The sequence below is a fragment of the Caballeronia sp. LZ008 genome, assembly GCF_031451435.1.
Classification (GTDB): Bacteria; Pseudomonadota; Gammaproteobacteria; order Burkholderiales; family Burkholderiaceae; genus Caballeronia; species Caballeronia zhejiangensis.
The window spans coordinates 1-57,671 of record NZ_JARUXK010000006.1 but is presented as its reverse complement, the minus strand read 5'-3'; the positions used below and the strand labels follow the sequence as shown (position 1 = coordinate 57,671).

Below are 57,671 nucleotides of genomic sequence, written 5' to 3'. Positions count from 1 at the left end.
GACCTGGCTGCGTTCGACGCCATGTTTCCCGGCGATCTGGGCAACGCACTCGAGCGCCGCGAAGTCGCCGGGACGGTGATAGTGCTTAACAGTGTAGTCATCGGACTCATGCCGGGCGGTGCTATTAGACTCATCACGCCGATCGGCGGAAAGGAAACCGCGTGCAAGCGGACTGAAAGGCACGAGCGCGATACCGTACTCGATACAGAACGGGATCAGTTCTCGTTCGGCCTCCCGGTGGCAGACGTTGTATTCGCACTGCATTGAAGCGAAAGAAGCGCGTCCCAACTGGCGTGCCAGGTTCACGCACTGCACGAAGGCCCACGCAGGCATCGTCGTCGCACCGACGTAGCGGACCTTGCCGCTCTTCACGAGATCATCGAAGGCAACTACCAACTCCTCCAAGTCCGTATCCGGATGCCAGATGTGCGTCTGAAGCAGATCGATGTAATCGGTCTTCAGTCGCTTCAAGGATGCATCGACTGCGGCCAGCACATGCTTGCGCGAATAGCCACGGGCATTTGGATGTTTGCCCATTGGATTGCCAAGTTTCGTGGCGAGCACAATCTCGTCTCGCGAGGCGTAGTCCCATAGGGCGTCGCCAAGTAATGCCTCGCTCGCGCCGCTCGAGTAGAAGTCGCACGTATCGATGAAATTGATGCCCGCCTCGACTGCAGCCCGGAGGATCGGCCGCGCTGCGTCTTCCTCCAACACCCATCTGCGCCATGTGGAACTGCCCATGCCCATTGCGCCCAATCCGATGCGCGAAATTCGAAGGCTTGAGCGGCCGAGTCTGAGGTACTCCATTAGTCCACCTCCTGTTCCATTCGATCTGAAACCAAGTCTAGTCGAAATGATTTTTGTCAGCTAGTATCTCGTATACCAACAGATAACCAAGGGTGGCGCAAGTGGAAAAATTTCATGCGAGAGACGGCCTGTCGCTGAGCTACACGGTGCGAGGACGCGGTCCGTTCATCACGCTTGTTCACGGCATCGGTGCGGACCATGCCAGCTGGGACGCTATCGCTCGCCAGCTCGAGGCACACTTCACGGTGGTTCGCGCGGATCTGCGCGGACATGGGGAATCGGGCCGGATGGAGCGTTGCTCGCTCGACGATTTCGTGACCGATCTTGACGCCCTGCTCAATGTCGTCGGCGCGGACAAAACTCACCTGGTCGGCTTTTCTCTGGGTGGTCTGATTGCGCAAAAGTATGCGGTTGAAAACTCGTCGCGCCTCGACCGGCTGGTGCTGATAAGCTCGGTCGCCGAGCGGACCGACGATGAGCGGGCTCGCGTGCTAAAACGCGCCGACCAGATCGACCGAGAGGGAATCGCGGCGGTCGTCTCGGCTGCGGAAGACCGCTGGTTCACGCCTGCGTTCAAAGAGGCCAATCCGCAACGCGTTGCGGAGCGCCTGGACCAACTGGTAAAAAACGACCATAGATCTTACGCGGCAGCGTACCGTGTTTTCGCCGAAGCTGATCGCGGAATAGAGTTTGAAAAAATCAACGTGCCGACGCTCGTCATGACCGGCGAAAACGATCCCGGATCGTCGCCACGGATGTCACGTCTCTTACATGAGAAAATTGCCGGATCGCAGCTTCGCATCCTGCCGGAGTTGCGGCACAGCGTGCTGCTCGAAGCCCCAGATTTGATTGCAGGGCTGCTGCTCGAATTTCTTCAGCCGAATTAAAACCCAGCAAGGGCCGCGAGTTGCGGCCCACACATAGACACAAGGTGTAACGATGACAGAAGACGCAACGGTCGCCCAGGAACTCGGCTTGAACGTCGCAAAGAATGACACGATCCGCATGAAAACGCTGACCGTGTTGCGGGAGGCCATCATTGCGGGCAGACTGGCGCCGGGTCAGAAACTGATCGAGCGAGAGTTGTGCGAACAGACCGGTGTGAGCCGAAGCAGTATTCGTGAGGCATTGCGCAACCTCGAATCGGAGCGGCTTGTCGAAAGCCTCGATACGAAAGGCGTGGTCGTGGCGACGCTCACGCCCGAAATCGCTGCCGAGATTTATGAGGTGCGGGCCGCGCTCGACTCCGAAGCCGCGTTACATTTCGCAGAACGTGCAACGAGCGACGATCTTGCCGAGCTCGAAAAGACCTTCATGAGCCTAAAAAAGACGCCTGTAGAGAACGACGAAGCGTTCCTGGCGGAATCGAACCGCTTCTACGCGATCATCTACAAAGGCGCACGCAACGAGACGGCCGAATACGTCATGCAACTGCTTGGCGCTCGCATCAGTCTTCTTCGGGCAACGACTACACGTCGGGCCCCGGTAGACCGACGCCATCGCACGGTCGAACTGATGGGCAAAATCTTTACGGCGCTGAAGAAGCGCGATGGTCAGGCCGCCGCGCTGGCGGTGCGGGCACTCATCGAGAGATCGGCGCAGTCCGCCACCGCGTTGCTGAAAGAGGCGCAAGGGGCTCGCTAACCGCAGTGCAGCCTTCGGCGACGGCAGACCGTCCGCACGAAGGGCCGAGATAGACAAGCGACGGGACAGAAACGAACAAATGCGTATCTGTCCCTTTTTTACGTCACTGCGCCGCATTCTCGCGCTCAATTTCCTTCATATCCTGGTGGCGATCACCAATGCGTGCGTGCGGTCGTCCGCCAGTCGATGCGCCAAGCACCACTACGATTTCGTCTGGATTCGGTGCATCCGGAATCGCGAACTCGAGCGTGATGAAATGTGAACGCGCAGCTCCATCATGAATGTGCTTGATAGGAATCTGCAACGACGTGTTCAGCCCGCCGCGCTTGTTGGTGAACGACAGAAAGCTCTCAGCCTCGACAGCATGGCGATAGTGATTGCCGAAGCGCAAATTGTGAATTACCGCGGACGCGTGCTCCACCTCACCGGCGCTACCCACAACCGCAGATTTTCCGTACGCTTCTACAGCCTGCTTACCACCGATTTCGTCGAGCATACGCCCGACCATTGTCTCGCCAAGAATACTGCAACCATCACGTTGTTCCGGCGACAGGTCCTCGATGAAACCTCGACCGAACCATGGGTTGCGGATTACCGCAGCGACGCCGACCACCGTTACAGGCGTCGGGAGCGCCTTGGCGCCTTCAATCAGAGTGGTTTCCTTGTAGACCACGATTTTGCGAATCGAAAACGGCATTGTCATTCCTCGGAAGGAGAAGTGGGTTGGGAAGCGGCGGTGAGTTCGGCGAGCACCTTACGCGTCACGCGAAAACAGTCCACGCCAACAGGAATTCCGCAATACACCGCGATTTGAATAAGCGCTGCGCGCAGTTCGTCGTTGCTAATACCATTCTTGATTGCGCCACGCACATGCAGCTCGAATTCATGCATCTTGCCGAGCGCGGCGATCATGCCGAGGTTCAACAGACTGCGTTCCCGTGCCGCAAGCGTTGAATCGCCCCAGCAGGCTCCCCAGCAATACTCTGTAACAAGTTCTTGGAACGGTCGGTTGAACTCGTCAGCATCTTTGAGCGACCGATCGACATATGCATCACCAAGTACATCGCGGCGACGGCGCTCGCCCACCTCGAAGCGTTGTATATCCATTGTTCTCTCCGGCTACTTGCTTGCGGTTATCGAGGGCTCACGCGGTTGGAGCCGGCATTTGGAAGCCCGCTTGCATCCGCGAGCGCTCCGACGAGGGCGCCCACGTACGCGTTTCGAGCTCGTACAGGAACCGGAGGTCTTCCGCCAGGACGTCGACCCCATGCGAATAAGCGTGTTGTAGAGCCCGGCTTACGTGCTTACAGGTGACCCCGGTCCGGCGCGACGCTCGAATGGGGAATTCGTCTATCGGCACAAACGGAAACGCGAACAATTCGACTATGTGCGCATCTGGACAAGCGCGATCGTAGTTATCGTCTAACTCGAGGGAACAAGTTTTCGTAACAAACTGCGGGCCAGCGATCTCGTGTATTGAGTTCAGCAATACATCTACCGATGGGCCTGCGAGGCTGCCCTCGATCGAAATAACCTCTCCGTCACGCGTTGCCGCGTAGAACTGCCAGGTAGGATCAAGTCTGCCGCAAATGACCAGAAGGCCAACTCCCCGTTTCGCTGCGACCGTCGCAGTGCCACGGAGTCCGATGGTGTCCGCCAGATGCTGTACCGTCAGCCGTACTGGGCCGCCTTCTCGTTTCGCAAGTCCCGTGATTAGGTCGATCGCGCGCGGGCCGACGTCCAACAGCGAGCGCCCCGATGCGTCGACTACGCCCCTCCCCTCGCCCCTCACGAGAAAGCGTGGCTGCTCTCCCCGGAACGCCGCGAGCAAGCTCGCTTCATTGCGGCGCAGCGCCGACAACGTCTGCCCGTCGAGCGCCTCTGAGTATGCAAGCACACGCGCCATTGCCTCGACCGCTCCGACGGGGCAACCCAGCGCGCGCAAGCTCCACCACGCGACGCGAACTATCTCCGACATTGCGGTCGAAATGGTCGTCTGCTGGCTCATGAAAGTGTCTCCGTCTGAATCGCGGGTTCAATGGGGTATCGCCAGTCGCGGTTAGTCCCTGCAGCGATTTCGGCCGGAAGCGGCATGCCTTGAAAGAACACCCCGCGCACATAGCGGATCGACAGCGGCGTCGAGCACTCAATGCCGAGCGATGCAAGGAAAAAGCGGATCAATTGCGCTGGAATGAAATCCCGGTGGATGAGATTGTCCCTAATCTCGGCGTACGGCAAGCCATCAAGATATTGAACACGGGAGACAGCCATCTCCAAATCCGGGTTCGCGAACATCAGCTCGCCGACAAGCGTGTCATCGTCGTAGCTCATGGCAACACAGGCAAGACGCTGGATTAAGCCAATATGATCAACGAAGGATTCGAACTCTTCATGCGGATCAAGGATGCGTTCACCGCGACGTTGCTCACCGTTATCCGTAGAGTGGTACCAAAAGTGCTGACGGGTCTTTGACAGCAGCATGTCGTAGCGAAGCGCCCACGCGTAATTCTTGCGTAGCAGGCGCTGCAACTCGGCGACAGTCATCTCGGGAACGACATCGCGCTCACGTGCCGCACCAATCGGCAGGTAATCAGCGAAGCGGTCCGCCACGTCCGGATAGAGATCGATAAGTGCGGAATTTAAGTACTCTTGGGTTTCCGCGTCAAACGATGATGCCGCGCGCGAAAGGTCATCCCACAACGAAAATCCGCGAGTTTCGAGCCAACCGAGGATCGTGCGCAGGTTCGCTGCGATGACGCGGTTCGGCACTACGTAGTCCTCGGACTGAGTGCGAACGGTGTCGCAGTATGCGGCAAGGCGGGAGAGCAGATCGCGCAGACGGAGGGTGCTGCTGCCATCGGTGTGCATCGATTTCGCGTAAGCAAGCGCGGCTTCACGCACAACAAGCCACGTCGACACCCAATGCGGCCAGCGCTGCAAGGCAACACACATGCCCTGTCCGGAGGAGTTGCCGACCGCGAGGTAGCGAGCGATGTCGTCGGAAAGCTGCGCTGCGTTAGGATTGTGCGCGCGTGCGATCGCATTTACGAGATCGATGGACACCTGGCGCACCATGTACAACCCGAAGAGGTCCGCGAAGAACGGATGACACAAGGGATGCCCTGCGGGAATCCCAAGGTACGACACCGAACCGTTGCGGCCGCTGGCTTGGAAGCCGCCATTTCGAAGCAGGTAAGCCGAGGCGCTCCCAATTAGTCCGGCCTCAGGTTGATGGCCTTGCGCAAGCGCTTCGACAACGTGGTCAAAGATGCGCGCGCTGCGATTAGCCGGTGTCCACCCCAGCACCATCGCATCGGTCCGCATCGCTTCCACATTCTTCAAATCGAAGGTCGCGAATTCTTTCTCGATACGCGCAGCGTCCGGCTTGCCTAGGAACAGCGCGCCGAACATGTCGCGGTTCGCACCGTCCGAACGGCGCCCCACCTTCTCCTTACCGTCCCACTCATATGCCCGCGCAATGTAGGTGAATTCAACGTCCCGTGCGCGAATACGGTACACCAGGCGGCCCTGCCCGCTTGTGTCGGCCTCACAAGACTCGAGCACGATTTGCCAACGTTCATCGATCATGCGGCGCGCCAGCGCGTACGCGAAGCTGACTCGCGACGCTTTCATAGCACCCATAGATGGGCCGTTCATTATCGATTGCGCAGGCCGCATAAAGCTCGCGATTCTCTCTGGCGCTTCGACGCCGGAAACTTCGATTGCGACTTCCCTAAGGAAAGGTGGCAGTTCCAATGGCATGACCATACCTTCTCGTTGCTCGACCGTAATTGTTGTCGGTTAGTATACCAACAGATAGTCCGATGTTGAAGCCAAATTTCCCGACAAACGGAAAATGGATCTGATGGGTGGACGGGCACGTCGTGGCGGGATCGATATGCGCCCCCGCAAAGGGGCGCCTTATCACCCTCAGAGGCGTTGCTTGGACTTAGAACCGGTGTCGGATTCCGCCAACGGCGACCACCTGCCGATTCGTGGAAGACTGAGTGGCAAAGGCAATCTGCGCCACAGCAGGCGCACCCGTCGAATCATGTCCAGACGCTTGCTGATAGATTCCCACCAGATAAAAGTCGGTCCGCTTCGAAACGTTGTAGTCGAAGCCCAAGTTGACTTGGTGATACCGCGCGCCTGATAAACCTCGGAGGCTTCCAGCGGCTGTGTACGCATACGAAATGCCAACTTGCAGCGCGGGGGTAAGCAAGTACCTTCCGTTTGCTTCGACAACATTGAATACCTCAGTGCCGCGAAGAGCGTTTGAGGCGCCGGCCACTGCAGTGCTCCCTAGGTCGTCGAAAGAGGTGTGGCTGTACACGACACCGATGGAGCCGTCGCCCAACTTGTATGTCGCTCCAACTGCTGCGACGTCCTGTGAACCTGCTGTCGAAAGCCCCGAAATTACCGGACCCGACATGTTCGAGCCTGTGGCACTGTCATTCGCTTTGTTTCCCCACAATGAGAAGTTTGGATTGTTGACCTTCGTGTATTCCGCAGCGATCGAGAACGGCCCCATGTTGTAGCCGGCTGCCACCGAGTAGATCTGATTGCGGGAGAAATCGCCTGCGACACCGCCGAATGAATAGGTACCACCAAACGAGAAGCCGCCGAAGTTCGCCGATTTGTACTTGACCGAGTTGTTCACGCGATAGGTGCCATCCAGGTTGTCGAGATCGGCCGGGTGGGCCCCAAACCCGGCACCGCCCAGCGCCCACTGCCCTGCCGCCGTCATGCTACCGACATAGTCGTAACCAGTTGGATAGTGACGTCCAAGCGTTACGGTCCCCCAGTTGGGTGCTGAGAGACCGACGAAGGCTTGACGACCAAAGATGTCGCCGTTCTGCCCCAGCGCGCCTGTCGACGCATTAAACCCGCCCTCAATCGTGAAGATAGCGGCCACCCCACTTCCGAGGTCTTCCGCCCCGCGCAGGCCCCATCGGCTGCCGGACATACTGCCGCTGACAAGTGCATATTGCTGACCGGTTCGGGCGTTATTGTTAAACAACAGCCCCTCATCGACGATGCCGTACAGCGTTACACTGCTCTGCGCCACCGCGACACCCGAAGTTCCCGCTACCAATAGGACTGACAAAGCAATTTTTTTCATCTTCTCCTCACCAGTTAGGAAGAGCCTCGGACCGTTGATGTAGTCACGGCCTTTGGCACATTGTTAGTACAACTACTTGGCTCGCAGGCGCGCCGACGCCTCCCCGCAGCGGAGGACCTCATAAGGGATATGTGCACGCCGGAGGACGGAATGCGCACCGGCTTACAACACCGGGTTTCCGCCTCTTGCTATTACAGCAACGGCAGCTTATGTCGTGCGCCGTTGCACAACCAGGAGATCAGTACATCAGCCCTGCGACTTCCACATGTTACGGAAGCGCGGAATTTCATCAGGGAGCCAAACGTGGTTATGGACGTTATTACGCATCGCGGCATATTCGATGGAGAAAAACAGAGGCACGTATGGCAGGTCGCGAGTGACGATCGTTTCAATCTGTCCATAAAGCTTTTTTCGCTGCGCCGTGTCAGATGTGTTTCTCGCTTGGTCCAACAGATTGTCGACCTCAGGATTGCGATACTTGGTTGTATTCTGCGCACCCGTGCTGCCAAACAGAAGAGGTAAAAGCCCATCCGGATCCGGGCGCTGTGCCCACCGAATAGGGCTGAAGTTGATGAGACCTTGGGACAGCCGCGGATACCAATCGCTTTGTGCAATTGGATCAAGCCGCACTGCAATTCCCACCGCCTTCAACTGTTCCTGCACCAGTTGGTTGATCTGCTGCATCAACATAATCTGTGGTGTCGAAAGGGTAACCGACAGATTACTGACGCCTGCTTGGGCAAGCAGGGCTTTGGCTTTGGCCGGATCAAATGGGTAGGACTTTACGGAGGGGTCGTACCACCATGCACCCGGGGGAGCGATCGAGTCGGAAATCGGGACCTTCCCGCTCATCAGAATATCGACCATACGCTTGCGGTCGACTGCATGCGCCACCGCCTGACGAACTAGGGGGTTGTTGAATGGCGGACGGTCGATTTGCCACTGCAATGCGTACCATCGGCTCGCGGGGCCAGGATCGAGGACAATGCCCGGCTGCTTCTCAATCGGCCGAATGTCGATCGGCGACAGCGCGGAGATGTAGTCGACCTCGCCGGTGCGCAACCGTTGCATGGCGACGATAGGGTTCGAGGTGTCGCTGAACACCACCCGATCGAGATAAGGCTTGCCCGCCTCCCAATACTGCGGGTTTTTATCGACTGTCAGCGAATTTCCGGGTATCCACTCTTTGAAGATAAACGGACCGGTTCCGACTGGATGGGTCGCGAAGTCCTTGCCGAACTTCTTTACCGCCGTCGGCGACGCAATGAAACCCTCCCGCTGGGCAAGCATGCCGAGCAGCGCTGGACTTGGCGACTTTAGCTGAAGCGTGACCGTTTGCGGATCATTGACCTGGACATTATCTAGGATCAGCGCCAGCTGAGGGCGCAAAGGCGACCCGATCGCCGGGTCCAGCCGCTGGTCCAGGTTGAATTTGACTGCTGCCGCATCAAACGGTGTGCCGTCGTGGAAAGTTACGCCCTTTCTCAGATGCAACACGATCCGTTTGCCGTTCTCCAGCACATCCCACCGTTCAGCCAATTCTGGACCGATGGAAGCATCCGCATTAATCGATGTTAGCGTGTTGTAAATGAGATAGAGCGGCTGACGCTCAGAAAAGTTGACCGAGAAGGTCGGATCGAGCGTCTTCGTGTCCGATGTAAATGCGACGCGCAGAGTCCCGCCGCTCATGGGCTTGGTCGTCGTGTCGACAGCAGCATGCCCTGTTTGGCCAAACCAAAAACCGGCGGTGGCAGCACCCGTGGCTGCCAGAAAGGAACGACGGCGCATCTCGACAAGCTCCTGAAGGTGAATGGCTATCTGATTGCATGTAGAATGATCGTATTCTGTCTGACAAGCAAGCGGAAAAAAATAAGTGGTTGTCCTTGGTTCGCTGATGTCGAGACCGCGCCCGACGGGAGTTATGGGGTATGTGCGGTCCTAGCCGCACCAAGGAGCATGGCAAAACGAAACGAAAGGAAATTTTGCGGCTTGCAGGACCGATTGCGATGCTGCCTGCCCTAGGGGATCGGGACTTCCTTCAGCAAGACGGCTACGTCCGGCCGCGAGACTGCTCGATGTGCAGCCGCCTTGCGATCCCGCGCCGGAGCGGCGCGATGTCATCCGCCGAGGAAGGGTGATACGGGCGGAGTTATTTCTGAGTCGTGCTCCGAGCCGCAGCTTCTCGCGTCGCGATTCGGTTATTCCAAGACGCGCTGTGCCTTCCGGCCCCGTGCGGCTGCAGCACGCACAGGTCCGGGTAGAAACGCCCTATGGGCTTCGTCGATTTAGACGCCCGCGTCATCGCACTCGTACTGCAGCCCGGCCAGCAACGCGCTCCTGCCGCATCCAGCACGCACTCCGCCACCTCGCCATACCGGTTCGCGCGAGCATTTGCGCGTCCACGTTGCAAATGAAGACGGGATCCTACACGTTCACGAGTGCGGTACCGACCTCGTCCAGCGCGTCCTTGCCGCACGCCTTCAAATCGCGTGAAGTGCTGCTATAAGCAGCCTTCTCATGAAACGCCGGACCGCAGCGATAGTCGGCTCCGGCCGCAATGAAAGCGGGCGCGACCTTAAAACCGACTCTCGCGGTCAGAAGATCGTAGCGGCCCATCGCGACGCAGCTGACGGAATCGGCTAGACGAAAAGAAGCCTTGGTATAGAACTGAGATGCTCGTCGGTACTCTTCTTAGCGCCCTTGTTTCGCGCTGAAAGGCATACCCAGGAGCGGCGTGACGGTCTGGAGCCTCCGCAGGCAAGCAGCGCACTCAGGCCCGAGTGAGCATCACCCTTAAAGGATTCTACGCCCGGCGTCGAGAGCTGAAGGTTCCCGTCTATACGACCGGATTCTCGAGCATGCCGATCTCGTCAATCGACACGCTTACGTGATCGCCCGGGTTCAGATATTTCGGCGGAGTGAAACCGAGCCCTACTCCGGCTGGCGTGCCCGTTGCGATGACATCGCCCGGGACAAAAGAAATTGAGCGGCCGATTGTTCTCACTAGCGCTGGGATATCGAAGATCAGCGCAGAAAGACTAGCTTTTTGACGAACCTCACCGTTCACCTCACAGCGGATCTCGAAGGCGCGAACATCGCCGACAGCTTCGGCGGTCAGAATGACTGGCCCCATCGGGCAGAAAGTATCGATACCTTTTCCAAGAAGCCATTGACTATGCTGCTTCTGCAGACCGCGTGAAGTGACGTCATTGACCAGCGTGTAGCCGAAAACGAAGGACCAAGGGTCGTCGAATTCGCGACAACGCCCGGCCTTGCCAATAATGACAGCCAACTCCCCCTCGTAATCAACCGAGTTCATCGGGTCGAGGGATGAGTCGATGGACGCGCCAGGGCCAATCACCGAACTCGGCGGCTTTGAGAAGATAATCGGCGCTGGCGGTACATCACCTTGCGCGGCGCTTGAGTCAAAGCCGCTGTTGGCGAACTCCCGTGCGTGCTCGTGATAGTTTTTGCCGACGCAGAAGATGTTCCGCTTTGGCGCAGGCAGTGGTGCGAGAAGCGTTGTCTCCGCGAGCGTCGCTACAGTTACGCCTCGCTCCACGGTGTTCACCAGAGTGTCTCGTAACGTTTCGTGTCGCTCGATCAGAACGTTCATGTCTGCCGTACCGACCACGTCGGTTACGTCGACAACTTGTTCGTCTTTCAAAGCGCCGATTCGACGGGCGCCGCAATGTTCGAAGGTAATGAGTTTCATCAATTTGATGCCGGATCTAATTCCGGGGAAAGTTGACGTGACACCACAAAGCGATCGAAAGCCCAGAATTCGATATGAGACTTCACCTTCATGTAAAGCAACGATGGTGCAAACGTCCGCGTTTTGCACGACGCACGCATTCTCTCCAAGCTACTCGTATGACTGATCAGGAGGGACAGGTTAGGGGATCGCGAGCGGATGTTCAGTGCCAAGGACAGCGGCGTACTGTGCTCCCGGCGCTTTTACCAACGAGCGCCGAAAGTTGTGCGAAGTTCCTCAATGGCTTCATCCGGCAGGGGCTCGGGGCGTGGCATTGCCGCGAGATAGAGCTGCGCCGTTTCTTCTAGTTCCTCCAGCGCATATGACGCCTGCGACACCGATTTTTCCCAGACCACCGGGCCGAGCCGCTCCAGCAAGACGGCGCGTACTTTGGACGCGAGCGCCGCTACTTCCTCGGCGACCGTGGCATCACCCGGACGCCGGTAGGAAATCAGCGGCACGTGGCCGACTTTCATTAGGTAGTATGGTGTGATCGGCGGCAACACATCGTTTTTCGTCCATACTCCGGCAAGCGTCAATGCCACGAGATGAGTCGAATGCGTATGCACGACACCGTGCGCTTCCGCATTGTTTTCATAGATCCGTCGATGCAGCGCTAAGGTTTTGGATGGCCGCCCGCCCGACACGTGATTCCCCTGCGCGTCGACTTTCGCAATCTGCGCAGGATCTAGCCGCCCGAGGCACGCGTCAGTCGGCGTAATGAGCCATCCGTCGTCGATCCGTGCGCTGATGTTTCCCGCGCTACCAACCGTGTAACGACGTTCATAAAGGCTCTTTCCGGTAATGCAGATTTCCTCGCGGATGCGGTTTTCGCTGTTCGATACCATGTTGAGGGTCTTCAACCTATGTTTGAGAAACGACCAGTGTTGGAGCCTTGCCAGATTCATTCCAAAAAGGCAGCGCATGGCGTCGTTGCACCGACGACTTGGGTCGCGCGTGCGCTTGGGTCACTCCGGATACGCCGCGCAACCACGTAAGGCTAACTCGTTGGTATTGAAAAATGCGCTTGCGTCAGTTGTATCCCAAGATAGCTACTGTCGCCAGGTCGGGGCGGTCGTTCACACTGCTCACCAGGAAGGCAGTCGGCTCTTGCAGAATCGACCGATACAACTTGGTATGCGATTCTCGAGTTTTGCCAATGTCCGTAGGGTGTGCGGTGCCGTCTGTCTGACCAAGGTCTGGAGAAGTCATCGTTACGTCCTAAGTGTCTAATGTCGGGGTTGCGACTAGGGTAAGCCACTCGTTTAACAACCGAGTCGCCCGTTGCCTAAAGATGGCGCGGCGACAAGCGCGGAAGCCGAGTTGGCGCTCGTACGCGGACGGATTCTTTTTAGTGGAACGACCGCCCGCCGTCCGTTGCCAGGGCTGCGCCTGTCACGTACGAAGAGTCAGACGAAGTTAGGAACAGGAGCGCCTTCGCAATCTCTACGGGATCGGCGAGCCGCTTCAGGGCATAGTTCGAGATGTTTGCTCTTACACCGTCTGCCATCGGAGTGTCGACCATGCCAGGGCAAATACTGTTGACGCGAATGTCCGGAGCGAGCTCCGCGGCGAGTGCACGAGTCAAGTTAATTACCGCACCTTTCGATGCAGCGTAGGCCGTGTATTCCGGCGAGTTGGGCAACAAACCCTGCGCGGACGCAATGTTTACGATCGTGGCGCTCGGCTGCTGGCGAAGCCAAGGCAGGCAACTGCGCACGACGATATACATGCCGGTGACGTTAACGTCGAGGACGCGCCTCCAAGTCTCAACGGGTACATCGAGTACAGCCCCACGCAGCATGATGCCCGCAGCATTGATCACGCCATCGATGCCACCCATCGCGGTTGCGCCCAGTCGCACAGCCTCGTCGACTGCATTCTCGTCACGAATATCAACCGTAAACGGATGCCCACCAGTCTCGTCGGCGGTCTTGGCCAGGCCGACTGCATCAAGGTCGAGCAAAGTTAGAGACGCACCTTCGGCCGCGAAAACCCGAGCTGTCGCCCGTGCGATACCCGATGCCGCTCCGGTTATCACGATGTTTCGGCCGCGGAGGCGGTCCGAAGGAATGTGGGTCCGTGGGTCGTCTTGCTGCGTCATGCTCTGTTCCATTGTTTCCCCTAGAAAGTATGCGTTTGGATTCGGTCAAACGAGCCGGTACGCTGGACTCACGCTAACGTAGGTTTGGCTCAAGGGCCGTCGTTTATACAGCGACGGTGCCGCCAAGATATGCGTTCTGAACCTCATCGCTCTCAAGAAGCGCTGAGCTCTTGCCCGCGAGGACCACGGAGCCGGTCTCAAGAACGAATGCCTCGTCCGACACGCGCAACGCTAGCTTGGCATTCTGTTCAACGAGGACCACAGTGATACCTTCCTTATTGATGGTCTGAACCAGACGTCCGACTTCGACGACAAGTTTCGGCGCGAGTCCGAGCGTCGGCTCGTCGAGCATTAAAATCCTAGGTCGGCTCATCAAACTGCGAGCAATGGCAACCATCTGCTGTTCGCCCCCCGAAAGGCTCGACGCAATCTGCTTCTGACGCTCAGCGACGCGCGGAAAGAGACTGAATGCGAAATCCAGACGTTCGCGAAAGTGCCGACGGTCGCTGACACGAAAGGCGCCCATCCGCAGGTTCTCAAGGACCGTTAAGCTTGGGAATAGACGACGTCCCTCTGGACAAAGCACAATACCCCGCTCGAGACGCTCATGAGTAGGCAGCCGTTCGATGCATAGCCCCTCCATCCTGATCTGCCCGGCTGAAGGCGTGACAAGTCCTGCCACTGTCCTTAAAAAAGTCGACTTCCCCGCGCCATTTGCACCGACGATCGCGACGACGCTCCTCTCTGGAATCTGAACAGACACGCCGCGTAGAGCATGCACCCCACCGTAATCGACGCTGAGGTCCTCGATCTCAAGCAAACTCATAGTCTTCTCCGAGATAAGCTTCGATTACTGACGCGTCGCTTTTTATAGTTTCGGGGCAACCGAGGGCCAAGGGCTTTCCTTGATTAATAACCATAATGCGGTCGCAGATGCCCATCACTAGCGGCATATCGTGCTCTACTAGCAGGATGGTCACACCAAGTTCATCCCGAATCCGTCTGATCGTGCTGGCCGCCTCTTTCTTTTCGGACGGGTTAAGGCCAGCGACCGGTTCATCCATTAAAAGCAGTTTCGGGGAAGTCATCAAAGCCATTCCCACACCGAGCATCTTCTGATGACCGTACGGCAGCGAACCGGCGACGCTTCGCAGAAAGCCCTCGAATCCCAAGAACTGTGAAACTGCGTCCAGCTTTGCCTGGATGCCTTCAGATGAAGCAGTGAAGTAGGCAAGAGGACTGTGCCGGCGGGAAATCACCGCCGCTCGTCGGAGGTTCTCAGCGACGGATTCGCTTCTGAATAGATGAACGGCCTGGAAGGTCCGCGCTATGCCGATACGGCCAATCTGATTGCTGGTACGCCCCGAAATCTCTCGGCCCTCGAATACGATTGATCCCGCCGATGGGCGATAGTGCCCGGCGATAACGTTAAACAGGGTCGTCTTCCCTGCGCCGTTGGGGCCGATGACACCAAAGATCTCCCCGGTCTCCACCGAAAAATTGATATTCGAGCTCGCCACGAGACCACCGAAACGCTTCGAAAGCCCTTTTACTTCCAGCATGTAACTCATTAAGCGGCTCCACGACGTCGAACGAAGAGTGAGACGATTCCTTGCCTAAAGAAAAGAACGAAAAATATCAGGCAGAAGCCGTAGACGAGCAGTTGGTATTCTTTCGCCTCGCGCAGAAGTTCGAGAAGCGGAACAATGACCAAAGCGCCGAGGACAGGTCCCAGAACTACTCCTGACCCACCCACCACATTCATGACGATGAGATCGATTGTTGCCTGGAATCCGAATACGTCTGGTGAAATGAAGCCGATATAAAACGCATAGAGGCCGCCGGCTATCGCTGCCATGAACGAGCTCATGACGAACGCGGCTACGCGCCAGCTGTGTGCATTGGAACCAATGGAACGACAGAAGCTCTCGTCCTCATTCAATGCCCCGAAGATCGCTCCCATATCAGATCTTTCGACCGCCAACATCGCAACGAAAAAGATCGCAGCCACCACCAGCCCAAGCGCGTAGTAGCTCGCTATCGAGTCGAATGACCACCCGAGAATTGAAAACCGGGGAATCCCGTAGAGCCCATTGTTCCCGCCAAACAGCGAGGTCCACTCCTGGAAGATGAGATTGACGACCTGGCTGAACGCGTATGTCAGAAGTACGAAGTAGACCCCTTTGATACGCAGGAAGATCGGCCCAAAAACCAGCGAGATAATGATGGCTAGCAATCCTCCCGACAGCAGGGCCAACACTGGAGGCACGCCGAGACGCATCGTAAGAAGAGCACTGGCATACGCTCCAACCCCCATGAATGCAGGCTGAGCGAGCGAAAGCTGGTCAAGCTTGAGCGTTAAATTGACGCTCAGGGCTAGCGGAATCGTCAAGACCACCATCGTGGCGATGTGAAGGATGTACCGACCTCCAATGATCCATGGTGCGACAGCTGCAGCAACCAGTATGGCGAGCAATATAAACTTTCGCATTACACTACCCTCCGGCCGAGCAGCCCTGACGGACGAACCACAATAACCGCTAGGACGATCACGAATGACGCAATAAGCGCGATCGTCGATCCCAGCGTGGTCGCGAGCGCGGACTCACTGAGACCGAGAACGAGCCCGCCGAGCACTGCCCCTGGAACGCTTCCGAGGCCGCCGAGGATGACCACCACAAAGGCCTTGAGCATCGGCAATCCGCCCATGTATGGGCCGACCGTATAAACAGGCGCCATCAGAGCCCCTGCCAAGCCCGCCAGCATGCATGCAATACCGAAGGACATCGCGTAGATCGCCCCAGATTCAACGCCCATGAGACTTGACGTTTCACGGTCCTGGGCCACCGCCTGCATCGCCACTCCGTATCGGGACAGTTTGAGAAAGCCGTAAAATCCGACCAGGATAATCACGGCTCCAATCGCGACTACCGTTCGATCCCAAGGTGCGACCGCTCCGAACAGGCGCCATGTACCGCTGAATGGTCGCCGCATGCTTTCTTCAGCCGGGCCGAACGCGAGCAAGGCAATTGACTGGATAATGATCGAGATTGCCAGCGACATCAGCATCCCGGGCAATTCCGCGCCGACCAGCCGGCGAAATAGGACCTTCTCGCAGACAACGCCGATCAGGCCACTCAATAAACCTGCAACACACACTGCGGGGAGAAACGGCCAGCCGAGATGGCCGAACAGCAGCATCACCAGGACCGCTCCCGCCATATAAAATTCACCATGCGCAAAGTTCACGATGCGCATGATGCCGAAAATCAGTGTGAATCCCAGAGCCATCACGACGTACATCAGGCCCGAAAGCATTCCATTGATGACAATTTGTGTAATCACAGTGCTTGTCTCCGATTCACTGTAACTTTCCTGCTACAACCGGCGTGCCATCCTTGATAACGCCGACGTAGTCCACAGTCATGATTTGTTGATGTCCGAGCGTGAGCGTGTCTCCCTGCAAGGACGTCATGGGAAGCGCCTTCGAGAAAGCTGCCGCTACCTTCGTCGTGTCGTCTGGGTCCCCCGATGTCTGCATGGCCTTCACCAGGACTCGAGTCGCATCGTAGAAAGTTACAAGGATTTCGTTCGGGTCCTGCCCCACCTTGCCTTTATATGTCTTCGCCAGATTCAGGTACGCGTCGTTTCTCGGATCAGCGTACAGTACGGTGACCATTCCCTCCGTCGCTTTTGTTCCGGAAGCGGCAACGACCGCTTTCCACCCCGGTCCACCAGTCTGAACGAATCTGCCAGTGAACCCGAGCTCACGAGCCTGACGCACAATGAGCCCTGCTGTGGCAGGCGGCGTCGATCCAAAGTCCATGAGTTCCGGTTTCATCGCGATCAGCTTTGTTAGAACCGGTGCAAAATCCTTCTGATCTCGTTCGAATAGCTCGGCGGAGAGCACGTTGAAACCGTTCTCTTTGAACACCTTGGTAGTAAGGTCCGACTGCCCCCACCCTGTTTCATCATTCGGATTCAAGGAGACCACAGTTCTCTCTTTCAGATTGCTTTTCATCCAAGAGATCAAAGAGGGCACGAAATTGGAGCCGTTCTGATAGATCCTAAAGGTGTATTTGGTGCTCTCGTCGATGATCTTCGGCGAAAAGGCTGCACTAAGTAGCACGACCTTGTCCCGTTCGGCATTAGGTCTCAGCGCTAGGGTCGACGCCGAACTTTGAAGCAGAATGTATTTGACCCCGTCGAGGTTCACGAGGCGGATGTAGGCTGAGATGGCTTGTGCAGGCTTTTGCTGGTCGTCGTACGCGATAACCTCAACCATATATCTCTTGCCATTTATATCGATACCGCCGGACGCATTGATTTGCTCGGCAACCGCTCGTGCCCCCTCTCTTGCGGCGAGACCATATTCGGCCGGGCCTCCAGTAAGTGCTCCGACCACTCCTATCTTGATTGATTCGGCCTGAGCGACGGGGCAAAGGGCAGTCAATGCAGTGATGCCAAGAGCAAGCGCGCTCATGGCGATGCGTACAGCCATAACGTCTCCTGATGTCGGGGCTTGGTCTTTCCGATTTCAATGCGGTCGAGTCGACAATCTCCGTTTCTCTTGGAGATAAGTCGCGCGTGCCCTATTTTGGGCTCAAGCTCTATTTGCTTTGAGGTGGTACTGACGTGATGATTCAGTTGGCCGGATACGCGAGCCAGTACGATCAAACTGAGTCATCGTGAAGGTGTGGGCTTTTCCGCCCTTGGTTTAGACATCGTCGCCTGTCTCCATCTATTCATGCATGAACCTTGTCACAAGTTAGTTTGCGCGTAAGCGTTCCTAGTTGTACAGGCGTTTTTCCTGTCTCTTCGGTAAGTTTCCCTGACCTGCCACGCCGATTGTCCCAACTTCTACTTCCCAAGCGCGGTAAGCAATGAGGGCCTGTCAATCCGGTCGGCGCGTCAGTATTTCGCGCCGTGGCGTTAGTCAACGTTTCTTACTAGAGAGCAAGGAATCTAATACATCGCCCGAGGCCGAGTGACATATCCGCGAGCCTTAAGCGGGACCGCGCCGTTGATAGGGGCCGATGCTCATCCCGATCAGGCTAAGACACGACCGTCAGGCAGCAAAGGAGAATAATCGACTCTCTGTCATTACCGTCGGCGCTCTCTCATTGCTCATAGCAGATTCAATACTGTCATTAGGAGGAAGCAACCCTCGGTTTCACGCTGCCGTCATGCGTGCGCCGTGTTCCCACTAGAACCACGATCGCCGCCGCTAGGAGATTCACCCCGGCCAATACGAGCAGGCCGACTTGAAAGCCGCCAGTGTGGTCCCGGAAAAAGCCCATAATGGACGGACCCGTGAAGCCACCTAAGTTGGCAATCGCGTTGATGACAGCGATCGCGCCAGCGGCATTTCTACTAGGAATGTTTCCGAAACATAACGCCCAGAACACAGGCATAACGGCCCAACAACCAATCGCTGCGCAGCTGAATGCAATCATTCGTGCGGTTGGATCGGACAGTAGTGCAGCGGCGACGAGCCCAATGCTCGCGAACACGATGGGAACGAAGGCGTGATAACGCCGCTCCAATCTGGCGTCGGAACGTTTTCCCCACCACACCAGACTGACTGCAGCAAGTGCATACGGTACGGCCGAGAGGAAGCCGGTCTGAAGATCGCTTAGGCCGAACTCCTTGATGATCCTGGGAAGAAAAAAACTCACGCCATACGCAGCTACCACAATTGCGAAGTTGGCGACGCCGAAGAGTAATACGCGAGAATTGAAAAGCGCTTGTGAAAGGCTACGGTGTTCTGCCGCCGTGCATTGCCGTGCATCGATGGCAAGACGCTCGCCGAGTTCAGCCTGTTCGTCTGGCGCAAGCCATGCCGCGTCTGAGGGACGATCCGTCAAATATCGGAGAACGACCAGCGAAAGGACGAGCGCTGGCAATGCTTCGACAAAGAACATCCACCGCCAGCCAGGTATGCCAAAAAGACCATCCATCCCGAGGATCGCACCCGAGACAGGGCCTCCCAAAGAGAGCGAAATCGGCGCAGCGCATAGGAAGAAGGCCATAATCCGAGCGCGGTACGCGGCCGGGAACCAGAGCGTGACGAAGTAGGTGATCCCGGGGAAGAATCCGGCTTCAGCAGCGCCCAGAAGTAGACGCAGCGTATAGAAGCCCGTTTCGTTGGTCACGAAGGCCATCGCCCCAGACATCGCTCCCCATGTGAACATGATTCGGGCAATCCACCGGCGTGCGCCATATCTTGCGAGCAGCAGATTGGATGGTACTTCGAGCAAGAAGTAAGTCACGAAGAAAAGGCCCGCTCCAAACCCGAACGCCGAGGCCGTTAATCCAATGTCGTGGCTCATATGAACCGCCGCGAAGCCGACGTTCGCACGATCGAGGTAAGCGACGAAGTAGCAGATTACAAGTAGTGGCATGAGTCGCCAGAATGCCTTCCTAATCGGCGGGTCTTCGAGGATCTTCATGTCTGTCTCCAATATTTATATGTAAAGGCCAGTGTCTAATCGGGGACGCACATCTCGAGGCGAGATCTGCCGAGATCAAAGGTTGTCGAATCAGTGGGCAGCCAGGAAAAGATATGAATCGCCTTTGTTACCATGCGCATCAGATCGCTCAGGTTCAGTTGGGCGAACGACCCGTCGAAGCTCGTCGGACAGACCTCTGCTTCAGCAACTTCGAATTTGTCGCACAAATCTTCCCCGTCGCCCCGATGTTCCGGCAGATGGGGCAAATGCCAAAGCTAGCGCAGGCCCGCAACAGCCATACCGACGGCCGTGCTGACGTTGTTGACGATTCAGTTTTTGAGCTGCCTGCCGAGTTTTTCGCCGATCATCATGCACGCCGCGTTGATGTTTCCACTGATCAGGTCGGGCATCACCGACGCATCGGCGATCCAGAGGTTCTCAAGTCCTCGTACCTTGAGGTCCGGCGTCACTACTGCCTTTTCGTCGATTCCCATGCGGCAGGTGCCGGACGCGTGGTACGCCAGCCCGGCGCGGGCCTTGACGTACTCGACTAACGCCGCTTCGGAGGTAACGTGCGGGCCCGGTTCTACCTCCTCGATCACCATGTCCGCCAACGGTGACTTGGAGACGATACGACGCAGAAGTCCTATCGCTTTCACCAACGTTTCCACGTCGCCATAATCTCCCAGAAGGTTGGGTTCAATTAGCGGTGGCGCCTTAGGGTCTGCGCTGGCCAGCCGAATGGCGCCACGACTCAACGGATAGCTCTTGTCGAGCACCATTGAGAACGACGGAAATGGCAGCACTTTCAGGCTCTTGTAGAACTTTAGTTCGTCATCGTTCACCGCGCCTGCGACCGAGAAGAGCATATGTACATCCGGCACGGCTTCCGACGGTGAGGTCCTCAGGAAGCCCATGGCCTCGGTGATCGTGGCAAGCGGCCCTTGTCCCGTCAACAAGAACTTGGCCCCAAAGCCTGCCATTCGCAACCAGTTCCCCGTGGGGCTGTAGCTAGGCCGCTTCACGCGCCAAGTCGGCCTGATGAGGGGATGCTCCATCAAGTTTTGTCCAACGCCTGGCTGATGCAACACAACATCAATGCCGTGCGCTTGCAGATGCTGTCCGTCGCCGATGCCCGAAAGCATCAGTAACTGCGGCGTATTGATCGCTCCGCCGCACAGGATGACACGGCCGGCTCGGGCCTCGCACTTTACGCCATTGCACTCGTAGGTAACGCCCGTGACCCTTCCGTCCTTAACCAAGAGTTTTCGTACGAGTGCCTCGGTGACCAACTTAAGATTCTTGCGCTGCAACGCCGGCTTGAGCCACGCGTCGGCAGAACTCACTCGCATTCCTCGGCGCTGGTTGAATTGTCCGTAGCCAACCCCTTCTTGTTGCGCACCATTGAAATCGTGTGTGCGCGGAATTCCGGCGGCTTGTGCAGCTTCGAGAAAGGCTTTCGTGAGTGGATGGCAGTGCCGCACCTCTCGAATGGGCAGCGGGCCAGAATCGCCACGAATTGAGTAATCAGGCGGCGAATGGTAGCCGGGCTCGCAACGCTCCATGTCCCGGAACAGGGGCATGACGTCATCGGCCGACCAGCCGACGTTGCCCATGGCAGCCCAACGGTCGTAATCGGCACGCGCGCCGCGCACATAGTTCATGCCGTTGATACTGCCGCTGCCACCGACGACGCGTCCACGCCTCCAATGGTCGGTTCGCATATTGCGAGTGGAATCGGACTGAGACCAGTAGCCCCACTCGAAGCGCGCGAAGTCAAGATAATAGCTAAGGCCGAACGGTTTCATGAGCCACACATCCGGAGGGCCGGCCTCCAGGACGAGGACGCGTCTCGAGGTATTCTCGCTGAGGTGAGCAGCCACCACGCAGCCGGCGCTTCCTGCTCCTACGACGATGTCGTCCCACAAGTTCGAATCTTGGTGTGTGTGATTCACTTTGTATCTAATCCGTGCGTGAAGCTTTATTCAGCGGTTGGTGCGGTATTCGGTCAACACTGGGGCCCCTCACAGAAAGCGCGGTGCGTTTCGCGTTCTCAGCGTGAGCGATCAGAGGTGCCGTTGACTATCGCGTGAAGGCTTCCCAGAATGTCGCGGCATCATCCAGCGACTCTAGGTTGCGTGCCATCTCTTGTGCCTGCTCGATTTGCTCAGGCGCAACAGGGCAGGCGGCAACAGATGCACAGTCCCGGAACTTTGCGACGATTGCGTCCCATGACAAAGGTGCTTCGGGGCTACCAGGTGTTTTGTCGCCTACGCGCCCCAGCCTTCGACCGTCGCGAGTAATGATCTCCATACGGCCGTCGGGAATCTTCACTTTCCAGTCGAGGCTGCTATCCTCAACCGGCACGACTTTCTGCGCGATGGCGAGCACGTCGGGATCTATGAGAACTGAAGCGCTGAAGTCAGCGACCCGGATTCTTCCGCGGACGGCTGCCAGCGCTACGCAGAATAGAAGGCTGAACTTGGCATCAACGAGGGTTGCAGGTGCGCGACGCAGTTCGAGCGGATAGCACATGCGCTGATGAAAATCTCCGACAAAGACCTTAATTTGCTCGATATCGCTCGCCGTAAGGTCATGCTCTTTCATGAGCTCGATCGTGGCATGGATGTAGGTATGAACGTTCCCAACGGCCGGCCAGGCCTTGTACATCATTGAAGCGCCCAGATACTCCTTGCCCAGGCCCTCCAGCATCTTTTCTCGTTCGAATTTCCCGTCGAAATAGACGTTGAAGATGCCAGCCTTCCCCTCAAACAGTTCAGCGATGCCTGTGATGCCCTTCTGGGCGAGTAGCACCGACGTGACGGCGCCCTGAGCCGTGAACCCTGCGTACATACCGCGTAGGTCGCTCCCGATTCCGAAAATCACCTGCATGGTCCCACTCGACTGCATGCTAGCGATGCCTAGCGCATGAGCGATCTGCGCTCGCGGTAAGCCTTGCACATATGAAGCAGCTGCAGCGCTGGAAAAGGCACCGACTACCGACGAGAGGTTCCAGTCCTGCCGCCACCCAACATTGCAGCGCAAGCGTACAAAAAGATCCTGTCCCAACGCTACGCTGGTAATCAGATCTCTTCCTGAAACCTTCCCTCTGCGTTCGGCCAAGGCAAGAACAGCCGCAACAACTGAACTGTCAGGGTGTGCCCCCCAAGGCGTTTGATCATCGAAATCAAGACAATGAGCCATGACGCCATTGACGAAGGCCGCCGACGACGCTGGTACCTTGCCACCAAAACCAAGCACAGAAGCTTCCTGCCGCCCTCCCGCCTCGAGCACCACCTCAGCTACTCCCCGCACCGCCGGCTCCATACCACTGCCGGCAAGTGTCACACCGACTGTGTCGAGAATCGACTTCTTGGCCGCTTCAACTGCCCCCTCCGAGAGATCGTCGAAGCGTGCCTTTGCGACATGGTCAGCGAATATTTGGCTAATGTCAGAATCAGGGAACATGGTGGGGTTGGAACAAGGAACTGAAGACTGTCCGATTGCGCCATGGGCGCCGTTCGGCCAGCTACGCAACGGATCAAGGTCCAGTTTGATAGGAGATTTACCAATCAACAAGCGACGAATGCTGAGCTACTCTTAAGAAACTCTTAGGAATGCCCAAGCATCGCCTCTCACATGCCTTTCCCCAGGTTCACACCGAGACAGCTCTACGCTTTTGTCGCCGTCGCCGACGTCAGGAGCTTCGCCAAAGCTGGCGAACGGCTTTCGTTGTCCGCGTCTGCCGTCAGCCAGCTCGTGAGCGAATTGGAGTCCTCGATCGGGTTTCGCCTTTTTGACCGAACCACCCGCAGTGTCTCGTTGTCTCCTGCAGGCCGAGAATTCCACGGCTCCGCAAAGAGCGTGTTGAGCCACATGGAACTTGCTCAGGCAGCTGCGGACGATATTCGCAATCGCGCCGCCGGCGTCGTGCGCATAGCTGCACCTCTCATTATGGCTAGTACAGTTCTGCCCGCCGCAGTTAAGGCTTATGCGAACCGGCAACCGAAGGTTCTCGTTCGGATACGAGACGCATCGGTCGAAACCCTCGTTGATATGGTCGACAACGCGGTGGTGGATCTGGCAGTCGGACCTGACCAGGCAGTGAACGAAGGTACTGAACGCCTCGATCTGTTCAAGAGCCCGTGGGTTTTATGGTTTGCCCCGAACCACCCGCTCTCGCAGCGAAGCGACGTCTCATGGGCTGAACTGAGGCACTATCCACTGGTAGTCGCTGGACGGGACTACGAACGCACAATTTCCCTGACACTAGGTGAGTATCACGAGAACGAGCAGCTTACACCGGTCGACATCGTCGATAACATCAGCACAGCACTTGGCATGGCCGCAGAGGGGCTTGGCCTAGTGATCGCCCCCGCATATGTTGGCCTGCTCGGGCGGCGGTTCGGACTCGTAATGCGCCCAATTGTGCAGCCCGAGGTAATACGTCAAGTTTGCCTTTACCACTCTTCAACCCGCCCGCCCTCCCCGGCAGCAGAAGGGTTCCGAGAGCACCTGATAGCCTGGCTCGCGGGCAAAGATGACCTCGGGCAATGAGGACGCACCGCCCTGGCAATGGAATTGCATCTTTCATAGAGGAATCTTCACGAACGCTTAGAATTATTCACCAATGCCCGCAATGCATCGGTTAGGCTTCTAAGCAAGCGCGTGTGGGTCGCTCGCACGAAAGCACATAGCCAGACTCTGGAGCATCTCATCAATGATTGATTTCCCGATCATCGACTCGCATATTCACCTGTTGGACAGACAGCGTTTCGACTACTCATGGTCTAGCGGCTCTCCATGGGCGACCGGGGCGACGAAGCTTAATCGCAATTGGACAGCAGACGATCTCGCCAGTCACTCTAAGCCCTACAATGTAGAGGGATTCGTGTTCATTGAGGCTGATGTCGACGTGCCTCAGCATCGCGACGAGGCAGATTGGGCCGTCTCGAATTCTGCAATCGACCGCCGGATAATGGCCTGCGTTGCTTGTTTGCCACTCGAGCAAGGCTTGTCGATTGAGCCAGAGATAGCGAGGCTTGCGACGTTTCGACCAGTCCGTGGAATAAGGCGGCTCATACAGAACATGTCAGACTCGGCCGTCATCTTGCAACATGACTTCCTGGAGGCGCTGAAACTACTGTCGAAGTATGACCTTTCGTTTGACATCTGCATCGATCCACACCAGTTCGCAGACACCATCCAGATGGTGGAAAGATGCCCGGAAGTGTCCTTCGTCTTAGACCATATGGGGAAGCCGGATGTGAAGGAAAATAAACTTTCTGCGTGGCGCGAGCACATAGTGCAAATGGCGGCGCTGCCGAACATTGTCTGCAAGATCTCAGGCCTTCTGACTCAGGCAGACCATGCGGCCTGGCGCGAAGATCAGGTGATACCCGTAATCGAACACGCCATAGATTGCTTCACGGTGGATCGGGTGCTCTTCGGCGGGGACTGGCCCGTTCTAGAACTGGCTGGAAGCTATCGAGAATGGGTCGATGTAGTTGACCGCGCTACTCAACACCTGCCGGAGGCGGACCGACGTAAGGTCTTCCGCGACAACACCATCAAGACTTACCGCCTCAACGTTTGATTCAATTCGCGGCGCAGGGCATAGCGCCGCGGATCGAACGCATAGGGATGAGGTCGACCTCGACTTCCATATATCAACAGTCTCCGTTGTGCCCCCTTTGGCCATGCCGAAACGGAGACTGGTCGGTTTTATCTCAGTTCCTGGACGACGCCGGGTGCGTTGTCCCCGGTAGTTGGACTCGCAGAGGTACGCAAACTCACACCTTTCGTCTCAGGCACAAACTGCGTCAAGATGAGACATACAACCGCGACTAACGCCACGTAATATGCGGGAGCAAGCGGCGACCCAAATGCCTGAACCAAAAGTGTCCCGATGAACGGTGTTGTCCCTCCAAAGATCGCGACAGTGACCTGATAGGAGATCGCATGGCCCGTCGCCCGGAATGACGTAGGGAAGAACTCTGGCGCAGCGACAAAGCAAGCACCTCCATAAAGGCCAACCCCGACCACCAGCAAAAGCTGGCCAAGCAACGCACCGGTGATCGTTCCGCTCGCGGCGAGATACACACCGGGATACGCAGCAAAAGCAAGCCATACCGCTCCGACCGACAGGATTCTTTTACGCCCGAATCGGTCGCTCAGCATTCCTCCAAGCGGAATCATGAATGACAGAACAACAATCGCTGCGCCATTGGTGAGCAGAGCGGACGTAGAGTCGAGTTTCGCGACCCGCACGAGGAACGTGTACATGAATCCCAGCAGCAGGTAGGATCCAACAGTCTGGATGGGCTGAATCATCGCGACGTGCAACATTCCTTTCAGCCCGCCTCCGCGAATGGCGGTCAGCAGTGGATTCTTCGAACCCGTCCGACGGGCCGCTTGCTTGAACTCATCAGGTTCATCCAGGTTGCGCCGAAGCCAGAAACCGACAATCCCAATCAATCCGCCGGCGAGGAACGGGACGCGCCAGACCCAATCGGCATATGCGGTTGCTCCGGCAGCAAGCTGGAGACCGATAAGAAGGCCCGCCACAAGTGCATTAGGCAAATGTGAAAAGATCAGGGTCAGTCCGATCCACCCGCCTCGACGATCGTTCGGAGCCGACTCCAGGATGAAGCTAGTCGTGCCCGTTGTTTCGCCACCGAGCGCTAGACCTTGCGCTATGCGACACACTACTAGGAGAACCGGGGCAGCTATGCCGACGGTGGCATACGTCGGCAAGATTCCGATGACGGCGGTACCGAGTGCCATCAACCAGACGGTCATCGCCATGACCTTTACGCGTCCGACCTTATCCGCCATCATTCCGAACATCAGCCCGCCGAGAGGCCGGGCAAAGAACGCAACCGCGTAGACCGCGAATGTGCTGAGCAGCGCAGCGGTACGGTCACTGCCAGGGAAGAAATGGGCGGAAAGAATCGGAACGGAAAAACCGAAAACAGCGAAGTCGTAGATCTCTCCGAAGTTCCCGATTGAGCCGGCCGAAAGCGTCCGGATTGAACTTTGCTTTGCCACGTTTCTCCTCCACATATAAGTTCATGAGGCGTACCCGAAAGCGTCGCCCGAATCATTCTCAAGTCCCACTGGCCCCGCTTCAATGCTGTTAGGTCCGCGACCCGTCATACGATGGCGTCTATCACACGATGGCGACGTTAATCAGGCGGCTGAGTCGTAAAATATCCGGGAGGCCGAAATCTCTGACCTCAGGCTGAGCGTGGCCTCGAGAAAGCGCGACTTTTACGGCCAACTCGTAGGCTAGTGACCGTTCTCGCAAGAGCGCGCTTAGGCCATCCGACAATAGGTCCCTGTCAGCCGCACTCAAGGTTTCTAGGTATGTAAAATCGCTGCTGGTCATGAACGGTTCCTGAAGCAGTCGATGATCCGCGACTGGTTCGAGCACCCTGCACACGCGGATGATGCTTTGATCCGCGCAGTCAGGATCATGTGATGACCTGCACTATCTCGACTGCGCGGCGGTTGGCACTCAAGTTCCCGCCACCTATCGCCTACGGCGCCGCGAACCGCCCACGGTGTATATAGCGGCAGCCGTGACGACTACGGTCCCCTCGATGACACCCTGATAGTTCGCGCCGAGGTTAAGGATGTTGAACCCGTTCGTCAGGGTGAAGAGAAGCAGCGCGCCGGCAAGCGTCTTGATAACGGAACCTGCGCCACCGAACAGCGAGGTTCCGCCGAGAATTGCAGAGGCGATAACCGTAAGTTCTGCGCCTTGCATCGCCGTCGGATTAACGGCGCCAAGTCGGCTACCGAATAAAACACCTCCAAAGCCCGCCGCGGCACTGCACAGAAGAAAACCGGCCATTTTGTATCGCTTGACGTTGATACCGGACAGCCGAGCAGCCTCCGGATTGCCCCCCACAGCATAGACACGCCGGCCGACGTTCGTCATCGTCAGAACGAACCAAACCACCAAGGTGAACACGGCCATGTAGACAACTGGCTTAGGCATTGCCAGCGACAAGCCGCCCGCCCACACAAGAGCGATACAGCAGATTCCCCCGGCAATCATGCCTAGGGAGGTCGCGGATATGTTGCGGGCCGCACGACGAGCTCGCAGCACGTACCAGCAACCCGCCAGCAAAAGGATGGCGCCGATGATAAGAAGCGCGATGCCGACCGGCAGTCTGCCCGATTCGAACGTACGCATCGCCTGGAGGGCCTCCGGGGTTTCCACGGACAATGACCGACCATCGGTGTAGATCTGAACCATCCCACGAATCGCGGTCAAAGTCCCCAACGTAACAATAAACGCATTAATTCCGAGATACTGAACAATCGCTCCATTTAGCAAGCCGGCAAGGACCGAGACGAGCATCGCGACGAGCGCTGCCGGCCAGAAGCCAATCGAATCGGCGAGGCCCACCAACACCGCCGCCGAAAGAGCTGCAACCGATGCAACCGAGAGGTCGAAATTCCCCGTGATCAGAATCACCGTCATCGCTACCGCTATGATGGCGACCAGGGACGACTGGTAAAGAACATTCGAAATATTGGCAACGCTGAGATAGCTAGGTCGGCCCGTGTAAGCCGTGACGCCCGAAATGATCAGCACCAGCAAAATAAGAGCGTAGTACACACCCATTTCGCGAAGACTGAGCAGTCGGCGCCAGTCAGTCGATTGGTGTTGCGACATCCCCGAAGCGCCGTCGATTGGACTACTTGAAGACCCGTTGCCACCATGGGAAGAGCCGGAATGTGTGGAAGTCGTCAGATTCATAATCGTCACTCTGTCAAGATTGCACGCCCGCTTGTTGCGGACTAGCCGGGTTCGCACTCTTACCGCCGGCCAACAGCACCAATTCGTGCTCCGAGGTGTCCTGTCCGGCGCGTTCGGCGATGCACCGGCCATCACGCATCACGAGGACACGACTGCTTACCGCCAGAATCTCCTCGAATTCAGACGAGACGATGACGACCGCCTTTCCTGCAGCGGCAAGCTCGCGCACCAGCAACAAGATGTCCGTCTTAGCCCCGATATCGATCCCCGCCGTCGGTTCATCCAATAGGAACACCTTTACATCGCTGAACAACCATTTCGCGATCGTCACCTTCTGCGCATTCCCACCGCTCAGTTCGGTCACCAGGATGTCTGGCGAACTCGCCTTAATCGACAACCGACGAATTGCCTCGGCTCCGCGCTCTTGCTCTTGCGTCCGGTCTGGTAGCCACCTGCCTCGTGATACGCCGTCCAGCGCTGGAAGCGTCGTGTTGCGCCAGATCTCGAAGCCTGGAACAAGGCCTTGCGCCATACGGTCTTCTGGAACGAGACCCAAACCTGCTCTGACGGCGGCGGCAGTCGATCTGGCAAGCGGCCGCCCCTCCAGGAGAACCTCACCAGTCGCGTCCGTGTCCGCGCCAAAGATCGCATGAAGGAGCTCGCTTCGGCCCGAGCCGAGTAGCCCGGCGACGCCCACGACTTCGCCCGCTCGTACTTGCAGCGAAATCGGTTCCAGCTTATCGGGCGACGCCAAGTTTCGAAGCTCAAGCAACACGGGTGCTCCCGCGTCAACTGGCTTGATCGTTGCGCGTTCGAGCGCGACGATCTGTCGGCCAACGATGGCTTCGGCTATCCGAGACTCATCGAGGTCACGAGTTTCCGCATCTACCACTGCCTGACCGTCTCGGAGAATCGTTACCCGGTCTGTGAGCGCTACGACTTCGTCCAGAAAGTGTGAGACAAAGACGATTGCCTTGTTCTCGACGCTGGAAAGGTGGCGCACGATGCGATAGACAACCTCCCGCTCGCTTGCTGCGAGCGAGGCGGTCGGTTCATCCATCACAATGAGGTCTGCGCCCGTTCCAAGCGCCTGGAGGATCGCAACCATCTGACGCTGACCAATCGACAACTCGCTCACAAGTCCGTCCGGATCGAGCCAGTATCCGACGCGATGACAGAGATCCATGTACTGCTGCCGGCTCCTGACATTGCGCCGCCACCGACCCTCATCCCCCAGGAAGACGTTCTCAAGAACCGACAGCGTCGGCACCAAGGGGATGTGCTGATGGATAGTCGCGATGCCCATGTCGTTGGCTGCTTTTGGGCTCGAATACTCGACGGCAGACCCTTTCCAAATGATTCGTCCGCCAGTCGCGGGCAGCGAACCGGAAAGTATCTTAATCAGTGTCGATTTTCCGGCGCCGTTCGCGCCCAGCAGCCCGTGAACTGTGCCGCGCGAGACCTCCAAGTCGACACCGCGTAGCGCGGTGAGTCCATTTGGGAACGTCTTCGTCACGCCCTGGAGTTGCAAAAGGGGTGTTTCGTTTGCCATTTGGCTGTCTCCTACGACTTCAGTTGACCTGGCACTGGCTTACCATTCGGGCACGCACTGCGCCAAGCTGGCTTTGGTGACCTCAGGAGTGTTCACATCGACGAACTGCGCTTTCTGCGTGTTTGGGCTCTTTACTGCCGCATACAGTGCCTTGAATGCAAGCTCCCCCATCTTTCCAGGTTGGATGCAGACGGTCCCATCTACGTCGCCAACCTTGATGGCGTTAATGCCCAAGCGCGAGCCGCCGCGACCGATAAGCTTCGCGTGCGAGCCGGCCGAGCGGACGGCCCGAGCGCAACCGATGACCATGTCGTCCGCCTGATTGAAAAACAGGTCGATGTCAGGGTGTGCGGTCAGCATGTTCTGACAAACCGACTCACCTTGTTCCGGCGTCCAATCGGTCGGCTGCGACGCGACGATGCGATACTTAATACCCGCCTTATCGAGTCCTTCTTTGAAGCCTTTTGTCGTCTGCCAAACCGTGGGATAGCCGGGCGCCCCCTCGACGATTGCAATGTTCGCCGTCCGATCCTTAGGAAGCAGAGTTGCGGCAATCTGGGCGGCGTTGTATCCCGCGTGTACTTCGTCGCTCGCAACGAGCGCCGTCAGCTTCGGATAGACGTCTTTGATAGGACGCTTCTGGGGATCACCAATTTGCGTCGCGACTGCCACGAACGGAATGTTGTGTGAGGCCGCTCGGTCAACCCAGGATTGCGCAACAACGGCGTCAATCGGCAACACCGCAATACCGTCGACTTTCTGAGCGATGAGATCGTCGACCGCGTTTCCTTGTCTCTCAACACTCGTCTTTGCATCAAGGACAATCGTTTTCACACCGGCCGCTTTTGCCGCCGCCTCAAACCCTTTAGCGGCTGCGACATTGAATGGGTACTGCATGCCTGCTGCGACGTAGCCCAACGTGATGTCCTTTGCTACAGAAACATCACACAGGAACGCCATTGCGCCTGCCAAACCAAGCGCGCTGAGCCTCTTGAGATGCATTTTCATTTCCGTCTCCACACTTAATTTTATGTCGGCCGCCGTTCTGTCCAAGGATGATTGAACGAGTCGGACGGTTACCTATTTGTTGGTCTCACCGCCTCGCGTCCGGGAAGGAGGCAGCAGCGATGTCAATGGTCTGTCACCACTGAGGGATGCAAGAAGAAACATTCTCCTTGGTTATGCCGGGGGTTGCGATTTCTACGAACTTACCCTTCGGTGCTTCCGGATTCTGTATAGCCGCGTAAAGTGCTTTGAACGCTTCCTGCCCCATCTTCTCCGGCGCTATGCAGACTGTGCCGTCGACTTCCCCAGTTTTGATCGCGTTGATGCCAAGCCGGGAACCTCCCCAGCCAACCAGCTTGGCTTTTGAACCGGCCGCACGCACCGCACGGGCGCAACCAATTACCATGTCATCAGCCTGGTTGTAGAACAGGTCAACGTCTGGATGAGCTGTGAGGATGTTCTGGCAGACGGCTTCGCCCTTCTCTGCTGTCCAGTCGGTTGGCTGAGACGCCACTACCTGATACTTGACGCCTGCCTTGTCCAGCGCTTGCTTGAAGCCTTTGGTGCGCTGCCAGACCTGCGGGTAGCCGGGCGCGCCTTCTATGATGGCAATGCTGGCAACACGGCCCTTTGGAAGCAGTTTGGCCGCAATCTCTCCAGCGTTGTAGCCGGTGTGAACCTCGTCGCTCGAGACCAGGGCGGTGAGCTTTGGATAGACGTCATTGATCGGACGCTTCTGCGGATCACCAAGCTCGGTAGCAACGGAGACAAGAGGTATGTTGTGCGCAGCTACGCGATCTGCCCAACCTTGGGCGACGACGCCATCCAAAGGAAGAAACGCAATCCCATCCACCTTTTGTGCGACAAGGTCATCGATCGCATTTCCCTGCTTTTCGACGCTAGTCTTTGGGTCGAGGACAATTGCTTTTGCACCCGCAGCCTTCGCCGCGTCCGCGAAGCCTTTTGCAACCGCAACGTTGAAGGGATACTGTAGACCCGCTGCGACGTAACCGACAGTAACCTCTCTAGCTTCCGACCCTCCGGCGGCAGCGAGAAACACGCTCGCTGCGCCTATGCATGCAAGACGCCTCATGAACGTTCTCACAGTTGTCTCCTATATCTTTTTAATTAGCACAACACCTTTTTACGCCCGTTTGAAGAACGGGTCTTCTGGTAAGACCGCTTCAGATGCGTACTGTCTTCTGCAGAACGGTTTTTGTAACCATATAGGCGTCTAGAGTCGACGGGCCGCCCTCTCTTCCGATGCCACTATCTTTAACGCCTCCAAATGGAGTGTCTGCATCAGGGGTGCCGAAGTGGTTGATTGAAAGAACGCCACATTCGAGTTCACGACCAATGCGCTCGGCATCCTGAAGCGAGTTGGTGAAGGCGTAGGCAGCGAGGCCTACGGACAGACTGTTCGCTAGGGCGATCGCATCGGCAAGGTCGTTCACGCGTACACAGGCTGCGACAGGCCCGAATGGCTCGAGTGTCATGGCGTCTGCGTCAACCGGTACGTCGGCGAGGACGGTCGGTTGAAAGAAGTAGCCTCGGCTTCCGATTCGCTCTCCTCCCGTCGCCACGCGAGCTCCGCGCTGTTTGGCGTCCGCGACGAGCGATTGCATCGCCGAGAGCCGGCGCGCGCTCGCAACAGGTCCCATCTGCGCGTTCTTATTAAATCCGTCGCCAACGCGAACTTCGCCGACTGCGCCTGCAAAGGCCGAAACGAAGTCGTCGTACACGCTTGTATGAACGATGAACCGAGAAGGGGACGCACAGATCTGACCGCTCGCATTCGTCTTTCCGCGCGCGGCAAGCCGTCCTACAGCTGCGCCGTCCACACCTTCGCAGACAAGTACCGGTGCATGACCGCCGAGCTCCATAAGCACGGGTTTCATGGCCGCCGCCGCCAATTGAGTAAGGTGCTTGCCGACCTGCACCGAGCCTGTAAACGTCACAAGGCGAATGACAGGCGAGGCAATCAGCGTCGTTGAGATCTCTGCCGGATTGCCAAACACCAGGTTGAGCACTCCCGGCGGCAGGCCGGCGTCTTCAAAAGCTTTTACGACAAGACAAGCCGTAGCAGGCGTTTCTTCAGCAGCTTTCAGAATGACTGAGCAGCCGGCAGCGAGCGCCGCGCTCACCTTGCGCGCCGCCGAACTGATCGGAACGTTCCACGGCGTGAAGGCTGCTACCGGCCCAATCGGCTGGCGCAAGATGAACTTCTGCATCTGCGACTCGCCAGGTACGATCAAGCCATAGTCCCGCAGCGACTGCGCCGCATTCCATTCAAAAAAATTCATGGAGCGGTCCGCTTCCGCATATGCATCGGAATAAAGCTTGCCGTTCTCGAGCGTAATCGTCGTGGCAATCTGCTCAAGGCGCTCGCGCATGAGAGCCGTCGCTTTTTGGATTACCTTGACGCGTTGCTGGGGTGGCGTGTCACGCCACGCAAGGAAGCCACGCGCTGCTGCCGCCAGCGCACGCGCCAAGTCATCGCCGGACGCTTTCGGGACTTTTCCCAATACTTCTTCAGTCGCCGGATTTCTCACCTCGACGGCCGTCTCCCGGTCGTAGATCCAATCACCGTCGATGTAGAGTCCCACGCGCGGGTATTCCGCTTTAACCGCGCGCACGTCGTCCTGAAGACTCGAAGTTGACATCAATGAAACTCCTCTCTCTTACTCGACCTAACCATGCAACAAGGCTGACATTTCAAAGTCGTCGCATGACCTGTTTTTTGGTAAGCTGAAACTCTTTTAGCTGTCCGTTTAACGAATCACCCGTCATCGCCTGCGAGGAGTTGATGGGCTGCCTATTCACGAGAAGTACGCAAGAAGTGCCCGTGTGCGATGAAGGTTATTTCGCGTCCCTTGGTTAGGTCCAGTTGCTTTTTCTGCCGTTGAGGGTAAGCATTGCTAAACCGTCTCGGTCAGCGAAATCGCATTTCTTGGAGACGCCCGTTCCAGCGCGTTCCGAGGCACCGGAACGGTTTCGGACGCGAAATCCATGCTCTCAGGGGTAAGGGAAATCCTTAGCCGGGATCTCGCCCGAGCCTGCGATTTGGGCGAATCGATGAGCGACCGGGTGGCAGGCGCACTTTCCATATCAAAAGGTCGCGTATATGCTCGGCTTTCCTTTTCTATGTTGACAGGAGAGAAGCATGTCCGAGATTTCCGCGATTGCGATATCCGTTGCAACGCCTGGATGCGAGGAGAAGCTGGCCGACGCCCTTGAGTCATTGTTGGCACCGACTCACAACGAACGGGGAATGCTCCAGTACGAGATGTACCGGGATGTGAAGGAACCACGTTGCTTCGTTTTCATCGAGCGTTGGGAGGATGAGGAAACCTTCAACGCACACTGCAACTCATCGCACGTCATCGCCTACCTGCAGAAGACTGAAGGCTGGGTCGAGAGCAACAAGATTCATGTTCTGAAGAAGGGCAAATAGCAGCTCGTAGGGCGAGCAGAATTCGCCGTTTCTTTGAACCTTGCGCCGCGACCCTTGCTTTGGAAACGGTCCGACTCCAAAAGCCCATCCACGATTTATAAATGCCTACTCCAGCGCGGCTTCCTCGGGCGCCCGTCCCAGCCTATGCCAGGCAGTCAGCGAAGCTTACCGTAAGGCAACAAAAACGAACTAGACCTAACGTCGGTCAAAGCAATAATCTAATCTCGAAGGAGACGTTTCACCGCGCATATTCAAGAAGAGAATACTCATGAAAGAGCATCACGCGACGCTCGTGGCTGACGGCTTTATTTTCCTCGAAGCGCCACGGTGGCATGACAGTCGCCTTTGGGTATCCGACGTCTTCGGCATGAAGCTTTATACCGTTACCGAAGACGGTGAGCGGACTGAGGTCTGTCATGTGCCGGGCCGCCCGGCCGGGATCGGGTTCCTTCCGGATGCAACGCCCCTCGTTGTGTCTTGCGCACAAAAGAAATTGATGAGGGTGTCCGACGGCACTCTCTCCGTCTATGCGGACTTGACCGACGTCGCGGCAGGCGACCTCAATGACCTGGTCGTTGACGACGCGGGCCGCGTTTATATTGGGAATTTCGGTTATGACCTGTTCGGTGGCGCACCGATAGAACTCACCGAAATGCATGCCGTGGAGCCAGACGGATCAATTCGCGTGGCCGCTACCGAGCTTGAATTTCCCAATGGAGCCGTCATCAAAGACGATGGGCGCACACTGGTCGTCGCCGAAACATGGTGCGGGAAACTGACCGCCTATGATCGAGGGGCGAACGGCGATCTGTCCAACAGGCGCCTGTTCGCCGACTTAAACGGAAGACAGCCTGACGGCATCTGCGTGGACAGTCGCGGAGCAATATGGGCCGGCTGTTACAACACAGGCGAATTCATTCGTGTAGTTGAGGGCGGCGAGATAACAGACCGCGTCAGGTTTCATGGGAATGCAGTCTCCTGTGCTCTGGGTGGCTCTGAGGCAACCACGCTGTACTGCTGCGTCTACCTGGGAACGGATGAGCAACTGCGAGCCCGAGAGCCGCGCAGCGCGATCTACCGAGTCGAATTGGCCGACTAGGTCGTCTGGGGCCCATCAAGGATGCACGCAATGTAGGCAGTACACCCGGTCCAAGGCGTTGCGAGCCAAGGGGTGCGTCCTCTATCTCACCAACCAATATCCCGTTTTCTCTGTGCATCCCTCTCGGCCGGCTGAACAACAGCCTTATTGGCGTCAGATCCTGCCGAAGACCAAGACTTGCTCGACTTGAGCAAGCATTTTTTAAGGAGATAGGAATCAATGACGACTCATCGCAAATGGAACTTTGAAGGTAAAGTGGCCTTCGTTACCGGTGCAGCGAATGGTATCGGGCAGGCCACCGCTCTCGCCTTCGCCCAGGAAGGTGCCGACGTTGTAGTGGTAGACCTGTCGGAGGACGGTGCGAAGGCGACGGCACGTATGATCGAGGAGCAAGGCAGACGTGCGCTCCCCGTAAAATGCGACGTTTCCAAACCGGCAGACGTCCAGGCCGCACTGACGGCAACCATTGACAAGTTCGGTCGACTGGACTTCGCTTTTAATAATGCGGGAGTTGAACAGCCGCTCGCCTTCACGGCTGACGTCAGTGACGAGGTGTTCGAGCGCAATCTGCGCGTCAATCTTGGCGGTGTCTTCTATTGCATGAAGTATCAGATCCCTCTCATGCTCAAGAACGGTGGGGGCTCGATCGTGAACACATCATCAGGCGCGGGTGTTGTCGGGATTCGTGGACAGGGAGTCTACTGTGCTGCTAAGCATGGCGTCATTGGCCTAACTAAGTCTGCAGCCCTCGAGTATGCGAAAGAGGGCGTTCGCATCAATGCTGTCTGCCCCGGCATCATCGACACGCCAATGATTGGGCGCTTTACCCAAGGCACGGAGGAAAACAGGCAACGGATGATTGCCCAAGAGCCGATAGGTCGCCTGGGCCGTCCAGAGGAGATCGCAAACACAGTCCTTTGGCTTTGCTCAGACGTCGCGGGCTTCGCGATTGGTCACGCGGTTGTGGTCGACGGCGGGCAGACGGCCGGACTCTGAAGGACCGTCGGACACGCACGCCAAAAGCGAAGTCGGGGCAATTTTATGCTCGCCGACCTCGCACGGCGTGCGGCGCATTAGTACGGTCCAGCCAACGACACCGACTCGCTCACCTTCGTCGCATCGACGCTAAGCGCTCGGTGCAAAGAAACCAGCTCAGCGAACGAATTCGTGAGCCAAATTCATAAGCGTATTCGGGCAATGCTGCTTAATGCGCCCGCTGTTTTTTCATAAAATCGTCGCTTCGGCGCGCCTTGATTCGCGCTACGAGCGCTAGCTCGGTGGTGCGGTACCTTTGAGAGTTGGGCGTCGTCGCATCGCGCTTAGCCGCTCGGTGGCATCTCAGGAACATAGGAGTTCCACGAGTTCCGGGGATGCAAAGACACCCTTGCCGACTGCGAGACGATCCGTTTGAACCAGATCAATGAAGCGTAGGACGGAAGAGGCGCGAGCAGACGTACGTCATCGCTTCGTGATTGACATGACTACGGTAGAAAGGCCAGCCTGACCTTTCGGCATGACGGACGAAGGAGCCCTGCTGCCCCGACGCGTCTTGACCGATCATATGCGAGCGGAAACGCCCGCTGTGCCGAAAGCGTTCGAGACGATTGGGCGTACCTTGGCGGCTGTAGCGGTTTTCGCAGAGACCGCCGATGGACGTCCCGGTTGCCCTACGCCTATCCAACTGTGAGCTGCCCGAGGCTGGGTCCCTCGCTATGACTGCTCAATGATGTAGCAACCTTTTATGTCACGTGCATCAATCAGCGTCCGCAGAGCCCGTTCCCCGGAGCTGATCGCTCGAGGCGACGACTCCAGAATGGTTTGTGCAGTAGTCAACCGCCTCCCTTGGGGGTCGATGCCCGCCTCCCTTCCGTGAGGTGAAGGAGGGAGGCTTGGGCCACCGATGGCAGGCTAGTTGCAGTGTTCGGCTTCGCTGCCCTTATTGCTCGCCAGTTGGTTGCCAGAGACTTCTGCCCTAGCAGTCATGACCTTAGCGGAGGCGGCTTGGGCGTCGTCGACCCAGGTGCGCGGATTCATACGTGCTGGATTCCACCCGGCAGCAGTATATTGAGCGGCCTCGTGTCGGACCTGCTCGCGCGTCAAGCTCTGCGTGGTCGATTGCGCCGAGGCAATCAACGGCATCGAAATACCGAGGGCGACAGCGAGTGTTTGAAGTAGGCTTCTCATGATCGTAGCTCCAGAAAGGTCTGTAGTGGTCTGTACGCCGGCTTGCAAAGGATCTCACCGGCGCAACAGCATCGATGCCCCACCAAGTGCGAAACCTCCTGACCGCGCGTATGTTGTGAAGTCGCCGCGCACGGTTTGCATGCGATCTCCGTGTTATGTAGATTAGGGGTTTTCCCGGATCTGATTAAGTAGCTACGGTCACTTGGGCTTATTAGTTCCGTTCATGATTCGGATTTGAAGACGGCGGCCGACTGTAACCAATCGGCGAAACCTTTCGACCACTGCCATGAATTCCTTCAGTATGAGTGCATAACGCAAGATGCCACGAGAAAACCTAAACGACATCCTTGTGTTTCTCGCCGTCGCACGCGAGAAGAGCTTTACCCGCGCGGCCGCTAAGCTCGGTGTATCGCAGTCCGCCCTGAGCCATACCATCCGCGATCTCGAAGCCCGCTTGGGGCTGCGGCTCCTTACACGGACCACAAGAAGCGTTTCGACCACCGAGGCAGGCGAGGAGCTGTTTCAGGCGGTAGCGCCACGAATCGAAGAGATCGATGCTAGCTTGGCAGCGTTATCGGACTTCCGAGACAAACCGGCGGGGGTGGTCCGGATCACTGCTACCGACCATCCAGTTGACACCGTGATATGGCCGAAGCTGCGACAGTTTCTGCCCTCTTATCCCGATATCAGGGTCGAAGTCACCGTTGATTATGGTCTTTCGAACATTGTGGAAGAGCGATACGACATCGGCGTGCGCTTCGGCGACCAGGTGGCCAAGGATATGATCGCGGTGAGGATAAGTCCTGACATTCCTATGGCAATCGTTGGCTCCCCCTCCTACTTTGAGAAAAGAAGTCACCCTAAAACGCCTGAGGATCTGCTGAACCACGATTGCATCACGCTGCGCCTGACTACCACCAAAGCGCTGTACGCCTGGGAATTGCAGAAGGGAAAAAGGGCAACGCAGGCGCGGGTCAACGGTCAGTTGACTTTCAATACGCAGCCGCAAATGATTCGCGCGGCTCTTGATGGGTTCGGACTCGCATTCATTACAGAAGACTCAGTGATCGAGCACATTCAGAAAGGCGAACTCCTGAGCGTCCTCAAGGACTGGTGTCCCGTCTGGCCTGGGTATCACGCCTACTATCCGAGCCGCCGTCAGACATCACGGGCGTTTTCCCTCGTGATCGACGCGCTAAGACATCGAGCGTAGGTCGCCGTGCCAGCCGCCACTGATGCTCCCCATTCTGCGTCCGGCGCGAACAGGCTTGACTCCAAGCCGCTAGCTAGCGGCGATCTCAGCATCAACACGCGAACGATTAACCACGTCGTACAACGCTCATCCGCACCGCTGTACTTAGGCGGTCTTCAGCCAGGCAAGCGGTCAGAAAATTTGCAACACCGAGTTTGGATGATCACGATGATCTATAGGCAGGGCATCATGCGGGTGCCCCCATCATTTTCCTCGCGCGCAGCTTTGCAGGCAGACGGCGGGGATGTCCAACTTCTTCAGCATCGTTCAAAGTTGAGACATCGGCGAACCTACTCGAGGTTGCCAGCCTGCAGCGAAGATGTCGGCAGCGTGGGCTCGCCCGACAGGAGGCGATGCCGGTCCTTCTTCAGCCTGTTAAACGACGGTCCACAGCGCGCATCGGTCATCGCGCCCTGCACGGCACCGCTGAGATCTGCAGTCAATTCAGACGCTACGGTAGTGGAATAGATGGCGATCGCCTGGACAGACGTTGTTTCAGTCGCGCTCTATGCTGACCTCGAGAGTGCCGGAAACAGAGAACGCCTCAATCCCTGAATCGAGGCATCCCACATTGATGATGCCGGGGGATGGAATGCTATCTCCGTCCTGCCGATAGTAAATCGCTAAGTCGTGACCTGGTGACCAGTAGCCAATGTCGCCTATCGCGTAGCTTTTGCTATGAGGACCGCCTACTGAGATCGCTCGGGGTAGCGGGCCGGCCTTCTCTCGCCCAAATAGGTCGCTCATCGTGATGCGAACTGGCAACTGAGTCGCGAATTCATGCGCAGTCGGGTTGTTCGCGAGTGTTGCATGCAGTTTCCTCCCCGACACCGTGATGACGATTTTCGTTGCGTTGGGAGAATTAACGCGATTGGACTCGGCGCATGCAGACCCGCTATCGGGCGCGACGCTTTCTCCCTGCGCCGATCGTGTAACTCGAGCCAGGATTAGTGAAAGCATAGCGAGTAGTAAAAGGCTTTTCGAAAGTCGGGGGCTGAACATTGCGCCTCCTGCGCGGCGTCGGGGACGCGATGACGCGCGGCTCAATAAAAACACCTCGAATAAGTACCCGCCGGGAGTGCCCACAAGCCTGCCAATCGGCTTTATGCCTACGTTGAGTTGGTTGCCGCCTTCTCTCTGTTGCATCGGTGAGCCCCGCCCCTCACGCAAGTCGCAAGATAGCGGTCGCTGCTACCGCTAACAGCAGCATTTCAACCACGCCGAGGTGCACGGATTAAGTGTTCCCGGCTGATTGAAGCTATTAGCACGATTCATAAATGACTTCAGAGCTAGATGGGCTGCGCCGGCCTGCGCATTGGGCGACGCAGAAATTCGCGGTCGTCACGCCTCGCGTCCAAGGCGACGGCTTTCCCAAAGCGCGTATGCGGGCCAGTGTTTGTACTAATTGATAACTTCAGTTCATGGGTTCAATCAACTGGCGTGGGTTTATCCCATGTCGCTGCACATCTAAACTACCTATTGATAGTCCAGTTCAACTGCTGGCTTTAGTTGTTCACACCGCCTGCCTGTCGTTGAAGCCACTCCAAAAGTGCGACAGGTGAGTCTCTCGGCAGTTCAAACCTCGTCCGGGCGCTGGCGCCGGTTGATCGCTCGTCGGTTCGTGCAATCGACTGCCATATATTGGCCGTCGCGCTCGCCTATTGTAGATGCGGTTTAGGTGCTTGCCGGAAGAGGCTCGCGAGGCAAGTTTAAAGGAACGTTGATGTCCACCCTGACAGGTCAGTCCGCCGTTTCGAGCCGCCAACTATGGAGCGCAGTCGCCTCGATGGCGATGTGCGCAGCCATGTTGATTGCTTCGGAATTCATGCCAGTGAGCCTTCTCACGCCTATCGCATCCGACATGCGAGCCTCGGTCGGCATGGCTGGCCAGGCGATTTCCATATCTGGGTTGTTCGCCGTCGTCACAAGCCTTGTGATCCCCGCGGTTACCCGTCGTCTTGACCGTCGCCACGTGCTCACCGGACTTGCCACGTTGCTGCTGATTTCACTCATCGTCATCGCGACGGCTCACAACTTTTCGACGCTGATGGCGGCCCGCGCGCTACTTGGAATTTCCGTGGGTGGATTCTGGGCGCTCGCGACTGCGACAATAATGCGACTGGTCCCGGAAGAATCGCTGCCTAAGGCACTTGGCGTTCTATACACTGGGAACGCTGTCGCGACCTCCTTCGCTGCACCCGTCGGTAGCTACCTCGGAAGCATAATCGGATGGAGAGGCGTCTTTTGGGCGTTGGTGCCGATCGTCGCCGTCAACGTCGTCCTCTTGCTCATCACGCTGCCCTCGATGAAGACGCAGGGACCGCAACACAGCGGAAACGTCTTGTCACTGCTACGGCGACCCCACGTAGCCTTCGCGATGTTGGCCGTGATGCTGACGTTCGGAGGTGCGTTTGCGATTTTCACCTACTTCCGGCCGTTTTTCGAGACGTACACCCACGTCAGTGTCTCACAACTGTCTTTGCTCTTGCTCGGCATGGGCCTGGCTGGTTTCGTCGGTACCTACGGTGCCAGCGCGTTCGTGAATAGACGTCTCTCCCGCCTTCTAATGGGGCTGCCGCTTGCATTGGCAGCCGTCACTGTCGCCATGCTGCCTGTCGGACATCATTTCATGGCAGTTGCCGCCCTTGTAATGGTCTGGGGCGCAATTAACGCCGCAATTCCAGTGGCATGGTCGACTTGGCTGTCAAAAGGCGTTAAGGACAAGCCTGAAAGCGGCGGCGGACTGATGGTTGCGTCGATTCAGCTAGCGATCATGGTTGGCGCAGAACTTGGCGGCACCTTGCTCGACGACTACTCTATCGCGGCAACTTTCACCGGGGGCGCAGCCCTGCTTGTGCTAGCCGCGATCGTGATTGGAAGCGGGAATCGCCTAGCACACCGCCAATGAGCGCCACATGGGTCGCAGTAGCCAACGAGCGACCTGACAGCGCCCCGCCGAATCCTTCAACGACACAAGGACTGAAGCTCTCCGGTAAGTGCAGCTTTCCTATCGAGAAGTAAAACCGACTCGACGCTTGCATCCGTCGTGTAGAGAATCTCGGTATCAACAGCCTTTTACAGAACACGCGGAAGACGACGCGCCTCGGCAACCCTGTGTATCACCGCCCAAGCAACGGGTCAATCAGCATAACGCCGGCGGCACAGGCGCTGCCAGCGGCGGCATCGGCGCGCAATGCTTGCTGCGACTTTTCTGCTCACGGAGACAGACAGATGAAGAAGTATCAGTTGTGGATCGACGGAAAACCCGGAGACCCCAGCAACGGGCAATGGATCGACACAGTCAACCCATACACCGGCGAGGTGTGGGCACAGATTCCGCGTGGCACAACTGAGGATGCGGCACGAGCAGTCGAAGCGGCCAGGCGTGCAATGCACGAGGGGCCGTGGAGCAAAATGACCGCCACTGAACGCGGCAAGGTGATGCGCAACATCGGGGACCTCATCGTCCGCAATGCAGCGCGCCTGGCCGAGATCGAGACCCGTGATAACGGCAAAGTCCTCACGGAAATGCAGGGCCAACTCAAGACGATCCCTGAATACTGGTACTACTACGGCGGACTGGCGGACAAGGTCGAAGGCTCTGTAATGCCTGTCGAGAAAGCGGATGTCTTCGCATTCACGACGCACGAACCCGTGGGAGTCGTAGCAGCGCTGACAGCGTGGAATTCGCCGCTGCAGTTCTTGTCGCTGAAATGTGCACCGGCACTGGCTGCCGGTTGTGCAGTTATCGTGAAACCGTCAGAGTTCGCGTCAGTCAGCTCACTCGAATTCGCGGCACTCACGAAGGAGGCCGGGCTGCCCGACGGCGTCCTCAACGTCGTGACTGGCTACGGCAATGAGGTCGGCGCGCCGCTGGTCGAACATGACGACGTCGCGAAAATAACGTTCACCGGCTCGGACGTAACGGGCGCGCGCATATACGAGACGGCGGCACGAGGTATGAAACGGGTTGCGATGGAACTCGGAGGCAAGTCTCCGAACATCGTCTTCGAAGATGCGGACCTTGAGGCGGCAGCGATCGGAGTTGTATCTGGGATCTTTGGCGCCGCAGGCCAGATGTGCATCGCCGGGTCACGTCTTCTCGTGCAGAATTCAATCAAGGAAAAGTTTACCGAGCGGCTGGTTGCGCTCGCTCGAGATGTGCGTCTGGGCGACCCGATGCAGCCCACCACGAACGTCGGGCCTATCGCTACCCCTCCTCAGTTCGCAAAGGTCATGGATTACATCGAAATTGCACGAGGCGATGGCGCCCGTTGCATTCTCGGAGGCAAGCCGGCCGTCGGTGCTGGATTAACCGGGGGGCAGTTCGTCGAGCCCACTATCTTCACTGATGTGACCAATGACATGCGCATCGCGCAGGAAGAGGTCTTCGGACCCGTGCTTTCCATCATCGGATTCGACGACGAACAGCACGCTGTCGAACTAGGTAACAGCGTGATCTATGGATTGGTTGCTGGTGTCTGGACAGGAAACATCGGCCGCGCAATGCGGATGACTAAGGCGCTGAAGGCCGGAACGGTCTGGGTCAACACTTACCGCGCGTACAGCTTCATGATGCCTTTTGGCGGCATGAAGATGTCGGGTCTCGGTCGTGAGAATGGGATTGAAGCAGTCCATGAATTCCTCGAAACCAAGAGCGTGTTTCTGTCAACGTCGGACAAGCCTCCCGCAAATCCGTTCGCGCAACGTTAGGAAATCGTCGTTTGACCTAGTTGGCGCATGTCCACGGCCGGCATAGCGACGTATCGCATGATTTTTCTCCTGGGTTCGCCCGCATCCGTGCGGGCATTTTTTTATTGGGAGATTCAACAATCTGCGTCCATAGCCGCGCTTCAGTGCGTGTACAACAAGTTCGACTAGCCGGAGCCGGACATATGTGTTTGCCGCGTAGTCGGTTGTTGTAATCCGCACGGTTCCCGCCGCCGGTCCGTCACTGCGCCGAGAGATTCAAGCTCGATTCGTGCGCTTCAATAACGGTGGGCCGAATCACTCTTACTAGGCGGGTACCGTGCGGCTCAAGGCAGACTGAGAGATTCGAAGCTGCGCAGCTGCCCCGCGAAGCTGCGCTCGCGCGCGACGGTCATGAATGGCACCGGGCCTTGAAGTTCTCGATGATTAATGCTTCACAGCATAGGTTCATGCCGATTTGCCATCTAGTCGCACGGACGAAGCGGCGCTAAATTAACCCGAACTGGTGACAGACGCCCGATGTTTGGGGACCGCCGGGCGGAAATAGTGACATTCGCACCAAAGATAATCATTCCGGACACGGGATGAATTCAGAGGAACATCGCGGTGGTTGATTCGTGTGTTGTAAAAGGGGCCAAGCGTTCCGTTGTCGTCGCACTTATGCCGGTCATGGCGGCGGTGCTCGCGGGGTTCTTAATCATCGGCGCGGCGCTTCCCGTGCTCCCTTTACATGTCACCAACGACCTTGGTTTCGGAACCCTCGTGGTCGGCCTCGTGGCGGGCGCGCAGTTTGCGGCGTCCTTGATCTCGCGTGTCTGGGCTGGCTCCTTCTCCGACAGACATGGTGCAAAACGCAGCGTGCTCGTGGGCCTGATCGCAGCCGGAGTCTCTGGAGCGTTCTACCTGCTGTCGCTCGTCGCGTTGAACAGTCCAATGCTGTCCGTCGCCGTATTGCTCATCGGTCGTGCGGTCCTCGGCGGGGCGGAGAGCTTTATCATTACCGGTGGGATCGCTTGGGGCCTTGCCCTCGTTGATCAGGAACATGCTGGCAGAGTAATCGCCTGGGTCGGAACGGCGATGTTCGCCGCCATGGCATTGGGCGGACCGATTGGTACTGCCATTTTCACTTCCTTCGGATTCGCTGCGATTGCGCTGACGACAACGCTAATTCCTCTATGTGTCTTGACGATGCTTTTGCGACTTCCCGCTCCAGCTCCTCATGCTCACGGAGAGCATTCCTCTATCAAAGCCGTAATGGCCGCCGTTTGGCTACCAGGGTTGGGCGCAGCGCTCGCCAGCATCGGCTACTGTTCAATTCTCGCGTTTGGATCTCTCTTCTACGCTGAAATGCAATGGCGTCCAGTATGGATGGCATTCAGCGCCTTTGGCGCCGCACTGATCGTCGCGCGCACACTCGCGGGCCACCTCCCGGACCGGCTAGGAGGTGCCAAGGTCGCTCTGACGTTCGTGATCGTCCAGGCAGCGGGCCTCTTGCTGATGTGGCTCGCCGGCAGCGCGTGGCTCGCCTCTGCAGGAGCGGCACTCGCGGGCGTGGGCTATTCGCTTGTTTACCCGGGGCTCGGCGTTGAGGCTGTCAGGGGGACAACGCCCAAGAATCGGGGTCTCGCGATGGGAATTTATACTGCCTTTCTCGATGTGGCGATGGCTGTCGGCAGCCCAACTCTCGGTTGGGTCGGAGGGCACGCCGGCGTCGCAAACGTCTTCCTGGTCGCCGCCGTGGTCGTCCTCTGCACCATTGGGGTGGCTCTACAGCTGCTTCGGCGTCAGCGCACAGGCGGATAGTCTCCGCCTACGTGCTACGGCGGCGGCCATCCCGAGCTCGCCTTCGCCTCCAAATGGCCTCCTCCTTGGCGCCATTCTCCGGCACTTGCTATGTGAAACCGTTAAACCGCGGTGTTGATCCTGACTACATGAGATGCAACCACACCACGCATTAGAGCGCATTCTTCCAGCGGTAAGGTCGACTTACCGGCACCTCGAGAAAATGCGACTCGACGCCGGTCGAGACAAAGCGCACGATAACGTAATGTCGCTTTTTGGTGCGGCAGTCCGCCGAGGACAGCATCGGCAGTAGAAGTCAGGAGGAGATAAATGCGCATCGGGTATATCGGGCTGGGCGCCATGGGTGGTGCGCTCGCCCGTCATCTGATTGGCAAGTATCCGCTGAGCGTATTCGATTTGAACCAGAAGGCTGTCGACGCCTTCGTCGAACTCGGTGCGACCGCAGCGGCTACGCCCGCAGAACTAGCACGTAACAGCGATGTGGTGTTACTTTGTTTGCCAAGAAGCTCTGACGTCTATTCGGTGCTTTTCGGCCCGAGTGGCGCTGCAGAGGGGCTTTCCGCCGGAAAGATCGTCGTCGATCAGACCAGTGGCGTCCCGGCAGAAACCCGCGAGTTTGCCCGTCAGCTTGAAGATATGGGCGTCACGTTGTTCGACGCTCCCGTCTCTGGCGCGATGGCGACGGCCATCGCTGGAACGATCTCGATCATTGCGTCAGGGCCGCAAGACGTATTTGAGAAGGCTCTTCCGGTGTTGAAATCGATCAGCCCGAACGTATTTCACTGCGGCGAACGTGTCGGAAATGGCCAGACCATGAAGACCGTTAACAACATGATGAACGTCAGTTGTCGTCTGGCGACGCTTGAGGTTGTCGCAATGGGTCGCAAGTATGGCCTACCGCTTGAACTCATGACTGAGGCAATTAACGCAACGACGGCACGGAACTACACCTCTCAAGGCATGCTTCCCGCCATCGCAGAAGGACGCCAGTCGACGAAATTCTGGCTCGCGCTTCAAGTAAAAGACATCCACCAGGCTATCTCCCTCGCGGCCGAGCAAAAGGTTCCAATGCCAATCGGCGGCGTCGCACGTTCGATCTTGCAGATCGGTCTGAATTCCTTGGGTAAGGACGCGCAACTCGAGCAAATGATTGGTGTCATCGAGTCGATGGCCGACACGAAGTTTGTTAGTGCGCCGTCGACCTCGACGTCGAAGGAGGTCAAATGACGACGATTGGATTGGCTGGAAGCGGTGAACTCGCCGCATTCGTAGCACGGCAACTGGCGAACAAATATTCTGTACGCATCCTTGACTTGGGCAATGGCTCTCTGCGCTGCGATGGCGCCTCAGAGGTCGATAACGCGACAAGTCTGGCCGAGGGTGCCGACCTTCTTGTGCTGTGTACAGACTCCGATGAAGCGCGAGACGCCCTGCTTCGAAGCTCAGAATGGCTCAAAGCAAGCACCAACCAGAAGCGAATCGTTATCGACATGGGTCAAAATGACCCCGACGATACAAAGTCGCTTGCCGAAAAGCTGGGTGGGCTTGGTATCAGTCTCGTTGATGCTCCTTTGCATACTGAGAATACCGCCACAGCACCCGAAACGTCAGCGATCTTCTTCGGAGGGCCGGCGTCTGTCCTCGATTTGACGCGCGAAATTCTGCGGGACATTTGCCCAACCATTATTCATTGCGGCGACGTAGGTAGCGGTCACGCAATGCGCCTTGTTGTCTCAACAATTGCAGCGTGTAACCGCCTGATCACGTACGAATGTGCGGCGATGGGAACGCGAAACGGTCTGACAATCGCCGACATGGGCATCGTTCTGAATAAGAGCTCAGGCTACAACAGCGCTTCGGCGCGCGTACTTCCGGCAATGGTGGCGAATAAGCGCACGGCCAATGTAACGTTGGGCGCGTGGGCCGACGACCTGCGAAAAGCCTCAGCAGTCGCCATGCGCCTGGGGGCACCGATGCTTATCGCAACAATGGCTCGCTCTACCTTGGACGCTGCCGCTAACAGACTCGGAGGATCAGCGACAGTGGACCGCCTCGCCGACATCTGGGAGATTGATTCCGGCCTCCCGCCATCGACCGTCGGCTAGATCGCAAGGTCCACGATTAAAGGTAGGTGCGACGCGGGCATTCCTAGCCCAAGTGAAACTGGGACCGGCCGCGCGCCGCGTTCACAGATTGCATGGAGTGATTGCCCGTTTCGCGTAAAAATGCTTGGCAAACCGGTTCGTGTCGTCAGTACACCGAATTTTACAAAGGTCGCTGAAAAGAGTTGCTTTACTTGCTCGCAAGCGATCTCGCGAATATGGATGAATCCACCGGCGGCCGTAAGTCGAAGAATGTTCAGACACTGAAGCACAACAACAACAAGCAATGTGCCCTCATGTTCAAGGGCGGATCGCGATGGAAGCTCACCGTTTGCGTACGCGACGAGTGAGTCTCGCAGTCAATGAACTTTTCCGGGTGTTGAAGTCCCGAAGGAGCGAAGTAATGGCGCAGGCACTGCTCGGCTGCATCGCCGACGATTTCACCGGCGCGACGGATCTCGCCAACATGTTGGTGCGTGGCGGTATGCGCACGGTACAAACGATCGGTGTACCGGATGCCGACATCAGGATTGATGCCGACGCGCTCGTCGTCGCGCTCAAATCGCGCACTGCACCCGCAAGGGAAGCCGTGCGTCAATCACTACAGGCGCTGGAGTGGCTACGGACACAGGGTTGTCGCCAATTCTCTTTCAAGTACTGTTCGACGTTCGACTCGACCAACAAGGGAAATATAGGGCCCGTCGCGGACGCGTTGCTCAACGCATTGAAGGACGATTTCACCATTGCATGCCCCGCTTTCCCAGAGAACGGCCGTACGATTTTTCGGGGCAATTTATTCGTTGGGGATGTCCTGCTCAACGAGTCCGGCATGGAGAATCATCCACTTACGCCGATGTCGGACCCGAACCTAGTACGGGTCCTTCAGCGACAGACCAAATCCAAGGTCGGCCTTATCCGTTATGACACCATTGCCAAAGGCGCGGAAGCGATCCGAGCTCGAATCGACGAACTGCGAGAAGACGGCGTAAGAATTGCAATCGCCGACGCGTTATGCGACTCCGACCTCTACACGCTGGGCAAAGCATGTCGTGACCTCTCGCTCGTTACGGGTGGCTCAGGCATCGCACTTGGATTGCCGCAGAATTTCCATTCGGCAGACCTGCTCGTGTATGCAGGGGACGCTGCCGACCTCCAAGAGATTGAAGGGCGATCTGTCGTGCTGGCAGGCAGCGCGTCAAGGGCTACGAATGCACAAGTCGCTGATTGGCGGACTTCGAAACCTAGCTACCGCATCGATCCGTTAGCGTTGTCCCGCGGCGAACCGGTCGTCGAGAGAGCTATCGATTTTGCGCTTGAGAGTGATGAAACGGTACTGATCTACGCAACCTCGGCGCCAGATGAGGTGAAGGCAATTCAGAAAGAACTGGGCGCCGCAAAAGCTGGACGCCTTGTGGAAGAAGCGCTCGCATCGATTGCCCGCGGACTACGGGATAAAGGAGTGCGGAAGTTTGTTGTGGCTGGCGGTGAGACGTCCGGGGCGGTCGTGCAAGCGCTCAACGTTCGATCCTTGCGCATTGGGCCGCAAATCGACCCAGGCGTACCGGCTACGCAATCGATCGGCGAAAACGGTGAACTTCCACTCGGGCTCGCACTGAAGTCGGGCAACTTCGGTACCGTCGACTTCTTCACCAAGGCACTAAAGGCTTTGGGCACCCAGCGACAAACAACCGAGATCTAAACACTCGGTCATTAAGGCAATACAACGTAGATATCAATCCACAAGACGGAGGAAGACGCAGTGAGAAGAAAATTGAAACCGGCAAACCTGGTCATGGCAGCAGCAGGCGTTGCAGTCGCCGCGCCCGCTCTGGCCCAGAGCAGTGTGACACTATATGGCATCGTTGACGACACGATCACTTACCAGAGCAGCCAGACTTCCCTAGGATCAACTTCCGGGGGTCGCTCAAACGTCAAAATGGCCGCAGGTGTGTGGGCCGGAAATCGATTCGGCTTCAAAGGTTCAGAAGACCTTGGTGGTGGGAACAAAGCGATCTTTCAGTTAGAGTCAGGCTTCAACCTGAATACTGGGGGTCAGCAGTACACGAATGCGCTATTTGGTCGCCAAGCTTGGGTTGGTCTGACTAACCCGGCATACGGCACACTCACTTTCGGCCGTCAATACACTGCGTATTACACGTTAGTTTCTCCATATAGCCCAACAAACTGGCTCACCGGATTTTTCGGCGCGCATCCGGGCGATCTTGATTCTCTCGATACGCTGTACCGAGCTAACAATTCAATCGTATTGACCACGCCCAAGCTTTACGGCTTTACTGCGAGCGGCTCCTACTCACTCGCGGGCGTTCCGGGGAGCGCTTACCAAGGATCGACGTGGTCAGCAGCACTGCAATATGCGCAAGGTCCCATTGGTGGCACAGTCGCATTCATGCGCACGAACAATTCGACCAATGGGGGCGGCGCATGGGGTGCAGACTCTACGACCAGTTCGGGCGGACAAGTGGGCGTTTCGGCGGTAACGAACGGCTATCAAGGCGCACAGGCTCAGCAGCGATTTGCGGTGGCCTTGGGTTATGTGTTTAACAGCGCATGGGACATCTCGGCGACGTACACCAACGTGCAGTATATCCCCGGCATCAACTCGAAGTTCACCGATGAAGCCGTCTTCAATACGGCGGGAACGGTCCTCCACTGGAAGCCAGCGGCTGCATGGGATCTAGCGGCAGGCTACAGTTATACATGGGCTAGCCAGGCGAACGGTATCAGCGATCCAGCGACGTATCACCAGTTCAACCTTTCACAGTACTATGCGGTATCGAAGCGTACAGGCTTTTACCTGCTCGAAGCGTTCCAGCGCGCCAATGGTCGCACCCTCGGCACACCGACTTTCACGCCGACGGGTCCAGTTAATCGTCAGATTGACGCGACCGCATCGATCGGCGACGGATTCCAGTCGGCTCCCTCCTCTTCACGGAGTATGTTCGCGGCTGGCGCCGGCATAATCCACCGCTTCTAAAGCGCGTCGGCACCAAGATACGTCGGAAAACGTGAGGCATCAAATGCCTCACGTTTTATTCGCACGACGATATTCGTGCTTTCTGGTCTATAGGTTCGTATGCCAACTAAAGCGTTCCGGGAACCTTGGCCGTGGTAAGCCGTGCTTTCCATCCGACAAGCAAATCCGACTCGACGCTTAGCTTGTGCCTGTGCAAAATTATGACGATGCAGCTTCCCTCACAAGGCACGTCTCACGCGTGCGCATTCCGAATGGTCCCAAAGCTGCGAACCAGCTTAGTCCTGGAGCGCGTCGGGCACTATTCTTAAAGTTACGAAATGAGTCCGCATCAGTACGGAGACGACCACAAAGTGCAGTCCGGCAAGGGTCTTAGACAAGCGCTCGTAGTATCGAGCAAGCAGCCGAAAGCGGTTCAGCCAGCCGACGCAGCGCTCCACTACCCAGCGACGTGGCAAGAGCCCGAGACCTTTCTTCGCCTTCGCCAACCTGATCGTCTGAAGCTCGATTCCCTCATCAAGTGCCGGCTGCGCCGGTTCCTCGCCGGTATCTCCCTGTTCGGCGAACGCCACCTTAACCGTTTAACCCGTGGCCAGTCGGACCTGACCCGCCAGTTCCCCGACTTGCGCGCGCTGCCGTTCATTGGCCGGCCTCACGTCCAAAGCAAGCAACTGTCCCTAGCTCTCAATTGCCAAGTGAACGTTGCTGCCTTGTGTGCCCCTTATAACCGTCGCAACCTGTGCGAGGCCTACTCTCGGAGGTCGACCGCAGTGGCGCCCGTCGAGAATGACGGCCGCTGGCTAGTCATGGCGGTCCTGCGCGCCCGGATAATTGAGTGCATCTCCCCGGCGTCGTTGTTGACCGGCAAGACCATCGCAAGGGACAGTGGACCACCACAGCAGTCAAACATTCTTTTAGCCAGCGCCGCCCGTGGCGACCAACTGCGCGCTACGCTCAATTTGCTTTCGTAAGGTGAACCATGACGAACTATCCGTACCATTACATCGACGGCGCTTGGGTGGCTCCATCCGGATCCGACAAGCGCGAAATGGTGGACCCTACCACCGGAGTCGTGTTCGCGACCGCCGCCAACGGCGGCACGGCTGAGGACGTAGATCGTGCCGTGGTCGCCGCGCGCCGCGCATTTGAGACCTTTTCGCAGACCAGCATTGCCGCGCGGGTTGCCATGATCGACCGCATCATTTCCGCCTACGAGCAGCGTCTGGACGAGTTCTCCGATATTCTTGCCCGCGAAGTGGGCGTGCCACGCTCGGCGCGGGCGCAGGTCACTGGCCCCATCGCACACATGAAGGTTGCTCGCGATCTGCTGCAGTCGTACCGATTCGAGACTCGCGTCGAGGACACCATCGTTCGCCGCGAGCCCATCGGCGTTTGCGCGCTCATCTCTCCCTGGAACTGGCCGATCCAGACGCCGGTGATCAAGTTCATCTATGCACTTGCGGCTGGCTGCACATCGGTCATGAAAGGCTCAGATGCATCTCCGCTCAGCAGCATTCTGTTGGCGGAGGTCATTGACAAGGCGGCGCTGCCCCCCGGGGTCTTCAACCTTATTCTTGGCCGCGGCAGCGTGGTGGGCGAAGCGCTGTCGCGACATCCCGATGTGGACTTGGTCTCCTTTACCGGGTCGACGGCCGCCGGCATCAAGGTCGGCGAAGCAGCGGCCCGCACAATCAAGCGTGTTTCGTTGGAACTCGGTGGCAAGTCTGCCAACATCGTACTGAAAGACGCCGATCTAGAGGCGGCCGCGCGCTGGAATATCGCGCGCTGTTTCTTCAACACTGGCCAGAGCTGCCACGCGCCCAGCCGAATGCTGATCCACGAGGACCAGGTGGAGAAGGCGCTGCCGTACTTGGTAGACGAATGCAACAAATTTCGCTTAGGCGATCCCCGCGACCTCGCAACGACGATGGGACCGGTGATCAATCGTGCACAGTATGAAAGCATTAGACGCTACATCCAGTCCGCCATCGACGAGGGTGCAAGGCTAGTCTGCGGTGGCCTTGAACCTCCTCCTGGTTTGGACCAAGGTTTCTTTGTTCGGCCGACCGTGTTCAGTGACGTCACGCCCGACATGACCATCGCAAGAGAAGAAATCTTCGGCCCAGTCCTGGCGGTGATCCCTTATCGACATGAGGAGGAGGCGCTGAAGATCGCCAACGACTCGATCTACGGATTGGGCGGCTACGTGTTCGCTGGTGACCTTCAGAGAGGCTATGAGTTCGCCAATGGCTTGCGTGCTGGACGGATCTGCGTTAATGGAGCCGCAACCAATTCGGTCACTCCGATGGGCGGCTATAAGCAATCAGGCATCGGCCGTTCAATGGGCGTGTTCGGACTCGAGGAATACCTCGAGATCAAATCGGTGTATGGACTAGCTAAGAAGGCCGCTGGTTTGCCCGAACTGGCCCACTGACCGGAGTTCACCAAACATTGACGCGGTGTGTTCTCAATTCGGTCGAAGGGTGGCACCGTCGGAGATTCTGCGCGCGCCGTAGCAGTTGCGAAGCGCGCAATGACCGTTGTCCCATTGAGCAAGATGACCGCCACGGAGCGCCTCAAGATTAGGCGTTGCATTGGCGGTCGCTCACAACGCCAAAAACCTGGCGGAGATTGAAACCCGCGACAACGGTAAGGTTCTCTCGGAGACGCAGGAGCAGTTGAAGTTCAATCCCGAGTACCGGTGCTACTACGGCGACCTGGCGGAAAAGATTGAAGGTTCGGTCATGCCAGTCGAGAAGGCAGATGTCTCCGCATTCAACACTCATGAGGTCGTGAGCGTCGTAGCAGCACTGACTGCATGGAGTCCTCCCCTTCAATGCCAGGCGTTGAAGGGTGCTCCCGCGCCGGCAGCCGAATGTGCTGCCGTCGTCAAACCATCTGAGTCCGCGTCCGCGAGCTCACTTGAGTTCGCGGCTCTCAGCAAAGAGGCGGGCCTACCGGCCTACCTGCCGGTGGCCAGATGTGCATCTACGGGTCAGGTCTTCCCGTACGGAATTCAATCAAGAAAAAGCTAACGGAGCGGCTGGTTACGCTCGCTCGAGACCTACGGCTGGACGACCCGATGCACCCCAAGACGAACGTCGGGACTATTGCGATGCCTCTGCGACCTTCACGTCGACGGGCCCAGTCAATCGCGACCGCATCGATCGGCGACGGATTCCAGGCGTCTCCCTCCTCTTCCCGGAGCATGTTCGCGGCTGGCGCTGGCATCATCCACCGCTTCTAAAACGCGTCTGCACAGAGGTAGGTTGAAAATCCGTGAGGCATCACATGCCTCACATTTTTTGCGCGACGATATTCCTGCTTTCTAGTCTTCGACGGTCAGTTGCTTGTGCATTTGCCTCGCGCGAAAAAATGCCTCACCCCCCTTGCAGGCAAGCGTGAGGCAGAACAGACGCGATAGATCAACCTCGCGCCCCTGAGAGCCAGATAGCAACCGCCTAAAGCTTAAGCTTCAAACCCGATCATTGCCTTCACCTCGAGGTATTCCTCCAGGCCGAAGACTCCCATTTCCCGACCATTTCCTGAGCGCTTGTATCCACCCATCGGAGCCTCAGTATTACTAGCAGCGCCATTCAGGAAGACGCGGCCTGCTTGCAGGCGACGGCCAACCGACAGGCCTCGTTCGCGATTAGATGAAAACACGTAAGCGCCCAAGCCGTAGGGTGTGCCGTTTGCGATCTCAATCGCCTCTTCTTCCGTGCGATACGGAATTACCGCCAGAACTGGCCCGAAAATCTCTTCCTGCCCGATGCGCATTTCAGGCGTCACATTAGAGAAAATGGTCGGCTTCACGAAGTACCCTTTCTCGAGCCTTTCGGGGCGACCGGGGCCGCCCACGCGAACGATGGCGCCTTCCTCAATGCCGATCTTGATATATTCCTGAACCCGGTCGAATTGAAGCTTGTTAACCACCGGCCCCATGGTCACCTGAGGGTCAAGGGGATTGCCCACGTTGACCGCCTTTGCTTCTTCCTCCAGCATTGCCAGCACTTCTTCCATCTGGCTTTCGTGCACGAGGATTCGCGTCGGCGCGTGACAGGACTGGCCCGTGTTCGAGAACGCCCGTGTGACGTTCCACTTCGCCGCGGCTCTGAGGTCGGCGTCGTCAAGGATCACGTTAGCCGACTTGCCGCCCAGCTCTTGCGCGACTCGCTTGACAGAAGGCGCCGCCGCCTCGGCAATCAGTACACCTGCTCTGGTCGACCCGGTGAACGAGACCATGTCGATGTCCATGTGCTTGCTGATCGCATTTCCCACTGTAGGACCATCGCCAAGAACCAAGTTGAACACGCCCTTTGGCACGCCAGCCTCATGAAGCACTTCCGTGAGGTGGATCGCACTCAGCGGCGTGAATTCACTTGGCTTAAGAACGATGGTGCAGCCAACCGCCAGCGCATAGGCGAGTTTCGTTGCAAGAAGTTGAAGCGGCCAGTTCCATGCTGTAATGAGCCCGCAGACTCCGATCGGCTCTCGACGGACCAGATTGGGACCCAGATGGTATTCGAATTCGTATTCTCGAAGGCTTGCCAACGCCTGCTTGAAGGATCCGAGCGCCGCCGGGGCGTGGATCTTCTGCGAAACAGGTGTACCGAGCTCGAGCGTCACGATCTCCGCAAGTTTTTGTTCGTGACGCACGAAGCGGTCGATTATCCCTTCAAGCAGCTCGATACGCTCAGCCTTCGAGGTTTTACTGAAGGAGGCGAACGCGTTCCGGGCAGCCTTCACAGCTACGTCGACGTCTTCTGCACCAGCGAGTGCGACAGTTGCAAAGGCTTCTTCTGTCGCCGGATTGACCAGCGTCCAATCCTTACGGCTCAGCGGCGAAACCCATTCTCCGTTGATGTAACACTTCTCGTACAACTGCATATCAGTCTCCTGCTAATCAACCGGCCAACAGTTGCCCAGTGGCCGCTCTGACGCTCACTAGGCCGGAAAGCAATGTATTCGTTGCGGCAAGAAGCAGCCTCTCGGACGAATGCTCGTGTGCTGTTTCTGGCTGCTGCGCTGTCGCCCTAGGAGCCACGTTTGGTCATTTGCAAGTGGCCGCCTGAAGTGGCGTTTCCGGCCACCGGATCGGCATCGCTAACGCCTAGAAACCGATCCTCATCGCCGGCCGCCGGCGCTCCGGCGGGAAGACACACCAGCTCCCGTCATCGTGGCGGAAGAAGATGAAGGCTATTGACGACTCGTCTGACGCGCTCTCGATGCGCACAAACCTGTACTGCTCTTCGATACCGTGAATGAATTGCGTAATGCGTATGCCACCCGCTGCTCCAATCCATTTGTCAACAAGGGTGCGTAATGACGTTCCCGAAAGGCTCACTGAAGTCTCCTGCTCATACAAGTGCGTCCCGCCAATTAGCGCACCGACTATCCGCCCCGTATCGAGGGATAGACCTATCGCTTGAATGCACCGGCAGCAATGGCGTCTCGGCTAGATGAGGCGACGTCCCGGGCCTATCCGGACACTAGCCAGTCGCGCCAGCGTTCGCTGCGACGATGATAGAAGTTTGAAATCGGACCGCCGTAGGGTCAAGTCAGCTATTATGGTGCATTGGTAAGCGGCGCTAACCGACCGAGGAAGTCCTTGGTGCTTGGTGCCTGAACGCTGTAAAAACGGGCGGCTTCTGACGACCCGGTGCTTGTTGTGAGGAGACACAGAAAAAGATGGAACTTCGACATCTTCGATACTTTATCGCCGCAGCGGAAGAAGAGCACTTCGGACGAGCAGCGGTACGTTTACACATCACTCGACCTGCCGTCTCGCAGATAATCGCCGACCTCGAAGGGGAACTTGGGACGCCGTTGTTCGAACGTCTTGCCCATACGGTCAAGCTCACAGCGGCTGGGCGCACGCTACTGCCTCAACTGGTCCGAGTAATGGACGATTTGAACGAAGCGATAATCCTTACGAAGCGCGTCGGACAGGGCATGACCGGAACGCTCCGGATCGGCTACGGGTCGCTCACTTTGATGCACTCGATATTCAAGGCGGCGGTGAAGCTTTTCCGTGCGACCTATCCTGAGATAAATCTCTCGCTCGTCGAACTCTCCACCTCCCTACAGCCGAAGGCGCTCGCGGAAGGAAAGATCGACGCCGGCTTCATGCATCTGGGACCGAGTCCCCATCCGGGGAAGCGGCGAACCGAGATCAACATGGAGCGTGAAGGGATAGTCCTCGATTCGATATGCATTCAGACGGGTAGCGTGGGCGTCGCCGTGCCCAATGACCACCGATTTGCACGAAGAAAATCTCTTACGCTCGAGGATCTGGCAGACGAACCACTTGTTGTAGACCCTAAGTCCAGCAGTAGCTTGAGCTACGGCCAACTTTATTCTCTGTGTCAGGCAGCCGGATTCGAGCCAAACATCGTCCAAGAGGTCAGTACGATCGCGTCTCAGCTGAACCTCATCTCGGTAGGCATGGGTATTGGACTGGCAGTAATAGGTAAAAACTTTCAGTACCCGAGCGACTTGACCGTTATACCTCTTGCCAACCTGAACTATTCGACCCGATTCATATTTGGATGGGTGCGCCGGCAGAACGATCCTATCCTCGAAAACATGATCGAGATCGTGAAGAGCCTGTCGAAGTAACGACGACCTCACACAAACACCAATCCAACGACATACGCCTCTGAGCCGGGAGGTCTCAGAGGCGTATGTCGTTAGGTGCGGCGACGGTGCCGGACGGTCACTGCAAAGCGCTTCTCCGTCTTGACGCGACGTCGTCAGCCTTTAGTAAGCGATCCACGAACGACGCCCCTCAGAGTAAGATGGTAGAGCGCGTGATGTGTGATAGCGAAGTGGGTCAGCGGAGATCTGCGGGCATCTTCCA

General features: G+C 57.4%; 45 protein-coding genes and 2 pseudogenes (1 of these 47 running past the window's edge). 18 read left to right on the top strand and 29 right to left on the bottom strand.

Translation table 11 applies throughout. From position 1 onward, the window contains the following. Positions 1 to 807, bottom strand: the 5' portion of a protein-coding gene (locus QCE49_RS32690) for an aldo/keto reductase (RefSeq protein WP_250459365.1). Its footprint begins 174 nt before the window's first position; only the first 807 of its 981 coding nucleotides appear in the window; the start codon lies at positions 805 to 807; the stop codon falls past the left edge of the window. 101 nt (positions 808 to 908) lie between these two features. On the opposite strand from QCE49_RS32690, the gene QCE49_RS32685 reads away from it, so the two are divergent. Further along, entirely contained in the window at positions 909 to 1,694 is a 786-nt protein-coding gene (locus QCE49_RS32685; protein ID WP_309806840.1) for an alpha/beta fold hydrolase, read from the top strand. Between the two features lie 52 nt (positions 1,695 to 1,746). Beyond that, positions 1,747 to 2,451, top strand: a complete 705-nt coding sequence (locus tag QCE49_RS32680; RefSeq protein ID WP_250459361.1) for a GntR family transcriptional regulator — start codon at positions 1,747 to 1,749, stop codon at positions 2,449 to 2,451. Positions 2,452 to 2,554: 103 nt separating this feature from the next. Here the strand turns inward: QCE49_RS32680 and QCE49_RS32675 are convergent, their stop codons facing one another. The 18 genes from QCE49_RS32675 to QCE49_RS32590 form a co-directional block, all read right to left on the bottom strand. Next, positions 2,555 to 3,148 carry an amino acid synthesis family protein gene (locus QCE49_RS32675; protein WP_250459359.1) on the bottom strand — a complete coding sequence of 198 codons (594 nt, stop codon included), beginning with the start codon at positions 3,146 to 3,148 and terminating at the stop codon, positions 2,555 to 2,557. A gap of 2 nt (positions 3,149 to 3,150) precedes the next feature. After that, positions 3,151 to 3,558 (bottom strand): carboxymuconolactone decarboxylase family protein, encoded by a 408-nt coding sequence (locus QCE49_RS32670; RefSeq protein WP_250459357.1) that lies wholly within the window; start codon positions 3,556 to 3,558, stop codon positions 3,151 to 3,153. A 37-nt stretch (positions 3,559 to 3,595) separates the two neighbouring features. After that, positions 3,596 to 4,459, bottom strand: a complete 864-nt coding sequence (locus QCE49_RS32665) for a hypothetical protein (protein ID WP_250459351.1) — start codon at positions 4,457 to 4,459, stop codon at positions 3,596 to 3,598. Next, a complete protein-coding gene (locus QCE49_RS32660) occupies positions 4,456 to 6,213 on the bottom strand; it encodes a hypothetical protein (protein ID WP_250459350.1) in 1,758 nt (585 codons plus the stop codon). Before QCE49_RS32660 ends, QCE49_RS32665 begins: the two co-directional genes overlap by 4 nt. Before the next feature lie 187 nt (positions 6,214 to 6,400). Next, on the bottom strand, positions 6,401 to 7,573 hold the full coding sequence (locus QCE49_RS32655; protein ID WP_250459349.1) for a porin: 1,173 nt from the start codon (positions 7,571 to 7,573) through the stop codon (positions 6,401 to 6,403). Between the two features lie 246 nt (positions 7,574 to 7,819). Next, complete coding sequence (locus QCE49_RS32650; RefSeq protein WP_250459348.1) at positions 7,820 to 9,361, bottom strand: ABC transporter substrate-binding protein; 1,542 nt, start codon at positions 9,359 to 9,361, stop codon at positions 7,820 to 7,822. 636 nt (positions 9,362 to 9,997) lie between these two features. Next, on the bottom strand, positions 9,998 to 10,189 hold the full coding sequence (locus QCE49_RS32645) for a hypothetical protein (RefSeq protein WP_250459347.1): 192 nt from the start codon (positions 10,187 to 10,189) through the stop codon (positions 9,998 to 10,000). Between the two features lie 220 nt (positions 10,190 to 10,409). Further along, a complete protein-coding gene (locus QCE49_RS32640; protein ID WP_250459346.1) occupies positions 10,410 to 11,288 on the bottom strand; it encodes a fumarylacetoacetate hydrolase family protein in 879 nt (292 codons plus the stop codon). Between the two features lie 242 nt (positions 11,289 to 11,530). Beyond that, positions 11,531 to 12,175, bottom strand: a complete 645-nt coding sequence (locus QCE49_RS32635) for an aldolase (RefSeq protein WP_250459435.1) — start codon at positions 12,173 to 12,175, stop codon at positions 11,531 to 11,533. A gap of 503 nt (positions 12,176 to 12,678) precedes the next feature. Then, positions 12,679 to 13,431 carry an SDR family NAD(P)-dependent oxidoreductase gene (locus QCE49_RS32630; RefSeq protein WP_250459344.1) on the bottom strand — a complete coding sequence of 251 codons (753 nt, stop codon included), beginning with the start codon at positions 13,429 to 13,431 and terminating at the stop codon, positions 12,679 to 12,681. A gap of 103 nt (positions 13,432 to 13,534) precedes the next feature. Then, positions 13,535 to 14,251, bottom strand: a complete 717-nt coding sequence (locus QCE49_RS32625; protein WP_309806841.1) for an ABC transporter ATP-binding protein — start codon at positions 14,249 to 14,251, stop codon at positions 13,535 to 13,537. Beyond that, positions 14,244 to 15,002 (bottom strand): ABC transporter ATP-binding protein, encoded by a 759-nt coding sequence (locus QCE49_RS32620; RefSeq protein WP_250459342.1) that lies wholly within the window; start codon positions 15,000 to 15,002, stop codon positions 14,244 to 14,246. The genes QCE49_RS32625 and QCE49_RS32620 overlap by 8 nt, the downstream gene beginning before the upstream one ends. Next, positions 15,002 to 15,922, bottom strand: a complete 921-nt coding sequence (locus QCE49_RS32615; protein ID WP_250459340.1) for a branched-chain amino acid ABC transporter permease — start codon at positions 15,920 to 15,922, stop codon at positions 15,002 to 15,004. Before QCE49_RS32615 ends, QCE49_RS32620 begins: the two co-directional genes overlap by 1 nt. Then, complete coding sequence (locus tag QCE49_RS32610; protein ID WP_250459338.1) at positions 15,922 to 16,776, bottom strand: branched-chain amino acid ABC transporter permease; 855 nt, start codon at positions 16,774 to 16,776, stop codon at positions 15,922 to 15,924. Before QCE49_RS32610 ends, QCE49_RS32615 begins: the two co-directional genes overlap by 1 nt. Positions 16,777 to 16,792: 16 nt before the next feature. Further along, positions 16,793 to 17,932 (bottom strand): ABC transporter substrate-binding protein, encoded by a 1,140-nt coding sequence (locus QCE49_RS32605; protein ID WP_250459336.1) that lies wholly within the window; start codon positions 17,930 to 17,932, stop codon positions 16,793 to 16,795. A 649-nt stretch (positions 17,933 to 18,581) separates the two neighbouring features. Beyond that, a complete protein-coding gene (locus tag QCE49_RS32600; RefSeq protein ID WP_250459334.1) occupies positions 18,582 to 19,883 on the bottom strand; it encodes an MFS transporter in 1,302 nt (433 codons plus the stop codon). 329 nt (positions 19,884 to 20,212) lie between these two features. Then, complete coding sequence (locus QCE49_RS32595; protein WP_309806839.1) at positions 20,213 to 21,838, bottom strand: GMC family oxidoreductase N-terminal domain-containing protein; 1,626 nt, start codon at positions 21,836 to 21,838, stop codon at positions 20,213 to 20,215. A 127-nt stretch (positions 21,839 to 21,965) separates the two neighbouring features. Continuing rightward, positions 21,966 to 23,462, bottom strand: a complete 1,497-nt coding sequence (locus QCE49_RS32590; protein WP_250459332.1) for an MmgE/PrpD family protein — start codon at positions 23,460 to 23,462, stop codon at positions 21,966 to 21,968. A gap of 60 nt (positions 23,463 to 23,522) precedes the next feature. On the opposite strand from QCE49_RS32590, the gene QCE49_RS32585 reads away from it, so the two are divergent. Together QCE49_RS32585 and QCE49_RS32580 are read left to right on the top strand one after the other, a co-directional pair. Further along, positions 23,523 to 24,440 (top strand): LysR family transcriptional regulator, encoded by a 918-nt coding sequence (locus QCE49_RS32585; protein WP_250459330.1) that lies wholly within the window; start codon positions 23,523 to 23,525, stop codon positions 24,438 to 24,440. Between the two features lie 163 nt (positions 24,441 to 24,603). Then, the gene (locus QCE49_RS32580; protein ID WP_250459328.1) at positions 24,604 to 25,479 is read left to right on the top strand and encodes an amidohydrolase; all 876 of its coding nucleotides are present in this window, start codon (positions 24,604 to 24,606) and stop codon (positions 25,477 to 25,479) included. A 128-nt stretch (positions 25,480 to 25,607) separates the two neighbouring features. On the opposite strand, the gene QCE49_RS32575 is transcribed toward QCE49_RS32580, so the two are convergent. From QCE49_RS32575 to QCE49_RS32550, 6 genes are all read right to left on the bottom strand, one after another. Continuing rightward, positions 25,608 to 26,933: an MFS transporter gene (locus QCE49_RS32575; RefSeq protein ID WP_250459326.1), complete on the bottom strand. Its 1,326-nt coding sequence runs from the start codon at positions 26,931 to 26,933 to the stop codon at positions 25,608 to 25,610. Positions 26,934 to 27,417: 484 nt separating this feature from the next. Next, positions 27,418 to 28,572 carry an ABC transporter permease gene (locus tag QCE49_RS32570; protein ID WP_250459324.1) on the bottom strand — a complete coding sequence of 385 codons (1,155 nt, stop codon included), beginning with the start codon at positions 28,570 to 28,572 and terminating at the stop codon, positions 27,418 to 27,420. A gap of 97 nt (positions 28,573 to 28,669) precedes the next feature. After that, the gene (locus QCE49_RS32565; RefSeq protein WP_250459322.1) at positions 28,670 to 30,208 is read right to left on the bottom strand and encodes a sugar ABC transporter ATP-binding protein; all 1,539 of its coding nucleotides are present in this window, start codon (positions 30,206 to 30,208) and stop codon (positions 28,670 to 28,672) included. A gap of 39 nt (positions 30,209 to 30,247) precedes the next feature. Next, positions 30,248 to 31,216, bottom strand: coding sequence for a sugar ABC transporter substrate-binding protein (locus QCE49_RS32560; protein WP_250459320.1), 969 nt, complete (start codon positions 31,214 to 31,216; stop codon positions 30,248 to 30,250). 133 nt (positions 31,217 to 31,349) lie between these two features. Continuing rightward, complete coding sequence (locus QCE49_RS32555; RefSeq protein ID WP_284508436.1) at positions 31,350 to 32,306, bottom strand: sugar ABC transporter substrate-binding protein; 957 nt, start codon at positions 32,304 to 32,306, stop codon at positions 31,350 to 31,352. Positions 32,307 to 32,397: 91 nt separating this feature from the next. Beyond that, the gene (locus QCE49_RS32550) at positions 32,398 to 33,876 is read right to left on the bottom strand and encodes an NAD-dependent succinate-semialdehyde dehydrogenase (RefSeq protein WP_250459316.1); all 1,479 of its coding nucleotides are present in this window, start codon (positions 33,874 to 33,876) and stop codon (positions 32,398 to 32,400) included. 500 nt (positions 33,877 to 34,376) lie between these two features. On the opposite strand from QCE49_RS32550, the gene QCE49_RS32545 reads away from it, so the two are divergent. The 3 genes from QCE49_RS32545 (at position 34,377) to QCE49_RS32535 (ending at position 36,762) form a co-directional block, all read left to right on the top strand. Further along, on the top strand, positions 34,377 to 34,667 hold the full coding sequence (locus tag QCE49_RS32545; RefSeq protein ID WP_250459314.1) for a putative quinol monooxygenase: 291 nt from the start codon (positions 34,377 to 34,379) through the stop codon (positions 34,665 to 34,667). A 268-nt stretch (positions 34,668 to 34,935) separates the two neighbouring features. Then, positions 34,936 to 35,766 (top strand): SMP-30/gluconolactonase/LRE family protein, encoded by an 831-nt coding sequence (locus QCE49_RS32540; protein ID WP_250459312.1) that lies wholly within the window; start codon positions 34,936 to 34,938, stop codon positions 35,764 to 35,766. 219 nt (positions 35,767 to 35,985) lie between these two features. After that, positions 35,986 to 36,762: an SDR family oxidoreductase gene (locus QCE49_RS32535; RefSeq protein WP_250459310.1), complete on the top strand. Its 777-nt coding sequence runs from the start codon at positions 35,986 to 35,988 to the stop codon at positions 36,760 to 36,762. Positions 36,763 to 37,674: 912 nt separating this feature from the next. Here the strand turns inward: QCE49_RS32535 and QCE49_RS32530 are convergent. Continuing rightward, positions 37,675 to 37,950 carry a DUF4148 domain-containing protein gene (locus QCE49_RS32530; RefSeq protein WP_250459308.1) on the bottom strand — a complete coding sequence of 92 codons (276 nt, stop codon included), beginning with the start codon at positions 37,948 to 37,950 and terminating at the stop codon, positions 37,675 to 37,677. 319 nt (positions 37,951 to 38,269) lie between these two features. Here QCE49_RS32530 and QCE49_RS32525 point away from each other — a divergent pair, with 319 nt between their 5' ends. Next, complete coding sequence (locus QCE49_RS32525) at positions 38,270 to 39,163, top strand: LysR family transcriptional regulator (RefSeq protein ID WP_250459306.1); 894 nt, start codon at positions 38,270 to 38,272, stop codon at positions 39,161 to 39,163. Between the two features lie 534 nt (positions 39,164 to 39,697). Here QCE49_RS32525 and QCE49_RS32520 read toward each other — a convergent pair. Further along, positions 39,698 to 40,162 carry a cyclophilin-like fold protein gene (locus tag QCE49_RS32520; protein WP_250459429.1) on the bottom strand — a complete coding sequence of 155 codons (465 nt, stop codon included), beginning with the start codon at positions 40,160 to 40,162 and terminating at the stop codon, positions 39,698 to 39,700. A gap of 763 nt (positions 40,163 to 40,925) precedes the next feature. On the opposite strand from QCE49_RS32520, the gene QCE49_RS32515 reads away from it, so the two are divergent. From QCE49_RS32515 to QCE49_RS32485, 7 genes are all read left to right on the top strand, one after another. Next, on the top strand, positions 40,926 to 42,110 hold the full coding sequence (locus QCE49_RS32515) for an MFS transporter (protein WP_250459304.1): 1,185 nt from the start codon (positions 40,926 to 40,928) through the stop codon (positions 42,108 to 42,110). A gap of 323 nt (positions 42,111 to 42,433) precedes the next feature. Next, entirely contained in the window at positions 42,434 to 43,915 is a 1,482-nt protein-coding gene (locus QCE49_RS32510) for an aldehyde dehydrogenase (RefSeq protein ID WP_250459302.1), read from the top strand. A gap of 603 nt (positions 43,916 to 44,518) precedes the next feature. Beyond that, entirely contained in the window at positions 44,519 to 45,715 is a 1,197-nt protein-coding gene (locus QCE49_RS32505; protein ID WP_250459300.1) for an arabinose transporter, read from the top strand. Positions 45,716 to 46,024: 309 nt separating this feature from the next. After that, positions 46,025 to 46,942: an NAD(P)-dependent oxidoreductase gene (locus QCE49_RS32500; RefSeq protein ID WP_250459298.1), complete on the top strand. Its 918-nt coding sequence runs from the start codon at positions 46,025 to 46,027 to the stop codon at positions 46,940 to 46,942. Next, a complete protein-coding gene (locus QCE49_RS32495; protein ID WP_250459296.1) occupies positions 46,939 to 47,820 on the top strand; it encodes an NAD(P)-dependent oxidoreductase in 882 nt (293 codons plus the stop codon). Before QCE49_RS32500 ends, QCE49_RS32495 begins: the two co-directional genes overlap by 4 nt. Before the next feature lie 400 nt (positions 47,821 to 48,220). Further along, the gene (gene otnK / locus QCE49_RS32490) at positions 48,221 to 49,516 is read left to right on the top strand and encodes a 3-oxo-tetronate kinase (RefSeq protein ID WP_250459286.1); all 1,296 of its coding nucleotides are present in this window, start codon (positions 48,221 to 48,223) and stop codon (positions 49,514 to 49,516) included. Between the two features lie 93 nt (positions 49,517 to 49,609). Next, entirely contained in the window at positions 49,610 to 50,812 is a 1,203-nt protein-coding gene (locus QCE49_RS32485) for a porin (protein WP_250459427.1), read from the top strand. Between the two features lie 275 nt (positions 50,813 to 51,087). On the opposite strand, the pseudogene QCE49_RS32480 reads toward QCE49_RS32485, so the two are convergent. Continuing rightward, positions 51,088 to 51,609 (bottom strand): annotated as a pseudogene (locus QCE49_RS32480) (transposase); the annotation flags it as partial. 179 nt (positions 51,610 to 51,788) lie between these two features. On the opposite strand from QCE49_RS32480, the gene QCE49_RS32475 reads away from it, so the two are divergent. Then, positions 51,789 to 53,243: an aldehyde dehydrogenase family protein gene (locus QCE49_RS32475; protein WP_250459284.1), complete on the top strand. Its 1,455-nt coding sequence runs from the start codon at positions 51,789 to 51,791 to the stop codon at positions 53,241 to 53,243. 160 nt (positions 53,244 to 53,403) lie between these two features. Next, positions 53,404 to 54,056: pseudogene (locus tag QCE49_RS32470) on the top strand (aldehyde dehydrogenase family protein); the annotation flags it as partial. Between the two features lie 221 nt (positions 54,057 to 54,277). On the opposite strand, the gene QCE49_RS32460 reads toward QCE49_RS32470, so the two are convergent. Further along, a complete protein-coding gene (locus tag QCE49_RS32460) occupies positions 54,278 to 55,699 on the bottom strand; it encodes an aldehyde dehydrogenase family protein (protein ID WP_250459272.1) in 1,422 nt (473 codons plus the stop codon). Between the two features lie 801 nt (positions 55,700 to 56,500). Here QCE49_RS32460 and QCE49_RS32455 point away from each other — a divergent pair. Further along, positions 56,501 to 57,430 carry a LysR substrate-binding domain-containing protein gene (locus QCE49_RS32455; protein ID WP_250459269.1) on the top strand — a complete coding sequence of 310 codons (930 nt, stop codon included), beginning with the start codon at positions 56,501 to 56,503 and terminating at the stop codon, positions 57,428 to 57,430. The last annotated feature ends 241 nt before the right edge of the window (positions 57,431 to 57,671 follow it).

What these genes read in the sequence shown, in the direction of transcription:
- QCE49_RS32680 (WP_250459361.1), top strand. Translation starts at nt 1,747, where the DNA reads ATGACAGAAGACGCAACGGTCGCCCAGGAACTCGGCTTGAACGTCGCA.
- QCE49_RS32675 (WP_250459359.1), bottom strand. Translation starts at nt 3,148, where the DNA reads ATGCCGTTTTCGATTCGCAAAATCGTGGTCTACAAGGAAACCACTCTG.
- QCE49_RS32670 (WP_250459357.1), bottom strand. Translation starts at nt 3,558, where the DNA reads ATGGATATACAACGCTTCGAGGTGGGCGAGCGCCGTCGCCGCGATGTA.
- QCE49_RS32665 (WP_250459351.1), bottom strand. Translation starts at nt 4,459, where the DNA reads ATGAGCCAGCAGACGACCATTTCGACCGCAATGTCGGAGATAGTTCGC.
- QCE49_RS32660 (WP_250459350.1), bottom strand. Translation starts at nt 6,213, where the DNA reads ATGCCATTGGAACTGCCACCTTTCCTTAGGGAAGTCGCAATCGAAGTT.
- QCE49_RS32655 (WP_250459349.1), bottom strand. Translation starts at nt 7,573, where the DNA reads ATGAAAAAAATTGCTTTGTCAGTCCTATTGGTAGCGGGAACTTCGGGT.
- QCE49_RS32650 (WP_250459348.1), bottom strand. Translation starts at nt 9,361, where the DNA reads ATGCGCCGTCGTTCCTTTCTGGCAGCCACGGGTGCTGCCACCGCCGGT.
- QCE49_RS32645 (WP_250459347.1), bottom strand. Translation starts at nt 10,189, where the DNA reads ATGGGCCGCTACGATCTTCTGACCGCGAGAGTCGGTTTTAAGGTCGCG.
- QCE49_RS32640 (WP_250459346.1), bottom strand. Translation starts at nt 11,288, where the DNA reads ATGAAACTCATTACCTTCGAACATTGCGGCGCCCGTCGAATCGGCGCT.
- QCE49_RS32635 (WP_250459435.1), bottom strand. Translation starts at nt 12,175, where the DNA reads ATGGTATCGAACAGCGAAAACCGCATCCGCGAGGAAATCTGCATTACC.
- QCE49_RS32630 (WP_250459344.1), bottom strand. Translation starts at nt 13,431, where the DNA reads ATGACGCAGCAAGACGACCCACGGACCCACATTCCTTCGGACCGCCTC.
- QCE49_RS32620 (WP_250459342.1), bottom strand. Translation starts at nt 15,002, where the DNA reads ATGAGTTACATGCTGGAAGTAAAAGGGCTTTCGAAGCGTTTCGGTGGT.
- QCE49_RS32615 (WP_250459340.1), bottom strand. Translation starts at nt 15,922, where the DNA reads ATGCGAAAGTTTATATTGCTCGCCATACTGGTTGCTGCAGCTGTCGCA.
- QCE49_RS32605 (WP_250459336.1), bottom strand. Translation starts at nt 17,932, where the DNA reads ATGGCTGTACGCATCGCCATGAGCGCGCTTGCTCTTGGCATCACTGCA.
- QCE49_RS32600 (WP_250459334.1), bottom strand. Translation starts at nt 19,883, where the DNA reads ATGAAGATCCTCGAAGACCCGCCGATTAGGAAGGCATTCTGGCGACTC.
- QCE49_RS32585 (WP_250459330.1), top strand. Translation starts at nt 23,523, where the DNA reads ATGCCTTTCCCCAGGTTCACACCGAGACAGCTCTACGCTTTTGTCGCC.
- QCE49_RS32580 (WP_250459328.1), top strand. Translation starts at nt 24,604, where the DNA reads ATGATTGATTTCCCGATCATCGACTCGCATATTCACCTGTTGGACAGA.
- QCE49_RS32570 (WP_250459324.1), bottom strand. Translation starts at nt 28,572, where the DNA reads ATGTCGCAACACCAATCGACTGACTGGCGCCGACTGCTCAGTCTTCGC.
- QCE49_RS32565 (WP_250459322.1), bottom strand. Translation starts at nt 30,208, where the DNA reads ATGGCAAACGAAACACCCCTTTTGCAACTCCAGGGCGTGACGAAGACG.
- QCE49_RS32560 (WP_250459320.1), bottom strand. Translation starts at nt 31,216, where the DNA reads ATGAAAATGCATCTCAAGAGGCTCAGCGCGCTTGGTTTGGCAGGCGCA.
- QCE49_RS32555 (WP_284508436.1), bottom strand. Translation starts at nt 32,306, where the DNA reads ATGAGGCGTCTTGCATGCATAGGCGCAGCGAGCGTGTTTCTCGCTGCC.
- QCE49_RS32550 (WP_250459316.1), bottom strand. Translation starts at nt 33,876, where the DNA reads ATGTCAACTTCGAGTCTTCAGGACGACGTGCGCGCGGTTAAAGCGGAA.
- QCE49_RS32545 (WP_250459314.1), top strand. Translation starts at nt 34,377, where the DNA reads ATGTCCGAGATTTCCGCGATTGCGATATCCGTTGCAACGCCTGGATGC.
- QCE49_RS32540 (WP_250459312.1), top strand. Translation starts at nt 34,936, where the DNA reads ATGAAAGAGCATCACGCGACGCTCGTGGCTGACGGCTTTATTTTCCTC.
- QCE49_RS32535 (WP_250459310.1), top strand. Translation starts at nt 35,986, where the DNA reads ATGACGACTCATCGCAAATGGAACTTTGAAGGTAAAGTGGCCTTCGTT.
- QCE49_RS32530 (WP_250459308.1), bottom strand. Translation starts at nt 37,950, where the DNA reads ATGAGAAGCCTACTTCAAACACTCGCTGTCGCCCTCGGTATTTCGATG.
- QCE49_RS32525 (WP_250459306.1), top strand. Translation starts at nt 38,270, where the DNA reads ATGCCACGAGAAAACCTAAACGACATCCTTGTGTTTCTCGCCGTCGCA.
- QCE49_RS32520 (WP_250459429.1), bottom strand. Translation starts at nt 40,162, where the DNA reads ATGCTTTCACTAATCCTGGCTCGAGTTACACGATCGGCGCAGGGAGAA.
- QCE49_RS32515 (WP_250459304.1), top strand. Translation starts at nt 40,926, where the DNA reads ATGTCCACCCTGACAGGTCAGTCCGCCGTTTCGAGCCGCCAACTATGG.
- QCE49_RS32510 (WP_250459302.1), top strand. Translation starts at nt 42,434, where the DNA reads ATGAAGAAGTATCAGTTGTGGATCGACGGAAAACCCGGAGACCCCAGC.
- QCE49_RS32500 (WP_250459298.1), top strand. Translation starts at nt 46,025, where the DNA reads ATGCGCATCGGGTATATCGGGCTGGGCGCCATGGGTGGTGCGCTCGCC.
- QCE49_RS32495 (WP_250459296.1), top strand. Translation starts at nt 46,939, where the DNA reads ATGACGACGATTGGATTGGCTGGAAGCGGTGAACTCGCCGCATTCGTA.
- otnK (WP_250459286.1), top strand. Translation starts at nt 48,221, where the DNA reads ATGGCGCAGGCACTGCTCGGCTGCATCGCCGACGATTTCACCGGCGCG.
- QCE49_RS32485 (WP_250459427.1), top strand. Translation starts at nt 49,610, where the DNA reads ATGGCAGCAGCAGGCGTTGCAGTCGCCGCGCCCGCTCTGGCCCAGAGC.
- QCE49_RS32475 (WP_250459284.1), top strand. Translation starts at nt 51,789, where the DNA reads ATGACGAACTATCCGTACCATTACATCGACGGCGCTTGGGTGGCTCCA.
- QCE49_RS32460 (WP_250459272.1), bottom strand. Translation starts at nt 55,699, where the DNA reads ATGCAGTTGTACGAGAAGTGTTACATCAACGGAGAATGGGTTTCGCCG.
- QCE49_RS32455 (WP_250459269.1), top strand. Translation starts at nt 56,501, where the DNA reads ATGGAACTTCGACATCTTCGATACTTTATCGCCGCAGCGGAAGAAGAG.